Raw genomic sequence first — 50649 nt, 5'->3', positions numbered from 1 at the left:
ACACCTCAATTGAATTGAAAGGCTATGCAAGCAAAACCGGAAGCGCTTCACATAATCTAGAGCTATCGAAACGACGCGCTCAGAATGTAGAAAAAGCACTGCTCAATTACGGCATAGACAGCGACCGAGTAAAAATCGTCGGTTTTGGTGATACACATCTTGCGACAGATGGAACAGATGAAGTGAGCCATGCGCTCAACCGCAGAGTCACGGCATCGGTTATTGGATACAAAGGTGAAATCAAAAAAGAGTGGACTATATTTACTACTCTTCCAAAAAGTTAAACTAAAGGAGCTTCGGCTCCTTTTCTTTTTCATGTGAGCTTGGCTGTATTATGCTTTAGGAATCGACGCTTTAGTGTTAATCTAGCCGCGTCATAACAATGAGAGTTTTGAAATGAGCAAACTTACAACAGATATCCAAGCAAACCTTGAACTTTTCGTTGCGGAATCAAAAGCAAACCAATTAGTTTGGGGTCTACGTAACGAAGAAGGTTGGTTATCTTGTGATTCTACAGAATTCGAAAGCAGCGAAGTGATGCCTTTTTGGTCTGCAAAAGAAGACGCGCAAGCACACAACGTTGAAGAATGGGCAGATTTCGAAGTACTAGAGATCCCTCTAGATATCTTTGTTGAAGATTGGCTTCTAACTCTAGCTGAAGATGGTGTTCTTGTAGGTACAAACTGGAACGCACAATTAGAAGGCAAAGAGGTTGAACCTCAAGATCTCGCTAAGCTATACGTTGCTTAATATCACCTAGTTTAGCTGTACAAGGCCTCATCCCTATGTTGAGGTCTTGTTAGTTCCATTTAAAAAGTCTGAATTTACCACAGAAAAACACCTACTTTTCCCATACCTTTATCGATTCCTTTTGAGTTTGTCACAAAGGCATTGCCTCTCTTGGGATATCATGTTTGCAGATATCTATACAATAAATTACATAAGGTTACACCACTATGCGCACGCTGCTCTCTTTGCTTGCGTCACTTTTATTAGGCAGCCAAGCATACGCGAGTGATACACAAAACATCACTCAATGGCATGCTGTTTATCAAGCAACACTAAAAACAAACGTAAACTCTGCACTGAGTATGCTTCAAGATCGATATCACACTGCAGATACAGACAGTGAAAAACTATACGTAAGTGGTTTGATTTATGAATATATGTCTAACATCAATCAACCGTATTATGGAAGTAGTCAGATTTTGGACAATCGTTTTGCCAAGCTTGAGTCTAAATATATCCAAGCACTAAAAGAGCGTAAAAACGGTAATTGTGATGCCTCAGTAAGTCTATTTTCATCTTTGTTACAGGCAACAAAACAACAACAGGACTTAGAAAGTAAAGCGCTAATGAATTATCAATTGTGCTATACGCTCAATCAACAAGGGCAGTATCACAAATCGAATTTCTTCTGCTCTTCACTCATGCAACAGTTTTCCAACGGGCACCCTGAAAGTATTCCGTCTGATTTAGCAATACGTGTGATTGCGAATAACTTTGATTTTCGCGGTGAGTACGATATCGCGTTAAACCTCTACCGACGTATTCTTAATAACATGCCCGCTCAAAGTGACACATCGGGCGTATACAACGATGTGGGTAATTTACTTAGTGAGCTAGGTCAGTTTGAACAATCTGAGCAATATCTCATCCAAGCATTACTGGCGCGCCAACTTGATGCTAAACCTTTGGAAGTCGCTCAAGTCGAACATAGCCTTGCGGCAATGTACAACAAATCAAAAGACTACGATAAAGCGATCAGCCATTATAAAAATGCTCTAACGATTCTCGATGGCTTAAACTACCCATACGGCCAAGGCCTCACCTATCTCGGATTAGGATCGGCTTACATAGAGTCCGGTGATCTTAAAAGCGCTGTACCTATGATCAGGAAAGCACTAAAGCTCGGTGAGCAATATGACAATATACGCCTCCAAACGGAAAGCCACCTAGCTGCGGGATCTGCATACTTAAAACATGACATGCAAGACAAGGCGTTAGAACATGGTCAAGCTGCACTTAACTTGTCACTGACTAACTCAACCTCTGCATTACAAGCAAAAGCACAGTTACTGCTTTCGCAAGTATATGGCCGTTTAGGGGAGTACTCGAAAGCACTCACTCATTATAAAAATTACGCAACGCTTGAACTGGCTAACCGAGATGCTAACAACGTAAAAGCCATCGAAGCGCTAGACTTAACCAAAAATGAATATGAATACGACCTACAACTGGCCAAAATCAATAATGAACGAAGCTTAAAACTACTCGAAGTAGAAAAATTAGGCGATCAGCAACGCGCTTACAATTTTGCCATCTTCTGTTTACTCATTTTATTGATAGCAAGCCTATTCGTCCAACGCAGGACAAGAATCAAATCAACGTTAGACACGCTCACAAGCTCTCTAAACCGCAGTGCAATTATTGATAAGATTAAAGATCAATGCGCCAAATGTTCAGACGACATGCGCTACGTCCTAATTCTAATTGACTTAGATCAATTTAAGTTAATCAACGATAACTATGGTCACCCAACGGGAGACGCGGTATTGCGGCATGTCAGCAAAGCATTAAAAGCGAAGCTCAATAAAGACGAATATTTAGGTCGATTAGGAGGAGAAGAGTTCGTCTTGTTGCTGAAAAACGTTGACGAGATCGATGTTCCGTTTCGTGTGCAAAGCATACACAAGACAATTTCAGAAAAACGAATAAAAACCTCAAACAATCAATTACTTAGTATTACAGCAAGCTTGGCCTATTTATCAACATCGAAGCCACTCACTAACTTCGACGAACTGTATTCGATATTAGACCAAGCTCTATATCAAGCCAAAAGAAACGGCCGAAACGCAATAATCGATGCTTACAATGAGCCTATTGATCTTCCGCCTGCTGCTTTTGAATCAACGACTTCATAACCATCTCTTGGTTGTTTAAATACTCTTCTAAGCCCGCTTTGCGTAAATCGCAAGACGGGCAATCTCCACAACCATCACCAATGATGCCGTTGTAACACGTTAAGGTATTTTCACGAACCAGATTCAGCGCGTCATATTGATCGGCAAGTGCCCATGTTTCTGCTTTATTCAACCACATCAGAGGTGTGTTGATTTTAAACTGGCGATCCATGCCTTTAACCAAAGCGCTGTTCATCGATTTTACAAAGTCATCACGACAATCAGGGTAACCGCTAAAGTCTGTTTCACACACACCGGTAATCACCGCCTTCGCACCAATCTGATAAGCGTAAATGCCCGCAAGCGTTAAGAACAAAATATTGCGTCCAGGTACAAACGAATTCGGTAAACCATTTTCTTGAAGTTCATGAGAAACAGGTATGTCATCACGAGTAAGTGAGCTAATCGCTAATTCATTCAATAGACCCACATCCATCACTTTGTGTGCGGTTACGCCAAGATCTTTTGCTAGCTTCTCTGCTACTTCAATCTCAAGTTTATGACGCTGACCATAATCAAATGTGATGGCGTGCACTTCATCATATTCTTGTAATGCTTGAACCAAGCATGTTGTTGAATCTTGTCCGCCACTAAAAACAACCACGGCTTTCTTCATCTTTTTTCTCCAGGTTTCACTTACTGTGATTGGTATTAAGCAATACTCAAATATTTATGAGTTTGAACTGACAAACGCCAATTGCGCGCTACGCAGGTATCAATGCAAAGTTGAGTTGCCCTTGGCTTTTGGCTAATTGGTTGTAATGCAATCACAGTCGTCGCTTCAATGTTTGCAGAGGATAAGAGTTCATCAAGATGGTCAATATCCTTTTGCGTACCTACCGGGTGTTTAATTTCGTTCGCACGTTCTAAAGCACTTCTCAATACTGGTAATCGACTTTTCATGGCCACTTTAGGTGACACTGTCACCCATGTATTATCCGAAGTTACGACCTCTGACGTGCCACTCGTCTCTATTTGACATTGGCAACCCATAGATTCAAATGCTTCCGTCAATGCACGTAAATCATAAATACACGGTTCGCCGCCCGTGATAACGATATGCTTGGCATTAAACCCCTGTTTTTTGTATTCAGATACGATGGCATCGGCAGAGACGAAACACCATGTTGGGGAATCTTCAGTTTTCAACAAAATATCACCAATTGAGCGTTGATCTTCCTCTTGCGCAAACCATGTCTGCTTGGTATCACACCATGAACAACCAACCGGACATTCTTGCAAACGCACAAATACCGCTGGTACACCCGTGAAAACCCCTTCCCCTTGGATGGTTTCGAACATCTCATTTAGCTTATACAACGTGGAACTCACTCAACTCATCATACTTAGAGGCGAAGACCTTAATTGAGAGCCGCATCTAGGTCAATTTAAACCCAAAAAATAATTGTTAAAATAGACTCTTTTGTAGTTTCATACTCAGGTTTCCAATTTTTAAGGTAAGTAAAGATGTATAAGCTGATCGCTCTTGATATGGACGGCACGCTGTTAAACAGCAATAAAATAATTTCACAAGAAAACAAGCATGCTATTGCTAGAGCCCGAGAGGCTGGTGTAACGGTTGTACTTGCTTCTGGTCGTCCACTTGAAGGCATGCAGGACAAACTCGATGAGCTGAACATCGACTCTGATAAAGATTTTGTCCTCTACTACAATGGCTCAATGGTTAAGAACATTGGCACCAACGAAATCATTCATCAACAGATCATTGATGGTAAAGCTGCAAAGAAAATCGCTCGTAAAGCCAAAGAGCTAGGTGCGTATGTTCATGCATTTAGCCAAGAGCATGGCCTGATTACTACAGAAAACAACCCATATACAGATATCGAAGCCAAGATCAACGGCCTTGAGATTACCGAAATGAACTTCGAAGCGTTAGAAGATGATCATGCCATCATCAAAGCAATGATGGTTGCTGAGCCAAGCAAACTGAGTGAAGTTATTAACGCCCTACCCGCCAAATTTCGTGAAGAGTTTACAGTGGTACAAAGTGCTCCATTCTTCCTAGAATTTCTCAACCCAGCAAGCAACAAAGGTATCGGTGTTGCTGCGATCGCCGAATACCTCGGCATTGGTGCAGACGAAGTGATCTGTATGGGTGATGCTGAAAATGACCACCACATGCTGCAATACGCAGGTCTAGGAATAGCGATGGCAAACGCCATGGAAGAAACAAAGCAAATTGCAGACTACATTACTGAAAGCAATGATGACCATGGTGTAGCAAAATCAATAGAAAAATTTATACTCAACGCTCAGTAAAGCGCAAGCATAACAACTTTTCTGTACGATAAAGACAACGAAGCCTCGCAATTGCGAGGCTTCTTTATGTGTAAATATTAGACTTTGAGATCAACAGCCCTAACGGTCAGCCTTTTCGCGAGTACCATAAACAACAACATTAACAGTGGATAATGTAGCGTGTTCAACACGAGCGACCATAAACTGCTAAATGACACTAACGTTTCAAAATAGCGATACAACTGATCAACTAATAACAAAGCAAGGGTGACAAACAACATCTGACGAAGCTCAAATTCACACTCTGCCTCTTTATAGGTAAGCACTAACGCTGACATCGTGATGAGAATCGCCAGCCAGCTAACAAATACTGGTAACGGCCATATAACCGAAATCACAGCCGTTATACCCGTCATGACAAACCACACGCTTTTTGAGCAAAGCAAGTCATCGATATTCACATCGGGCTTACCTTCTAATCGCAGTACATGCCACGCGACCAGTTTTCCTAATATTGCCCCAACAACCATATCAAGAATAAACGCGGTTCCTAAGAAGAACTTACACGCCATCACGATAAGTGTTACTAAAATAACAAGTAGCGTAGTTCGGTTAAGGCCAAAACTCTGCGTACGTTGGAAGATAAATGTCATGACGCAGAACCACACCGCGATTGGTAAGCTTGGGAAGCTAAAACCATAACTATGAGTTAATTCAGCAATAGGTACATAAACGTGTGGCCTTGGTAAGGAAAACCCTTGTTGTGCAACCAACACCATCAAGGATGTTGCAGCAATCGCGAAAAATAAGCGATGCACAAAACGGATACCAAACTTCATCATCACGAATGGGAATAAAAACAACAGAAACGTTGGGTTAGTTAATCCTGTTACTAACTTTGCTAGCTCACAAGCCATATCTCGACTGGTTGCAGAGAATGATCCTGCCCAAGTTTGAAGATCGACCATCCACGCGAGTTCTATCTGACGAAATGCAGGAGCAGAATCAATTAGCTGATTGACGTATTGGACTGGCTGCTCCGTTGCTTTCTCATACATCTGAGTCACATTAGACCACTGATTTGGGTATCGATAGAGCGATGAAACAAGCTCTCGTGGTGACAATAGCATAGCGGAAGCAACCTCCACCCCATAATGCGGGGCAAACCAGGTTGGAATTTCATTTCCACCTAAAGAGTTTGTCATTGAAAACGCCACGACTTCTGAGTCTGATACACAATCGTAAAATACCGCCGTGTCAGAACGACCTAGCTCTTTTCCTACAGTAACCACCAAGCCCGTTTCTTCCCACGTTTCCCTTTGTGCAGCGACTTGAGGAGGCTCTCCCTCCATAATCGTTCCGCCAGGCAATGAGATTTTATCCGTAAGGATTTCATGTATTACCGTAATTTTGTTATCTGCTCGGACAATACAAATTGCCCCTTTCAAGCCCTCCGTTGAGGGGGTTGCAAAAACAACAGGCGATACAATAAACGAGCAGAAAAATAAGAACAGAGTAAAGAAGTGTCTCAGCACAAAATACAACCTTTAAAGAAAGAACTCATTCATTGCTATCATGGCAATTGTATGAATATTTTTCGATGGAAATTAAGCAATAATGAGTCTATTTGCTGCTCATGTCAAAAATGCTTCCGATATGGCAAGCTACGCTGAGCGAATACCGCAGCAATACTCATCGTCATGGTAAAATCAAGGACACTACCTAGAAATTGATAGAACCGTAAAATTTAGGACGTGATTCTGCCAGTTATTTAAAATTCGTGTCAGAAAAACTGAATCAAAGACATAGCAATCTCACTAATGAGACTTCATTTCCGATAATACGCTCATACTCATACTCAGGCAGTCTAGCGAGATAACGTCTTTCTCAACCAGTGGATATGATGACCAAATCCGTGTTTCCCATATAACGACATCGCAGTTTGATTGAAATCCCAAACCTCGACAAACATTTGCTGAACACCGTAATCTAAAAACATGGTTTCCATACGATCAATAAGCTGTTTTGCCACACCCTGTTTTCGGTATTCAGGTACGACATACAATTCATCGATGCTTCCCATTAACACAGGTTTGCTCACTGTCGAAATTAGCTCGCAAAAATGTCCTGATACAAACCCTATAACTGTTTCATTAATCGCTGCTACAAAGACCAAGCATTCCGGATCATCAAGATAACGGGCAATACTTTTCTCTTGCTCGATCTCTTCTGCCGTTTTAAAAAATTCTGGAGATTGATGATGGTGCTCATCATGCAGTTCAAACATGAGGTCATTAAGAGATTCCAAATCATCGAAACGAGCTGGCTTGATAAGAAATGTCGACATACACTAAGGTCCATAAAAATAGTCGACTTAGTGTCTTCTCAAATTTTAAAGATAGCAAGTCGTTTAACAGGCGGTAACGACCTAATATCCGTTCCGCTATCACACGCTAATGCCAATAGAAAACCCCTTACATTCCAACACTCCCTAGTAAAAACTGTATAAGGGGCTATGAACGTAAGGGGTTTTGAGTATAAATGGTTTGAACACACGTACTTTGAATAATTGTTTTTTAAACCAATGTTTTTGAACAAAAAATGACTTCAAGCATTGAATCAGACTAACGATTCAATCCAATAAAGAGATCTTACGCTAGCGTTTTAATACCCTTTCAATCTCATTTAGGCTACTTGGGTCATCAATGGTCGACGGCACTGTGTATTGTTCACCGTCTGCTATTTGACGAATGGTGCGGCGCAAGATCTTGCCTGAGCGAGTTTTTGGTAAGCGATCAACCACCAACGCATGTTTAAAGCACGCTACCGCGCCGATTTCGTTACGAACTTTACCAACAAGTTCACCTTCAAGTGCAAATTCATCCACTTTAATGCCATCTTTTAAGACGACAAAACCAAGTGGCAACTGCCCTTTAAGCTCATCATGGATTCCTACAACAGCACATTCCGCAATGGCCGGATGTCCACCTACAATTTCTTCCATTTCACCGGTGGATAATCGGTGACCCGCGACATTAATCACATCATCAATTCGGCCCATGATGAATAGATAACCCTCTTCGTCCAGATAGCCTCCATCACCCGATACGTAATAACCAGAGAATTGACTTAGATAACCTGTTTCAAAGCGATCGTGGTTACGCCATACCGTTGGCAAACAACTTGGTGGCAATGGTCGCTTCAGCGCCACAAAACCTTGTTGGTTTGCACCCACAGGCATCCCTAGCTCATTAAGAATTTCAACCTGATAGCCCGGGATAGGCTTGGTTGCCGAACCTGCTTTCACTGGCATCATTTCGACACCGGTTGGATTTCCTGCAATAGCCCATCCGGTCTCTGTTTGCCACCAGTGATCGATAACCGGCTTGTTGGTTTTGCTTTGAACCCACTCGAGTGTTGGTGGATCCAATCGCTCACCTGCCATAAATATGGAGTGCAGATTAGAGAGGTCATATTGCTGGATAAAACGGCCATCAGGATCTTCTTTTTTTATCGCTCGGAATGCGGTTGGAGCAGAAAAAAGGACATCTACTTTGTATTCATCACATACTCGCCAAAACGCGCCTGGGTCAGGTGTTCTTACTGGCTTACCCTCAAATAAAATCGTGGTGCAACCGTGAATCAAAGGTGCATAAACAATGTAAGAATGGCCAACAACCCACCCTACATCGGATGCTGCCCAAAATACGCCATCTTGGGGAATATTGTAGATCGAGGTCATTGAGTACTTCATTGCAACCGCATGACCGCCATTGTCGCGAACCACACCTTTAGGTTTGCCCGTTGTCCCTGAGGTATAAAGAATATAAAGCGGATCTGTCGCCAATACAGGAACACACGCATGAGGTAATGCCGCGTCAAACTCTGTCTGCCAATCTAAGTCACGCTCTAACGAGAGTTCAGCTTCGCATTGCGGTCTTTGCAACACAAAGACATTATCTGGTTTCCAACGACTGTCCATGATGGCTTGATCGACAAGCGGTTTATAGGGAATGACTTTATTAATTTCAATTCCACAAGACGCGGTAAGAATCACTTTAGGCTCTGCATCTTCGATTCGCACAGCAAGTTCATTTGGAGCAAAACCGCCAAATACCACAGAATGAATCGCACCAAGACGTGCGCACGCTAGCATTGCCATTGCCGCTTCAGGGATCATCGGCATGTAAATGACCACTCGATCGCCTTTACTCACGCCTTGATTGGATAGCATACCCGCAATTTTAGCAACGTTGTCACGCATTTCGATGTAGCTATACTGGCGTTTAATACCCGTCACTGGAGAATCATAAATCAGAGCGATATTATCACCACGCCCTTGTTCACAATGGTAATCCAACGCCAACCAGGAAGTATTGAGAACCCCGTCAGGAAACCAACGTTCAATCCCATTCTCATCATTTTTTAAAATGGTATTTGGCGCTTCAAACCAATCTATATTCTCGGCTTTAGCTCGCCAAAAGCTTTCTGGTTCCGTTTGTGCCCAATCGTACTCTTTCTGATATGCAGACATATTGCATCCTCCAGTATGTCCTGAGGTAGATTCCTACTTATAAAGTTGAAATTCGTTATCTAAAGATATCCGAGGGCACTCGCACAACGCCCTCCATTATGATTCTCGCGCTACGGCTCATGATGGCTTTTTCCACGCGCCACCCTTGAACGGTTTCCGTCGCTTTTGCTCCTACTTTTAATGTTCCTGATGGATGACCAAAGACGACTGACTCTTTTTTTCCTGCACCAGCGGCCAGATTCACCAAAGTACCTGGCACACACGCGGCTGAAGCAATGGCAACGGCAGCGGTTCCCATCATCGCATGATGTAACTTGCCCATTGAGAGCGCCCTCGCGACCACGTCAATCTCTTCTTCGGTGACCGTTTTTCCACTCGAAGATAAGTAACATTTGGGCTTCGATACAAACGCTACCTTAGGTGTGTGTTGACGGCTTTGAGCTTCTTCTAACGCGTTGATCAACCCCATTTTCAACGCACCATGAGCACGAATAGACTCAAACATCGCTAATGCCTGTACATCATTATTAATGTCTTCTTGCAGTTCCGTTCCTCGGTAGCCTATCGATTCTGCGTCTATAAAAATGGTTGGTATTCCCGCGTTAATCAACGTCGCGTTAAATGTTCCTACTTCTGGTACTATCAGATCATCAACCAAATTACCGGTTGGGAACATGCTCCCCTCACCATCGGCAGGGTCAACAAAGTCGACTTGAATTTCAGCCGCTGGGAACGTCACGCCATCAAGCTCGAAATCACCCGTTTCTTGAACAAACCCATTGACTATAGGGACGTGTACGAGAATTGTTTTTTCAATGTTGGCCTGCCAGACTCTAACCGTCACAATGCCATCTTGCGGAATTCGATCTGCAGGCAATAAACCAGCATGGATAGCAAAAGGGCCGACCGCAGCAGACAAGTTACCGCAATTGCCACTCCAATCGACAAAGGGTTTATCAATAGAGACTTGTCCAAATAAGTAGTCCACATCATGGTCTGCTCGTTGGCTTCTAGAAACGATGACCGTTTTGCTCGTACTTGATGTCGCCCCTCCCATTCCATCAATTTGCTTTCCGTATGGATCTGGGCTGCCAATAACTCTCAGCAGTAGGTCGTCTCTCACTTTTCCAGGCACTTGCGCCTGAATGGGCAAATCTTCAAGATTGAAAAACACGCCTTTACTGGTGCCACCACGCATGTATGTGGCAGGGATTTTGATTTGGCTTTGTGTATGAGTATCCATATTGTTACCCTCACTATTGCGCTAAGAAGTCTTGGGCAAAACGCTGTAATACACCACCCGCTTTGTAAACGTGAACTTCATCTTCGGTATCTAATCGACACGTCACTGGCACATCCACTTTATCCCCGTTCACACGCGTGATAACTAGCGCTAAATCTGCGCCAGGTGTGATCTCGCCGATCACGTCATAGATCTCTGTACCATCGAGTTCTAACGTATTGCGATTTACACCAGATTTGAACTGCAAAGGCAGAACGCCCATACCAACTAAATTCGTACGGTGAATGCGCTCAAAACCCTCAGCAACAATCGCTTCTACGCCAGCCAAACGCACCCCTTTTGCCGCCCAGTCTCGTGAAGAACCTTGACCATAATCAGCGCCAGCGACAACGATTAAAGGCTGTTTGCGATTCATGTAAGTTTCGATTGCTTCCCACATACGCATGACTTGACCGTCTGGCTCTACTCTTGCGAATGAGCCTTGAACAACCTCCCCATTTTCTTTCACCATTTCGTTGAACAATTTTGGGTTCGCGAACGTTGCTCGTTGTGCAGTTAAGTGATCTCCACGGTGTGTTGCATAGGAATTAAAGTCTTCTTCTGGCACATTCATTTTTGCTAGATATTCGCCAGCTGCACTGCTCGCCAAGATCGCATTCGATGGCGATAAATGATCGGTGGTAATATTGTCACCCAAGACAGCAAGCGGACGCATACCTGACAAAGTCCGCTCTCCTGCGAGCGCACCCTCTCCCTCTTTTTGCCAATAAGGTGGGCGACGAATATACGTGCTCATTGGGCGCCAATCGTAAAGAGGATTTGAATTTCGAACCTCATCATTGAGTTTGAACATCTGAATATAGACTTGATTAAATTGCTCTGGCTTCACGTATTCACCCACCACAGCATCGATCTCTTCATCCGATGGCCACAGATCGTTTAGGTAAATTTGTTTACCGTTTTTATCTGTACCTAGTGAGTCACGCTCAATATCAAAGCGAATCGTACCGGCCAATGCGTAAGCGACAACTAAAGGAGGGGATGCTAAGAATGCTTGTTTTGCGTATGGATGAATTCGGCCATCAAAATTTCGATTTCCTGAAAGTACCGCCGTTGAGTACAAATCGCGGTCGATGATTTCCTGTTGAATTTTCGGGTCCAACGCTCCACTCATACCATTACAAGTGGTACATGCATAACCGACAATACCAAAGCCAAGTTTTTCAAGTTCTGGCAACAACCCTGCTTCTTCTAGGTAAAGACGAGCAACTTTTGAACCTGGCGCGAAAGACGTTTTCACCCACGGCTTTCTAACTAAACCCAATTGATTGGCTTTTTGTGCAACTAAGCCTGCAGCCACAACGTTTCTAGGGTTACTGGTGTTAGTACAAGAAGTAATGGCGGCAATGATCACTGCACCATCAGGCAGTTCACCATCTTTCTCTTGCCACTCGCCTGAAACGCCACGTGATGCTAGCTCCGAAGTCGGTAATCGACGGTGTGGGTTCGACGGACCTGCCATATTGCGTCCAACGGCTGAGAGATCAAATTCGAGCACACGCTCATATTGTGCACTCTCTAAATCATCTGCCCATAAACCGGTTTGCTTCGCGTAACTCTCGACTAACTTAACTTGCTCATCATCTCGACCCGTCAACTTAAGGTATTTGATGGTTTGCTCATCAATGTAGAACATACCCGCCGTTGCACCATATTCCGGTGTCATGTTCGAGATGGTGGCACGATCTCCAATCGTAAGATCGCGTGCGCCCTCGCCGAAGAACTCCAAATATGAAGAAACCACTCGCTCGTTACGCAAAAATTCTGTAATGGCGAGAACGATGTCTGTCGCGGTAATACCAGGTTGACGTTTACCCGTTAATTTCACGCCCACGATGTCTGGCAAACGCATCATAGATGGTCGCCCTAACATAACGGTTTCGGCTTCCAATCCACCAACACCAATGGCGATCACGCCAAGAGCATCGACATGAGGCGTATGGCTATCTGTACCGACACAAGTATCAGGGTAAGCAATTCCCTGTTTCGCTTGCACGACTGGGGACATTTTCTCTAGGTTAATTTGATGCATGATGCCGTTACCCGCTGGAATCACGCTGACATTTTCGAATGCCGTTTTACACCACTCAATAAAGTGGAATCGGTCTTCGTTACGACGCTCTTCTATTGCGCGGTTTTTATCGAACGCTTCAGGATCAAAACCCGCATGTTCCACCGCAAGTGAATGGTCAACAATCAGTTGGGTTTCAACCACTGGGTTCACTTTTGATGGATCGCCACCCTCATCGGCAATCGCATCACGCAAACCCGCTAAATCGACTAAAGCGGTTTGTCCAAGAATATCGTGACAAACAACACGAGCTGGATACCAGGGGAAATCGAGGTCACGCTTGCGTTCAATAAGTTGTTTTAAGCTATTCGTTAGCACATTAGGATCGCATCGGCGAACCAATTGTTCTGCGAGAACTCGCGAGGTATATGGTAGGGTTTCGTACGCCCCAGGTGAAATGTCGTTAACGGCTTCTCGTGCGTCGAAGTAATCGAGTTGAGTTCCTTGGAGAGGCTTGCGGTAGAGAGTGTTATTCGTTGTCGTTATGCTCATGAGATTTGCTTCCATTCAGTCTATCTTTACCTGAACTCACCACGCTCTTGTGAGATTAAAGGTACGCGATGAAAAGACGCCCTCCACTTAGATGTAGAGGGCCGTCATACACTAGCGTTGTTCGATTGGTACCCAATCTTGATGATCGGGGCCGGTATAATCCGCACTTGGACGAATAATACGATTGTTAGCACGTTGCTCATAAACGTGAGCTGCCCAACCGGTTAGCCGACTCATCACGAATATCGGCGTAAACAACTTACTTGGTATATCCATAAAGTGATAAGCAGACGCGTGGAAGAAATCCGCATTACAGAATAAGCCTTTCTCGCGTTTCATCACCGATTCAACACGTTCAGAAACTGCGTACAGGTGCGTGTCTCCAACTTCTTTAGATAGAGCTTCTGACCAACGTTTGATCAGCGCATTTCTCGGGTCGCTTTCACGATAAATCGCATGACCAAAACCCATGATTTTGTCTTTATTTTCAAGCATCTTAAGAATGCTTGCTTCTGCTTCATCTGGTGTCTGCCAATCTTGAATCATTTCCATTGCGGCTTCATTGGCCCCACCATGCAGTGGACCACGCAGCGTACCGATAGCAGCCGTGATACAAGAATGCAGGTCAGATAGCGTTGACGCGCAGACTCGAGCTGCGAACGTGGATGCGTTAAATTCATGCTCCGCATAAAGAATCAAAGAACAGTGCATGACTTTTTTGTGTGTTTCGCTTGGTGCTTTACCAGTAAGCAATTTTAGGAAGTAACCGCCAATGCTGTCTTCACTGTTATCGTGAGTTTTGATTCGTACGCCATCGTGGCTGAAGCGATACCAGTAACAAATAATGGCAGGAAAAAGCGCCAGCATTCGCTCAGTAGCATGAAGCTGTTGCTCAAAGTCCATTTCTTGCTCTAAGTTGCCCAACATAGAACAACCTGTTCGCATTACATCCATTGGATGAGCATCAGCAGGAATGAGTTCTAATGCTTGCTTAAGCTCCGCAGGAAGCCCTCGCAAACTAAGCAAATGTGTTTTGTATGCGTCGAGTTCTTGCTGATTTGGCAAGTGACCGTGCAACAATAAGTGCGCCACTTCTTCAAATTGCGCATAATTGGCAAGATCAGTAATATCGTATCCACGATATGTCAGACCTGTCCCCGTTTTACCGACAGTACATAAAGCTGTGCTTCCAGCGCTTTGGCCGCGTAGACCAGCACCACCTATTTCCGCTTTCTTTTCTACAGAATGAGGCATTGTTGAACTCCTTTTCTGTCTGACTTTCTCTCTTTGGAGCGATACCCCTTAGGGGCCATTTTTGACGCCAGACGAATTTCACGTTATTGGGTTAGAGATTCTTAAATAATATTTCTTGGGCTTCCGTTTGTTTATCTACCACGTAGGGCAATTTCCCCTCCGAAAACAACTTGTCTAGCTTATCCTCGTAATCGTGATAATTGAGATGCTCGTATAACTCTTTGCGCGTTTGCATCGAGTCAAGTAGCGCTTCTTGGTTGCCGACTTCTAACAAATGCTTATAAACATTTTCTGCCGCTTTATTCATCGCTCGAAAAGCACTCAATGGGTAAAGCACCATGTCGACCTTAGACTGAGCAAGCTCTTCACAGCCATACAGTGGTGTCTGACCAAATTCGGTGATATTGGCAAGAATCGGTACGTGCTTGCCTGTCGCTTGTTCTAAAGCCGCTGAAAATTGTTGATACTGATCCAATTGATTCATCGCCTCGGGAAAAATCATGTCAGCGCCAGCTTTCACATAAGCAATTGCGCGTTCAATAGCACTATCCATCCCCTCAACTGCCAAGGCATCGGTGCGAGCCATAATGACAAAACTCTCATCCTGACGAGCATCAACAGCAGCTTTAATGCGATCGACCATTTCTTGCTGACTCACAATCGCTTTGTTTGGGCGATGACCACAACGTTTTTGTGCAACCTGATCTTCCATATGAACCGCTGCTGCGCCGGCTTTTTCCATAGCCTTAATCGTACGAGCAATATTAAAAGCACCGCCAAATCCGGTATCAATATCCACCAGCAATGGCAGATCACAAGCGTTCGTAATACGATCAACGTCGACTAACACATCGTTTAAGGTCGTAATTCCTAAATCAGGCAAACCGTATGAGGCATTGGCTATCCCCCCACCTGACAAGTAAATAGCTTGATGACCGACATTTTTCGCCATCATTGCCGCATACGGATTAATCGTACCAACGATCTGTAATGGATTATTTTGCTCTACGGCGAGTCTGAACTTCGCCCCCGGAGATAAGCTCATGACAATTTCCTTCTAGTCTTGACTTTCTGAATGTAAGATTTGTGCCTCAATCAGCTTTCTGCTGCCCGAGATATGTCTTCTCATTAGCATTTCTGCAAGTTCTTCGTCACGATTGCGAATCGCTTGCAAAATGTATTCGTGCTCTTTTAACGCTTCATTAGGACGAGATTGTGCGCGAGGAGATTGATAACGATACATACGCAGTAGATGGTATAGCTCGTTGCACAAAAGAGAGATCAATTTACTATTTCGACTTGCTTGAATAATGAGGTAGTGGAAATCAAAATCACCATGCTGATGAAAATAGGACGCCCCTTCTACCTCGTCGATGTGTTGAGAATGTGTCGACAATAGCATTTCTAAACGGTGTAATTCCTCAAGAGTAATGTGACGCGCAGCCAATCGAGCAGCCATTCCCTCTAGCGCTTCACGTACCGCATACAGTTCTATCAATTTTTCAGGAGAAAGCTTGATGACTCGAGCCCCGACATGTGGGATTCGTTCGATAAGACCAAGCCCTTCAAGACGCATCATTGCTTCTCTTAATGGACCACGGCTCACTTGATACTGCTTGGCAAGCTCGGGTTCTGATATTTTACTTCCCGGTGGAATCACACCATTGACGATAGAATCCACCAGCGTGTCCATCAATGTTGTCGACTTCGTCTTTTCTTTATCAGAAACCGCATTTGTAGTGCGAGCTTTCGATTCTGTATTCATCATTCGGCACTCATTTTTTCAACAACAACTGTTAACCAGTTGTTAACTTAAATACAGAGTAAACGAAAACATTGTCGACAATCAAGAAAATTGTCGACAATTTAGACTAAGGTATGAGTTAAAATGGCGTAATCAGTGAAAATTTTTGCAAAAAAGCGCTAATAACCAAGTTTAAAAAAGACATTGTTGACAATTGGCAATATAAATAATTATCTGTTTTTATTAAATAAAACCAGTTAACTCAGGTTGTTTTCAAAGAAAAAATGGGCCAATTACACATTTTGTTTGTATTTCTGAATGTCTACATCATCAATTTGCTGCTCAGGCATATGAGATTTTGCGTATTTTAAGTAGACGCCACTTTCCAAAAACAGCATGAACAACTCCATATCGAGGTGATCATCGAGCGCCATTTTGTACATAATGTCGATAGCAACACTGACTGGTTTCGCTTTTTTATAGGGTCTATCTGCAGCGGTTAATGCTTCAAATATATCCGCAATAACTAAGATTCTTTCCGGGATAGAGAGATCATCCGCCGTTAGTTTCCGTGGGTATCCCGTACCTTTTAAGGTTTCATGGTGAGTTGAGGCATAGCGTGGAACTCGGCGTAATTCTGGAGGAAACGGTAGAGCTTCTAACATTTTTATTCCGCTGATCATGTGCTCGTTGATTTTGAATCGATCTTCTTCCGTTAGCGTACCCCTTGAAATGCAGAGATTATACATTTCACCCAAATTGTATTGATGAGTGGGGATTTTCATTTTTATTCCGAACTTCGGATCAAACTCCATTTCACGTGTTCGGTTGATAATGTGCTCGGGCTTGTCATCAAGTAGTTTTTCAATCACAGGAAGGTTGTGGTTATTTGGTTGGCGATTCATCTCCTCTATGGGTGACAACCCGATACCATCGTCAAAATGTCGTACCCATGTTTGATTGGCGATTTGCTGTATTCGAGCAATTTTATCTTCACCCATAAACTCGCCGCCTACGTTTGCGTTCGCGATAAACTCAAAATCCATTTCAAGTTGATGGGTTCGTTTTGCGTAAGCCTTGAATGCATTTTGTGGATCAGTTTTATGCTCATAAATGGCTTTTAGATAATCAATTTCGGCATCACGCCTCAAAACTTCAAATCGCGTTCTGACCTCATGAATACGATTATAATTCGCTTCTAATTTTGTCCCTTTGTCGACAATATGCTCCGGCGTGGTTATTTTTCCACAATCATGTAGCCATGCCGCGATACGAAACTCTCGACGCTCATCATCGTCCTTAAAATGAAAATCTTTAAGCGATCCAGTTTGACACTGCTCAGCGACTTCAGCAAGCATTAAACCAATTTCAGGAACACGGTTACAATGCCCCGCTGTATAAGGAGATTTATCATCGATGGCTTGAGCGATAAGCTTGATAAACGACTCTACAAACTCTTCTTGCTGTTTCTCATGTTGCTGTATCTCATCCGACATCTTTGAAATGGAATCAGACAGCTCAGACACTTCTTTACTTCTTGTATTAACGGGCGTTAACAGATCAAACTTACGCTGTTTAATTTTTTTTGTTTCCTCTCGCAATGCAAGAATAGGTCGAACAATGGGCGACCCAAACTTCCAAGCAGCAGGTAGGAGTATCGCCATTGCCAATGCGGAAATGGCTATCGCCTTCAATAGACGGCTTGTAACGGCATCAGTTACCATGTCCCCCGGCACCAATACTGCAAAAAAGTCGCTTGTACCACGAGTAGATGGCAATCGAGTAATATAGAGAAACTTATCCTGCCCTTTAATTTCGACTTCATTCATGACTCGATGTTTATTATCTTGAGGGACGTATTGGTACACTTGCGGATACGGAATAAAGCTTCCCCGCCACTGCTCTGAGCGAAACCATTTCGCCGCTAAAATGGCTTTTTGAATGGGCGTAATCTCGTTAATTACCTGATTAATGATATCCATGATATCTTTATTTTCTTGCTTCATCAGAAAAGCAAATTCAATAGCTGGCTCATTTAATTTAACGACTTTTGCTTGCGTCAGCTCAGCCAAATTTTCCATTTCTCTAAGTGTTAAATAGCTATCGACAAGGTAATCAATTTCCCCTTTGTGTAAAGCGCGTTTAGCCGCATCTAGGTTAGTCAACTCTACGACATTGGCATCTGGATAACGTTCTAGAACCCACTCTTTCATACCAAAACCCATCACGACCCCTAGTTTGAAATCAGATAAATCACTCAGAGTCTGTGGCATAAAATTGACAAGCGTGGAGGCAACGGCAGGTTCAACCTTAAATATAGGGATACTTTTTATACCCGATGCCTCATGAGTCCCCGCAACAGGCTGAAGTATATCAATTTCTCCTTTTGTGTATTTTTCCTCAAGCTCCATCGAGTTAAAACCATTAACAAAATCCAGCTTGATTCCTGTTCTCTGAGCAATCAGCCTTAATATATCAATCGCATAACCGTCGGGCTTCCCCGCTTGTGAGAAGTCATAGGGTGCCCAGTCATTTTTATTAGAAACAACCAGTGTCCCTTTACTCTCAATGAGGTGACGTTTCCGTTGTGTTAATGCCAAGGGTATGGAATCTGGCATTTTCAGCCCAGTATCTATTTCCACATTGGATGCGATGACTTCACCACGATTGTTAAAAATAAATGATTCGACACCACTATCAGCCATCATTCCAAACTCAGAGGAAGAAATTTTATCGATGACAGAAGACAACACCATATCGACACCAATGACAGAACCTTTACTTCGTACAGAATAAGATTGCCCTGTGATTTTTAGGTGCTGAAATAAGTAAGGATCCGTTTTATAAACATTGTTTCTTGGCGCTTTATCAAACCAGGGCCGTCTCGTTGGGTAAAAATTACTCTTCTCTTCTGTCTGACGCGTTTGCTGTAAGTCTTGAGTATAATAAGTCGTGCGTTTCAATCGAGCGTCTCCCGCCCCATTTATTTTAATGACAACCCAGCGTTCATCATTAGTTGCACCGATTTTGTCTCTAATATTAAGCGATGGATGTAAATTAATTATTTGGTAAAAATCTTCATTCTTATTCGCGTAATACAAGCTGTAAAACTCTGGGTTGTCACTCAGTACCTCAATAAATACACTTCGGACTTCTTGCTCACTAAATGTTGTCTGACTGTAATCAACGATACTGCGCAATATGTTCGCGGTACTGGTTGCATTGATATCGATTTGATGAATATAACTACTGACTTCAGCGGCGGTCATGCTCAAACGAGTAAGAACGTTTTCTTCCGCCATTTGCTTACTGAAATAGTACTGCATGCCGATCCCAAGCAATGCTGTCACGGTGGTGGCAAAGATGAATAAACTTCCAACGGTAAATCGAATAGAAAACTTGTGTGATGTTACAGCTTCAAATTTCACCGTCTTTTACCCTCCATGGCATTAGAATTGTGATTATTTTAGGGATGAGTAAACAACTAAGGTGCTGAAAATTAGTGCTCTTTATCTAACAGTATTGTCGAGATTGCTAACTTATCAACCTTGGTAACAAAACAAGTGGTACTTAAACATTTGATGTTAATGAAAAACGTAGCATCGTCACAAAACCAGAGGTTACAAAGCCTATACCTGCTAAAAAATACCGACGAAAAATGCCTACCATTAGATGGGCCATAACGGCTCGCAACATCACTACCTAAAATGAAACCACGTATAGCAAAAACGACAAATGACCCTAGCTCTTTGACTAAACGCTACTTTATTTCTTTATCGGAGTTGCGTAGTGTTAACAAAAACGATAACAAGTCTCAAAGTTAAAATAAGAAAAGGACGTTTATGCTACTTGAATTTGCACTCTTGTTTGCTGCTGGGGTTGTAGGAGGAATCATGAACTCGGTCGCTGGTGGTGGTAGCTTTATTACGTTTCCAGCGCTTATGGCTGTTGGTGTTCCGCCAATCATAGCAAATGCGACTAATACTTATGCTTCTTGTGCAGGATACATAAGTGGGGCTATCGGTTTTCGAGAGGAAATCCTAAAAAACAAACAAGAACTGATGTTCACTATCTCGTTCAGTTTGATTGGTGGCGCGATTGGTGCTTACCTCTTACTTAACACGCCAGAATCCGTTTTCCTCGAAGCCATTCCTTGGCTGCTTTTGTTCGCTACCGTCCTTTTTTTAACCGGCTCACACATGACGCATGCCATCAAATCACTGACGAAAGGTTCTAAACATGCGGGGATTCTAGGGATTGTTGCTCTCAGTTTACTGCTCGTTGGGGTGTCAGCATATGGTGGGTTCTTTAATGCTGGATTAGGTGTCATTGTATTGAGTTATTTAGTCGTAGCTGGCCATCAAGACATCAATCTAATGAATGGGCTTAAACTATTGGTTTCTACCTGTGTATCCCTTATCGCTATCGTCATCTTCGTCGCCAATGGCTCAATTGATTGGACCAAGGGCAGCGTTGTAATGGCTGGTACTTTAGTAGGTGGCTACTTAGCGGCCCGTGTCTCTCGGCAATTAAACCCTCTTCATGTAAAAGCGTTTGTCGCACTATCATCGACGATTATTACGATTTACTTCTTTATTGACGTCTATGCCTAATGCCTAAGTTCAGACAATACAAACAACAAAAACGCCATCGCAAAATACGATGGCGTTTTTTATTCGTTGAAAGCGTGATTATTTAATCAGGCCCACTTCTTTATAGTATTTCTCTGCACCAGGATGAAGAGGCGCAGAAAGACCATCTTTCACCATTTCTTCTTTCTTCAAGTTTGCAAATGCAGGGTGTAGACGGCGGAAGTCATCAAAGTTTTCAAATACCGCTTTCACCACGTTGTAGACCACTTCATCCGGCACTTCCGTTGATGAGACAAAGGTAGCACCGACACCAAATGTTTGAACATCTTCTGGAGATCCTCGGTACATTCCTCCAGGCACACTAGCAACACGGTAGAAGCTGTTATCTTCAACTAACTTATCTACTTTCGGCCCAGCAACGGTGACGATTTCACTGTCACACGAGGTGGTTGCTTCTTTGATTGCACCACTCGGGTGCCCAACGGTGTAGATCATTGCGTCAATTTTGTTATCACACAGAGCTTTCGATTGCTCTGATGCTTTTAATTCTGATACCAATTTGAAATCATCATTCGTCCAACCGTACTCTTTCATCAGCACTTCCATTGTGCCGCGCTGACCTGAACCAGGGTTGCCGATGTTTACACGTTTGCCTTTTAAATCATCAAATGTCTTGATGTCGGCATCTTTACGAGCCACTACAGTAAACGGTTCTGGGTGTACAGAGAATACAGCACGAAGCCCTTTAAAAGGCCCGTTATCTTCAAATTTGCTCGTGCCGTTGTAAGCATGATACTGCCAGTCAGACTGAGCGATACCCAAATCTAGCTCACCAGCGCGAATCGTATTGATGTTATAAATAGAACCACCCGTACTCTCGACAGAACAACGGATACCGTGATCAGCTCGTGATTTGTTTACTAGGCGACAAATTGCACCACCCGTTGGGTAATACACTCCAGTTACACCGCCCGTACCAATGGTGACGAACGTATCTTTTGCAGAAACGGAAAAACTTGTACTAAGAGCAGCAAGGGAAGCCGCAACAGCAATATGCTTGAGTTTTAACATTGAACGTCCTTATTTCCTTTGTTTATAGCCACGTAATTATAGCAAGCATTAACAAACTGATAACGTTAAAGATCACATCTTGAATAGAATCAAGCGAACGAGAAGATACTGATCAGTAAGTATTTATGAACAGCGCTTCACTTCACACTAGTTCAAAAGTAAAAGCCCACAGATACTTGCTGCGGGCACTAGATCATTTTGAATAGCGGTGCTTATTTTGAATGGACGAATAATAATTGTTTATTACTTAAGCCCCCATGCTTCATTCAGGTTATCCGCATTGACTGCTTTTGGTCTTTTTTGTTGCTGACGATACGTCCATAAGTAGATAGACGGAATAACCGTCAGGGTCACGATCATAGAAATCACACATCCCCATCCAACAACAAGCGCCACCGGAGACATGTAGTTATCGTATCCTCCTAACCCATAGGCCAATGGAATCAAGCCTGCAACGGTTGTGATCGTCGTGAGTGTTATCGGCCTTACCCTACTTAGCGTTCCACGAATCACAAACGCCAAAATATTGCTGTCGTTACATTCTGCTTCATGCTCTTTAAAATGCCATATTAAGACCAAGCTGTTGTTCACCATTATGCCGATCAAAGCAATCATGCCGATAATCGAGAAAAAACTTAACACCTGATGGTGAATAAACAAAATAAACAAAGCGCCTGCAATACCGAATGGAATTACACTGAGAACAATCAAAGTTTCACGCAGTCGATCAAATAAGAGAATCAACAGTAAAGCGATACCGATAAACGCAACACTTATCGCAGCAATGAACCCCTGTTGCGCTTCTTGTGTTTCAAGAATCTGTCCGGTTGCAACTATAGAGGCCCCGCCATACTCTTTATTGGCAAAGGCATCTTGTACCGATGTAAAAACCGCCACAGGATCCGTGATAGCAGCATCCACACCAGAAGACACGCGGATCACACGTTCACCATTAAAGTGCTTAATTTGAGCTTCACCGTCGGCGTTCTTCCAACGCACCAATTTACTCAGTGGCACAAGTTCATCATTACCAGACCGAACCAAAATATTGCCGAGCTCTCTAAGAGATTTATCGTCGTCTTCTAACGCCACACGAAAGTAAACTTCTTCTTCACCATTAAAGATACGAGTTACTCTTTGTCCATCAATAGCAAACTTAATGATATCTCCGATCTTGTTTGCACTGATGCCATAATACTTTAACCATTGGTGTTGCAGCTCCGCTTGTATCTGAGGTGCGGGTGCATTCAAATCACGGCGGACACGACTCGTACCCTCCAATGATTCAATATAAGCCGTCAAATCATTGGCTAGGTTTTCGCGCCCAGCGTCCGTACCTCCGACTACGCGCAGCTCAACAGGGCGACCAACGGGGGGGCCACCACCATCAATATCAAACTCAATCTGAGCAAGCCCTGTGATTTGCGAAGCTTTTTCTTCCCACTCCTCAACGATCTGCTCAGCGGTTCTTGTTCGACGGTTTGGTGGTGTCAGCGAAATCACCCAGTAACTGTTTGGCGAGCTTACTTCACCATACCAATAATTTACTTCAGCGGTACTTTTGATCAGAGCTTCTAACTTTTGTGTCTCTGCCCAAACATCATCTAAATTCAGTTCAGGATTAGATTCCGCGCTCACTTCAATCAAATAAGCGCCATCTGTTGGGAAGAATAAGTAGCTCAAACTCTGATACGAAATTAAGCCTAAGCTTAGGATCACCACCGTAATAACAGGAAGTGCAATTTTGCTGCGTCGAATCACATACTCGATTACTCGATTAAATACACGTAGGTTCAATACCGCTTTCTTTTGAACTTGCACTTGCTTGTTCAAAATGCCTTTCAAATGCGCAGGGATAAAAAATAGTGCATCAATAAATGAAAAACACAACGCGATGATAACGGTTAAAGGAATGACATAAACCAGTTTGCCACTGTTGCCCGGTAAAAACAGCAACGGAACGAACGCAATCATCGTTGATAGTATGCTTGCCATCACCGCTGGAAAAACACTCTTTACGCCTTCCTTTACCGCTGTTTCTACAGGGTATCCCTCTTCCACCAAGGCCACGATCTTATCGCTTACAACGACGGCATCATCCACAATGATCCCGACGATAAGAATCAGCGCAGACAAGGTAAAGACATCCAGAATCTGGCCGAATGCAGGAAGAAGAGCAAGCGTACCGAAAATACACAGTGGGATGGAAACAGCGACCCAAAATGCAATACGTCGATCTAAAAACAACGCCAACGTAATCAGCACCAATCCAAGTCCAACCAAACCATTATCTTTGACAATACGGGCTTTCTCTTGGATATCCTCTGAAAGGTCAGAGCCTATTTCGACCTTATATTCATTACCCAATAACTTTTGTTGCTTCTCTAGTAGTGCCTTTACTGCATTCGAGGTGCTGATCACGTCCGCAGTTTCGTTGGTCCGAAGATCAAATAGGATGCTCTTATTACCATTGATTGAGCCGTATACTTCGCCTTTTTCGAAACCATCTTCAATCACGCCGGTGACATCTTTCAACTGGATAGTTGGGCTAAATGAGATAAACATTTCTCGAAGTTCATCTAGACTATCTAGCTCTGCTGAAGTCATCAATTCTGGGTTATTTTTCAGTGTTTCGAGCCTACCACCACTTATCAAAGTGTTGCGCTCCGCAATCAGTGTCGCGACTTGATCAAGAGTCAATCCGTAGCGTCTTAATGATATAGGTTCGATCTGAATAAGAAACTCAGGAGTACGTAAATCGACGGTATAAACCTCTCCAATGCCCTCTACTCGTCGCAAAGCGAGTTCTAGGTCTTTGGCTTTTGCTCTTAACGATTTGTAACCAACATCACCGGAGATACCCACTACCATAAAATCAAGACTGTATGATTTCTTGATAGACAGCGTAGGCGCATCCGTAACGCCGGAGGGAAGGTCAGAGACTCTTGCCAAGGCATCTCGAACATCTTGATAGACCGCATTTGGGTCTGAAACGTTGCTGTCTAACACCACACTGATGTTTGACACGCCAGTTTCTGACGTAGAGGTAAATTCTTTTAAACCAGAAATAGAAAGCAGCTCTTTTTCGATCTTACTCGTAATATTGCTCTCGATGTCTTTTGCGCTTGCTCCGGGATAAACCGTAACAATGTTTCCTTTGCCTAAGTCAAACCGTGGCTTTTCAGCCAACGGTAGGTTATACGCCGTCCAAGCACCGATACTGATGATCAAAATTGTTAGCACTTTCGCGGCGAATTTGCGATGAGAGAGTATATCTAGAATGCCGTTCACATTATCTCCTCATCATTAAAATACACATAAGATTCCATGCCAGGATTGAGTTTTCCTGCACCGTTATCTACCGTAACTTCCACTAAAAAGCCCGGCTCAGCATTTTGAAAAGCAGGAGAAAGTAACGTCACGGTACCATCCAAGATCTGCTCAACCGATGGGATCTCAACTTTGACTTTTTCTCCTTTGCTGAACTTGTTGAAGTCCATTTCTAAAAGATGGAAACGAACTTTCAACCTATCCATGTCTGCAATGGTAAAGAGTGGATCGCCAACCGAGATAAACTGACCTAACTCAACTGCACGATTAATGATCACGCCATCAAAAGGCGCATCAGGGGTTGCTTTGTCTAATTTTCTCGCAGCAATCTTGTATTGAGTATTGCTCACATTGAACTGAGCTCGGCCAATGTTCGTTACGCGGATCTGGTTGTCCACGTCGCTGGCCGATACACCTTTGCTCTTTAGCAATGATTCATAGCGCTTTAACTGCTTTTCCTGAATATCTAATTCCGCTCGACTGACTTCCAGCTCATTGCGGGCTAACTCAACATTCAATGAGTATTCGCCAGATGACAAGGACAGCAATTCTTGACCAAGTGTGACCCCGTCACCGTTATCATAACGGTAATAATCAACCACACCTGCCACTTCACTTTTTATCACCACACTTTTCTCCGGGACCAATTGACCAACCACGTAGTCACTGTAGTCACTCTCGCCGTAGGCCAAGCTCGACAAGAAAAGTAACGGAATTAATGAGGTTCTTTTTTTCATTTAGTTATCTCAAAATCTGATGAACCAACGACAACTTGTGCACGGTTCTATTCCTGCGCCACCACTGATGTAAACGCAAAGTTCTTGATGTTTATTTAGGCGTTAATAAAACAAAGACTAACGGTTAGCTTGGCGCTAAGTTATCAGTCGAGGTGTGGAAAAAACGTGAGTTTTTAGATGACCATTAAAGCAAAAAACCCCGAAAAATCGGGGCTTTGCTTTACTACTTTTTCTTGTTATTTTAAAAATGTGCGGTGTTAGAAAAATCCGAGCGGGTTAACGTCATAGCTGATCAACAAGTTCTTGGTATTTTGATAGTGATCGAGCATCATTTTATGAGTCTCTCGACCGATACCAGACTTCTTATAGCCACCAAATGCAGCATGTGCAGGATAAGCGTGGTAACAGTTGATCCAAATACGGCCTGCTTCAATGTTGCGCCCCATGCGATAAGCTAGATTTTGATCGCGCGTCCACACACCTGCCCCTAAACCATATTCCGTGTCATTCGCAATCGCGAGCGCCTCGGCTTCATCTTTAAAGGTTGTGACCGCGATTACTGGTCCAAATATCTCTTCTTGGAAAACGCGCATCTTGTTATTACCCTCTAACAAGGTTGGCTGAATGTAGTAACCTTGCTCCAAATCGTTTTCTTGTTTGGCAACGTCGCCACCAAACACCACTTTCGCTCCCTCTTGACGACCAATTTCTAAATAACTAAGAATCTTGTCGAACTGCTCTTGCGAGGCCTGTGCGCCAACTTGAGTATCGGTATCTAACGGATTGCCCTGCTTGATGGTTTTCGCGCGATCGGCAACTTTAGCAATAAATTTGTCATAGACCGCTTCATGCACCAAGACACGAGACGGACAAGTACACACTTCGCCTTGGTTAAAGAACGCAAGCAATGTGCCCTCAATACACTTATCTAGGTACTCATCTTCGTGATCAAACACATCCGGGAAATAGATATTTGGCGACTTACCACCTAACTCTACCGTCGACGGAATCAAACTTTCAGCCGCACACTTCAGGATGTGGTTACCGACTTCCGTTGATCCGGTGAATGCCAACTTGGCGATTCGGTTACTGGTTGCCAGTGCTTGCCCAGCCTCGGAACCAAAACCATTGACCACGTTCACCACGCCTGCGGGCAGAAGATCGCCAATTTTTTCCATGAGAACCAAAATCGACGTAGGTGTTTGTTCCGCAGGTTTAAGTACTACACAACAACCAGCGGCCAACGCAGGCGCAAGTTTCCATGCCGCCATCAGCATTGGGAAGTTCCAAGGTATGATCTGGCCAACCACGCCGATAGGTTCTGGGAAATGATAACTCGCGGTATGCTCATCAAGCTCTGCAGCGCTGCCCTCTTGCGCACGGATACAGCCAGCAAAATAGCGGAAATGATCCACAACCAAAGGTAAATCTGCCGCGAGGGTTTCGCGAACGGGCTTGCCGTTTTCCCAAGTTTCCGCCACCGCGAGCTCTTCGAGGTTTTGTTCAATTCGGTCTGCAATTTTCAGTAGAATGTTTGCACGCTCAGTAACACTGGTTTTTGCCCACTGCGCTCTTACATTGTGAGCGGCATCCAATGCAAGGTTAATGTCCGCTTCAGATGAACGAGCCACTTTACAATACGACTGGCCATTAATTGGGGACGTATTATCAAAATATTCGCCACTGGTCGGTTTTACCCATTCGCCACCGATGTAGTTATCGTAATGCGTTTTAAAATTAACAATGGCATTCTCACTACCTGGCTGTGCATAGATCATAACTCTTCCTTTTGTTCTCGTTCATTGTTTGTTTTAAACATTTGAGTGTTCCACTCTGAAAGTGCATTACTCAAATCACATGCCAACAACTTATGGCTTGTTGTTAATTAAATGTAAAACTATGATTACTGAGCGATAACAATCTAAGTGAGTGATGCTCGAGCCTATGTGTCGTGAGAATACGAGTGTTCAAGTGTTCAAAAATGGCACACCCTCACTGTGACAAAATGGTACAGTCATGGAACTTCAACACATTACCAACAGCAACTGGCTTTCTACTTCATGGAATCGAAGTGAGCAAGCCGGTTTAAAACAGCGTCGTAGACCAGAAGACATTCGTGTCACTTCAGCATTTTTGCAAGATAGGCGCCACCAGCTTCACTTCCTCATTGATACGGTTAAGCATTTTGCATTACCTTTATTCAACCAACTGTTCGCTCACAGTGACAGTCGACTGATCCTAACCGATGCGGATGGCGTTATCATTGGCAGTTGGGGCCAACCAAAATTTCGTGAAAAACTGACTGAGATCGCTCTTAGTTCAGGGGCGTGCTGGCAAGAAAAGCTGAAAGGAACGAATGCCATCGGCACCGCATTATTTGAAGAAAAACCGGTCTCTGTGATTGGCGATCAACACTTTATTCAGCAGCACCGTTTTATTAGCTGCTCTGCCAGTCCTATCTTCGATCATTTAGGCAATCTGATGGGAGTTCTCGATATCACGAGTGAACAGAAAAAGCATGATTTCTCCACTCAAGTGTTGGTTCAAAACATGGTGCAGCAGATCGAAAATCAACTTCTGAACCAAATACCGAAAGGTCATATTCGAGTCGATCTCGCCTGTGAGCAAAGTTTACTCAATAGCGGTTGGCAAGGCATTATCATTGCGAATGAAGAGGGACAAATTCTTGCTCACAACCAAGTAGCTTCGCAGCTTCTCGACCAAAATAATGTGGTTGGACAATCACTCGACGCCATCTTGGACAATACAACGAGCACTCAAGCATTCGTTTTTAAGACTCAGCCATTGTCAAACGGACAAACGAAGAGAAAAACAGTCCGAACCATCGCCGCATCAAACGATCTCCATTACGGTGATGCGAATGTTGAACATTGTTGGCAACAAGCAAACCGAGTTATCGATAAAGACATTAGCCTACTGATTTTGGGCGAAACGGGCGTGGGTAAAAACGAATTCGTTAAGGCTTTACATCAAAACAGTGAGAGAAAAAGCGAGCCTTTAGTCTCAGTTAACTGTGGAGCCTTGCCGAAAGATTTGGTCGAATCAGAACTGTTTGGTTACGTAGCAGGCGCGTTCACCGGAGCCAACCCTAAAGGTTATCAGGGTAAAATTCGGCAAGCACACAACGGCGTCTTATTTTTAGATGAAATCGCCGACCTACCACTTGAGGCCCAAAGTCGATTGTTGCATGTTCTGCAAGATAAGACCGTGTTGCCCGTGGGTTCCAACCAAACCATTCAAGTTGACACTCAAATCATCGCAGCCACACACAAAGACTTAGAGCAACTCATTATGCAGGGTGAGTTTCGTCAAGATCTGTATTATAGGATCAACGGTCTTATCGTTGAGTTACCTCGCTTTAAAGAACGCAGCGATAAACAAGCCCTGATTGAAAATATACACCGCCGCCACGCACAATCGGATCAAGTGATCTGCCCTCACCTATTGTCCCTTCTTATGAACTATGCTTGGCCGGGCAATTTAAGGGAATTGGACAGCTTGATTAAAGTGTCTGCTTTAATGGCACAGGATGAAGCAAAACTTACGCTGAGTCATGTACCAAGCCATCTCGCGAGGAAGCTCAGTCAATCTATCCCATCAGGAACGGTTGATGTACAGCGCGAACAAGATATGCGTTCCACCGTAGAAGACAAGTTAGTAAAAACCTATCAAGCGAACCAAGGCAATATCAGCAAAACCTCCCGTATGTTGGGTTTGAGCCGTAACACCATTTATCGCAAACTAAAAAGTCTTGGCGTACTCAAGTAACGATGCTTGAAAGACAACATGTGAGAATTGAAAAAATAAAAAGATGAGTTTTGAACGATCAAAAAGAGCACCACATTCGGTGCTCTTCTTATTTTGAATCTAGCCTTATGCCAATCACAGTAAGTAAACCACAATAAGTAAACTGAGTGTTCGAGCGTTAAAACAAACTAGATTGACCATTATTTACTACGAATGGTATTACAGTCCGCCTTGTTGCTGCGCCTGTTTTACTAATGCCTGACGTTGAGTTTCCAACTCTGATATCACTTCCTGTTCCTTGTGAGTTTCCTGATCCAAATCTGCTGGAATAAAAACAAAGTACTTGTTAAGAGTCATCGTATGAACCTCAATTAATTATCGTAAAATACCTTCTTGGTAAACGTAAACAACATCAACTCTCGTTGAATCCTTGTTTGTAGGCTTCAAAAAATAAGGGATGTTCATCATTCAAACATCCTCCGTATGTCGCTAATTATAGGAGGAGATCAAAGGCTTACCTAACACTCTTTTTCATCTTTTACGTAATCTTATTTTCAATATCACAAGTGCGACCAAACCCAATTACTCGCTAACTGCATGTCACAAAAGAAAAATTTGTTTAAAATTTTATTGGAACCAAGGAGGAGACCAGTTAATACTTAACGCTCAACACTTAAAGGCACCGATGACGTGAAAAATACCATTGATTTAAATTTGTATCGCTTTCTTCACTTGTTGATTCAGCAAAAGTCACAAGCCAAAGTGTGTCACACCCTAGATATCAGCAAAGCGACATTTACGCGCTATCTAGCAGAATGCCGACAGCGCTTTGACAATGAGCTTTTCAACGCAGAAAAAGGCGCGTATACACCAACGCTTTTTTGCCAACAACTTTGCCAAGCGATCTGCGAGCCATTAGAACAGTTAGAGCAAGTTCCTCAATTAGCCAAAAGCTTTAATGCGGACCCACACACAACCGAATACATGTTCAGTATCATTAACCCGTTATCAAGTATGCTGACCATTCCGTTAGTCACAGCCCTAACCACTGAAGAGCAAAAACCTAAAATCGCTTTTATTGATTGGTCGATTGAAAATATTGAAAACCCAAAACGAGGCACCGTCGCCATTGGTATTGGTGGTTTCCCGAATGTGCTCAATGAAAGGATGGTCGAGTGTAAGATCAGCTCAGTACCACTCTATGCATACGTAAACAAACATCACCCTCTCAGTGGACAAGCAGATTTAGAACTAGAAGAGATGGAAAACTTAGAAACCGTTCGCGTATCAATGGGGTCACTTGATGTCAGCGCTTATTATGAACGAGTTCGGAAGATGACCGGTGTAAAACTAGAACAAAAACTCACGGTTTCTTCCATGACAGCTGCGCTCGACTGTGTCAGAGTCAGCCCATATGTGTTTGTGGGGATGTACATAGAAGATGCATTGATACCAGAAAGTGTTAGCCGAATTCCGTTGAAATTTGAAGCGAAACCGATGCTGTTTGATGTGGGCATACAGTATCACCGCGCTTTCTATCAACACCCTATCATTGCTCAAGTAGAGACCTTTATAAAACAAGCACTTCTCCAAGCAAACTGACTCTTTTTATTTTTTACTTCTACCTTTTGCAATTCCGCCTAAAACTAGCCACCGAAATGCAATTAAAAAGCCGGTCTATCGAAGACCGGCTGATTTAAATGGCTTATTTTATTTCAGTGATGTCACTTGGTTTCCAAGAACCGTCGTACCAAGGTTCTAGTGGCCCGTATAAACGTAAGATAGTAAACCAACCTTTATTCGGTACCGTTTGAATCCAGTTTGCTTCTTTGCCTTTCGGAGCCTCAGGACCAAAGTACAAATCGATCGAACCATCTGGGTTTACCATCATATCATCACGTTTATCGTTCTTACTCGGAAATGGCTGGCTTGTTTGTAGCTCAGAACGCGTTTGAGTGTCATACGCCACCACTGACCAGAAGTTCTTAGCTGGCACATTAGCAGGAATCGTCAGCTTGTAATTTTTTCCGCCATCAAAGTAATCGCCTTTCACCGTTTTATCGACAATCGCATACTTAGAACCTTTACCTACCATTTTAAGTGCCATTGCAGGCGTATTAACCGTCGCCATATAGAAGAAATAGGTTCGCGCATCTAGGTTGCGCCCGCCGTTACCCTCATCGATCAACCATTGATAATCATTACCAATGAACGCAGTCTTCCAGTTGCGATCATCCCAAATGTAGGCGTTTTCAGTACGAGGATTAAACATCAGTGCACGAGCAGTTGCATTACCAATGGCAGCGCCATCAGCTAAAATCTTTTGCATGCGCTCATCGGGATTAAACGGTTTTCCTTTTTGTATACCAATCGTCGCTATCAAACCTCGCATTTCTGGATCAATAAACTCAATCGGCTCTTTATCGATGACGATTTTGATCTCATCGTAAAAATGCTCATCATTGGCGTGGATGGTATTGAATGCTTTACCACTTCCTGAGACAAACTCCATCTTAGGCTGATCGCCTTTCTTTGACAGTGGATAGATCTTCAATCCTGTATGGTATGCATTGACAGCCGCATCAGTCTTGCCATCTTTCAGAAACCCACGAGCAATAAACCAGTTAACATAACTCTTCGATTGCGAAACATGGTATCCCTCCGGTACTTCTCCCTTATAGTTTGGTGGCAAAATCAGATACTTGCCCCCCTCGCCTTTATCTGGACCGACAACGCCCATGTCTGTCACAAAGCGGAAAAATGCATCATTCACGGTTGTCGGTCCCATACCGGGTGGAATTTCTACCACCGTTGGGCCATCACGCTCAAGATCTAAGAACGCCGACGCATAAACCGTGTCCGTGTTACCCGTTAAAAATAGCGGATTGGAATCCATCAACTGATCAAACAGCATCACTTGGTTAGACTCAGTCAGACCCATTTTTTCATGCCCGATTCGCAAAGCTTCTAGCGATGCCATTGGAATGGCATTCATAAACACTTCTGTCGCACGCATCGTGTCTAAGTTATCGTAAAGCACATCCATGGTTTGCTCACTTGGTACGCCATCTTTAAAGTTCAAAGTACCAATGCTGGTTTCTACTTTGTTGGGGGTCATGATGCTAGATGGAATATCGGTATTGTAATTGCTCGTTGCCGCCATCACAGATGATGAAACTAATAGGCTTGTAAGCAATACAACTCGTTTTAGTTGAGTCTTTAACATAGGAGATTCCTGCTTTATCAGTTGGGATACATTCACTTTAGCTAAAACTAGAAATCAATTTTGATTTTCGCGACCATCAAAAATGACCAAGCTACATTTATGCAACCAAATTCACACCATCACATCATCACATCATCACATCATCACATCATCAAAAAACTGTCTAACAGGTCAATATTTAACCTTTTTTGAGAAATATTTAGCTCACTTTTTGGGTATCTTTTGGACAAAAAAGAGACAATTCAATTGCGGAGTGAAAGCTCCAATTACTACCCACTAAGCTCTGGGAGGCGTTATGAAAAGTACTAAACTTGGTCGTATCATGTCATTCAGCAGGATGTTTTCTTTTATTGCCTTTCTTACAGCCACATTTGCTTGGGTTTTAGATATGCATGCCCTCTTTACTGTGTCTGTTGTGGCTTTGTTTGTCAGTGCAATTCTATATTTGAATGATAAGTTCGGTCACCACTTCAAAGGTAACACGAGAGAAAAGAGTGCCTAAGTGCTCTTTGACTTTTGCTTGACGAAAAACAAAAAGGATGCCACTTGAGCATCCTTTTGGGTTTATCCGTTGACGAACGGCAAATTAAACGTCGTAAGTGGTCGACGCTGTGTTACCGCCTGTACCCGTCCAGTTTGTGTGGAAGAACTCACCACGTGGACGATCAATACGCTCGTAAGTGTGAGCACCGAAGTAGTCACGTTGAGCTTGAAGCAGGTTCGCAGGTAGACGAGCTGTTGTGTAACCGTCTAGGAAAGATAGCGCAGAGATCGTACATGGCATTGGGATGCCAGACTCTAGAGATTTCGCTGCTACTTTACGCCATGCTGCTAGGCTGCCTTGTAGGATGTTTTTGAAGTACTCATCAGAACCTAGGAACGCGATGTCTGGGTTCGCTTCGTACGCATCACGGATATTGCCTAGGAACGCAGAACGGATGATACAACCACCGCGCCACATTAGTGCTACGTTGCCGTAGTTTAGGTCCCAACCGTTTTCGTTAGACGCTTCGCGCATTAGCATGAAGCCTTGAGCGTAAGAGATGATCTTAGAAGCTAGTAGCGCTTGACGTAGTGCATCAACCCACTCTTGCTTGTCGCCTTCAACTGGAGTGATTGTCTTACCGAATAGAGACTCAGCTTCAACACGTTGGTCTTTTAGTGCAGATAGGCAACGAGAGAATACAGACTCAGAGATAAGCGTTAGTGGAATACCTAGGTCTAGTGCGTTGATACCTGTCCATTTACCTGTACCTTTTTGGCCAGCTGTGTCTAGGATCTTCTCAACTAGAGGCTCGCCGTCTTCATCTTTGTAGCCAAGGATGTCAGCAGTGATTTCAACAAGGTAGCTGTCTAGCTCAGTTTTGTTCCAATCAGCGAATACTGCTTGCATCTCGTCTGCAGACATACCAAGACCGTCTTTCATGAACTGGTAAGCTTCAGTGATAAGCTGCATGTCGCCGTATTCGATGCCGTTGTGAACCATCTTAACGAAGTGACCAGCACCGTCGTTACCAACCCAGTCACAACATGGCTCACCAGCATCAGTTTTTGCAGAGATACCTTGGAAAATTGGCTTAACCGCTTCCCAAGCTTCAGCAGCGCCGCCAGGCATGATTGAAGGACCAAAACGTGCACCTTCTTCACCACCAGATACACCAGTGCCGATGAAGTGAATGCCTTTCTCACGGCAATGTGCTACGCGACGGTTTGTATCTGGGTAGTTAGTGTTACCGCCATCGATGATGATGTCGCCTTCGTCTAGAAGCGGAATTAGGTTGTCAATGAACGTGTCAACAACGTCACCTGCACGAACCATAAGCATCACTTTACGTGGGGTTTCAAGCTTCTCTACGAGTTCTTCTAGAGAGTATGCACCGATGATGTTTGTGCCTTTCGCTGGGCCTTCCAGAAACTCATCTACTTTCGCAGCAGTACGGTTATGAGCCACAACTTTAAAGCCGTGGTCGTTCATGTTTAGGATAAGGTTTTGACCCATTACAGCAAGGCCGATTACACCGATATCACCTTTCATTGTTTCTCTCCAATTGTCTTTTCTTCGACCCGCGACCGCACTAAGCGATTTTTGCCGCAGCGTCTAAATCTAAATACCATTCCGTCAGGCCTGCTTTCGCTTGGATCTTCGCTGCCGGATATGGAAGGTCTTGCGCTGGTGAACTGTTGATTTCTTCAACAATGTCCGCTTTACCAGCACCAAGTACCAAGTAACTAATTCGCTTCGCTGCTTCTAATACACGTGCCGTTTTTGATACGCGAATTTGACCAGACTCAGGATGAGAAGCCAATACTGATAGGTTCTCATCACCGTAGTTTGTCTGACCCGGGAACAGCGATGCGGTATGACCGTCTGCACCAACACCAAGCAAGATCCAATCAAACACAGGAGTGCCATTTTCAGTTGGAATCACATCGCTCATCTCTTTCGCAAAGCGCTGTGCTTCGGCTTCTGGTTCGTCTTCACCACGAATACGGTGGATGTTCTCAGCAGGAATGCTTACTTGGCTAAACAAAAGCACATTCGCTTCGCCAAAGTTGCTTTCTGCATCATCAGGCGCAACGCAGCGCTCATCACCCCACCAGAAGTGTAGGTTTTGCCACTGAATTGACGTCGCGTAAGCTTCTGTTGCCAATAGCTTAAACAGCATTTTAGGTGTGCTGCCGCCAGAAAGAGAGATGTGAACAGGTCGGCCCATTTCGCTAAACGCTTTCATGTCGTTAGCAAGGCTTTCTACTACCTGCTCTGCTGTTTGGTAGATCTTATGGTTGATCATAGTTCGCAGTAGTCCGTATCTGTTAGGTTTTTACAAGGGAAGCGCCATGCGCGGTTAGCTCGTTGTAGCAAATCGTCCGCTTCTTTTGGTCCCCATGTACCACATGCGTATCCGAATAGCGCTTGTGGGTCTTGCTTGAAATCTAGAATTGGTTGCACGTATTTCCAACACGCTTCAACCGCATCGCTACGAGCAAATAGCGTTGCATCACCGTTTAGCGCATCAAGAAGTAAACGCTCATAAGCCGTCAGCATTTGGGTTTCTTGCAAGTCAGCGTAGTGGAAGTTCATTTTCACTTCCTTCGCTTTAAAGCCTGCGCCCGGCTCTTTCAGACCAAAGCTCATTTGGATGCCTTCGTCTGGCTGAATACGAATAATCAGCTTGTTCTCTGGTGCGTTTTGACCAAACACTGGGTGTGGTGTCTGTTTAAAGTGGATAACCACTTCTGTCACGCGAGTCGGTAGACGCTTACCTGTACGTACGTAGAAAGGCACGCCATTCCAACGCCAGTTGTTGATGTATGCTTTCAGGCCGATATAAGTCTCGGTACGAGAATCGTCTGCTACGCCGTTTTCTTCACGGTAACCCGGAAGTTGCTGGCCACGAACTTCAGATGCCGTGTACTGTCCCAACACTAGGTCGTTACGCAGCGCATCTTCATCCAGAGGTTTAAGGCATTGCAGCACTTTGACGACTTCATCACGCATAGAATCCGCGTTAATTTGTGCTGGTGGCTCCATCCCCACCATTGCTAGAACTTGCAGCAAGTGGTTTTGGAACATGTCGCGCACTGCACCTGAACCATCGTAGTAACCGCCACGCTCTTCTACGCCTAAGAATTCCGCGCCTGTGATTTCCACATAGTCAATGAAGTTACGGTTCCATAGTGGCTCAAACATCGCGTTAGAGAAACGAAGAACAAGTAGGTTCTGTACCGTCTCTTTACCTAAGTAATGATCGATACGGTAGATTTGATGCTCTTGGAAGTGCTCATGGATGTCTTTATCTAGAGTACGAGCTGACTCAAGATCATAACCGAATGGTTTTTCGATGATCAGACGTTTCCAACCGTCATCCTCACTATTCAGGCCGTGAGCTGCAAGGCTTGCAGGGATCACGCTGTATAGGCTTGGTGGCGTCGCAAGATAGAAAAGCGTATTACGTTGTTCGAACTGGTATTCGTCTGCAAGTTGGTCTAAGCGAGTTGCCAACTTGCTGTAATCTGGTGTGTCAGAAGTATTGATTGCTTGGTAATGCAGATGATTGATAAATGCATTAAGCGTTTCAGGCTCCGTTTTCTCCATTTCTTGAAGCGATTTTTTTAGCTTTTCGCGGTAAGAAAGATCACTGTATTCAGTGCGACTTACCCCTAAAATGGCGAAGTTACTTGGAAGCTGCTTATTCGCATACAGGTGATATAAAGCAGGAATTAACTTACGGTATGTAAGGTCACCTGAAGCACCAAAAATAACGATGCTGCTGTTTTCTGGTATTACCATCATCTTTCCCTTAAAAACGAGGTACTTATTGTGTGCCTGGATACGGCTAAAGGATTGAGCCAACCCTATCAATGACACCTAACAATAGAAAGCTGCTCTTACCTATTACGTTGATAGGTAAAGCCTATGGTCCCAAATATCTTTATTGTTTGACTTAAACACAAGTTGTTTGACTTAAACACAACAACACAACGGTTTGACTTAAACATAGCGTTAAATCCAACGTTTTAAAGTTATTCGGAACGTTTATGTCTTTAGAGCACAACCTTGCGCTCTGCGGAGGAGAAGTCCGACACGGGGCAGTATTGTCTACGACTATTTGATTTACATCAACACTTGGTAGTGCAAACGTTTAAATAATTTACAATTTTCTTATTAAATATTTGTATTTTAATAAAAAACCAAGTTTACGTAGACTCAAAGCAATTAAAGTAAATGCCCTAGTTTGCTGAATAAACAATCGAATCGCATTCTACTTAAGCTCAACTCGGGATAAGAAAGTCTCGATGACTTAATCTATAAACTAGGCAAACGTTTACTCTGGTCATATGAAGCCTATTTATTACTCGATAATATTTGATGAAAATCCAATCAAAACCTTGATTTTAATCACGCCAGATTTAGTTCTTTTTGAGGCATTTTGAGTTTTTGCGCTGTATAATTTTCCATCAAGAAACCAATAGAGTTTCGCATAATAACGCAGCAAAAATGGAAGTCTATTTATCACGCTCAACGATGATGTCAGAAAATGTACCTATACTAATAATATGCATTGACTGATCGTGGGAAACCACTTGGACACCATCTGCTAAGGAAATAGCGATAAACAGAGGTGCTTTTTATAGTTAGAAGGAACACCAAAATATGGAACGCGATACATTTGGAATTTGCCTAAGTAAGGCCATGCTGTCACAAAATATGTATTCAACGTTTACTCACGTCAGAGCTTACGAAAAGAACGACACAAGCCCATCAGATTTAAAGGTGCTGCTTTCGTTCCCACAGATGACTGGTAAAGACTTGCTGAATACAATGCGAGGTTCCCGTCAGCTTGAATGGAGAGCAGAATTTCACTGCCCATATATCAAGTAACTCGCTCAAACTCTGTGCTCAGTTCGACCTAAACGGACTGAGCGCAACAATTTATCAACAATTCTTTGCTATAATTACTTAACTATTTGTCATATATGCTTTATATTAGAGTTATTACTCTAATATAAGTAACCACTATGAAATCAACCGGAAAGTTATGGGTACTAGGCCTGTTCAGCAGTTCCATTTCTTTTGCCTGCCACTCGGCCCCTATCACTTTTGATAATGCGTGGAACTTGCTACTAGAGAACAACTATTCTCTAAAAGCGCAACGTGCCAATGTGGAAAGTTACCAATACCAACAGGACGCGACAGGCAATCTTAATCTACCTCAAGTCAGTATCGGTGCGAATTACACCCGTTTAGACACTGACGTAACGCTATCTGCTCAACAAGTTCTTGATAGCACAGGTGCGCACATCGCGATCCCCCCATTTCTTAACGCCACCTCCACGATTACAGAACGTGACATTTTCACTTCTTCTATTCGTGCTATTTGGCCTATTTTCACTGGTGGACGCATCAACGCAGCGCAAGCGGCCGCTCAAGGTAAAACGGACGAAGCAAAAAGTCAGCTCGCGATGGAACAACAAGCGCGCTTTGAAGATCTGTCTAAATACTACTTCTCCGTGGTACTCGCTAAAGAAGTGTTAGCGACTCGCCAAGCGGTTGAAAAAGGCCTAACCAAGCATCGTAACTTTGCAGTGAAAATGGAAGAGCAAGGTCAAATCGCCCGTGTTGAACGTCTTCAAGCCGATGCATCCCTCGATAAAGCAAAAGTGGAAACACGTAAAGCAGCCAGTGATTTAACCATCGCTCAAGCAGCACTGGGTACCATTCTTGCTCAAAACGAATCCGTTGAACCGTCTGAATCACTTTTTATCAACGACCGTCTTCCGCCACTGAGTGCATTTGTGGACCAAACTCTGCTCACCTACCCTGGGTTGGATTTGCTCGATGCAAAACACAAGCAAGCATCCAGTTTGATCAAAGCAGAAAAAGGCAAATACTACCCAGAAGTTTATCTTTACGGTGACTACAGTTTGTACGAAGACGATTCTCTCGCAAGTCAGATGAAGCCTGATTGGATGGTGGGTGTCGGTGTAAATATCCCGCTGATTGAATCCACTGGACGAAGTGAAAAAGTGAAAGCTGCTCAAAGTATGGTGACACAGGTTGATGCATTGAAGTCACAAGCCAAGCAAGACTTATCGTTATTGGTACAAAAAACGTATTTGGAGGCTCAGCAAGCGATCGACGAAGTACAAGGCCTTGAGTCTAGCATTGCGTTGGCAAACGAGAACCTGCGATTACGTGAAAAAGCGTTCACACAAGGCTTGTCGTCATCACTCGATGTCGTCGATGCACAGCTCTATGTTGCAAGCGTCGAAACGCAACAATCTGCGGCACGCTTTCGCTATTTAATCTCGCTAACCAAACTCCTCGCTCTAAGCAGCGAAATGAACAGCTTCGCACAGTATCAACATACCGCTTACATACCAAAACCGACATCCAAAGAGGCAAATTAAGTCATGGCAACAAAATCTATCAAACCCGCTTTATTATCACTTTGTGCTTTGGGTATTGCGTCTTGGGTCGGTTATCAATTTTACCAAGCTTACCAACCAGAGCCGGCTCGATTGCAGGGTTTAATTGAAGCACAGCAATACAGCATTTCGTCAAAAGTTCCGGGACGTATTGATGATGTATTGGTGCGCAAAGGTGATGAAGTAGAAAAAGGTCAGCTCATATTTACGCTTCTTAGCCCTGAGATTGAAGCGAAACTCGAACAAGCCAAAGCGGGAGAAAAAGCCGCAGGAGCACTCGCGCTAGAAGCAGAGAAAGGGGCTCGCGAGCAGCAAGTTCAAGCGGCAAAAGATCAATGGTTAAAAGCGAAAGCCGCTGCAAATTTGATGGAAAAAACCTACCAACGCGTAAATAACCTATACAAAGATGGTGTGGTTGCAGAACAAAAACGTGATGAAGCACTGACCCAATATCAAGCAGCAAAATACACCGAAAGTGCGGCGTTCCAAATGTATGAGATGGCCAAAGAAGGGGCTCGCAGTGAAACTAAAGTTGCCGCTGCAGCAAAAGCCAAAATGGCCGCAGGTGCGGTTGCAGAGGTAGAAGCATACGCCAAAGACACCAAAATATTTAGTTGGTTTAATGGCGAAGTTTCACAACTGTTGCTACAAAGCGGCGAGCTGGCACCGCAAGGTTTTCCTGTTGTCACCGTTATTGATATGCAAGACGCTTGGGCAACACTGAATGTACGTGAAGACTTGCTTAAACACTTCACCAAAGGCACCACATTCAAAGCGTATCTTCCTGCGCTAGACAAAGACATCGAATTTAAAGTGTCGCATGTTGCAGTGATGGGTGATTTTGCTACGTGGCGCGCAACCGATGCATCGAAAGGTTTTGATCTTCGAACGTTTGAAGTAGAAGCTCGTCCTACTCAGCCAGAACCTGAACTGCGAATGGGCATGAGTGTTGTGGTTGAACTGTAACAACGCAGGCTGAGAACGATGACAATTCAAATCTCACAATGGCAAATCCTAAGACGCGATAAGTGGTTACTATCGTGCCTAACTTGGATGCCAATCTTATTAGCCCTTTCCATTTGGGGAGTCTTTTCTGCGGGTATCGCTCGAGACCTACCTATTGGCGTGGTGGACCTAGAGCACTCACAACTGTCACGTAAGATGATCTATTCCCTCGATGCCTCACCTACGCTATCAGTGGATTATCACTACACCAGCACAACGGAAGCAAAGAATGCCATGATTGAGGGCGATATTTACGCCTATGCGGTGATCCCACCCAATTTCGATCAAGATATTCTGATGCATCGGCAGCCTCAGTTATCGGTGTTTTTCAATAGCCAATACATCTTAGTTGCGAAGTTGATTAACTCTGCCGTTGCTCAATCTCAAGGCTATTTTGATGCTCAAATAGAGACCATGGCCAATCTTGCAAAAGGCAACACCACAACACTTGCTGCCGTTGGCCAAGCCGTTCCTATATCGACACAAATCACGGCATTGTTCAACCGCAACACCAACTACGCCCAATTTTTGGTCACCGCGATTGTGCCTGCGATTTGGCAAATCGGTATTGTGGTTGGCACCATTTTGATTCTTGCTGCGCATTTTCGACTCTATGGCAACGGAAAACACCGTTTCGAGTTCTTAGGTGCCCATCCATTGGCTCGGTTGTGCAAGATTTTAAGTCAATATGTGCCCGTTTTTATGGTCCAAGGAGCCCTGTTCTTAATTTGGTTTTACATGATATTAGATTGGCCAATGGAGGGGAGTTACTTGGTCATGCTACTCGCTCAGCTTGTCACGGTGATCGCTTGTATTATCATGGGGACTTTGTTCTTCTTCCTATCAATGGATCCAGCAAGAGCAATGAGCTTTGCAGGTGCGTTTACTGCACCGAGCTTTGCGTTCATGGGAATTACCTTTCCGGTATCAGACATGAACGCCCTAGCACACGCATGGCGAAGCCTGCTGCCGATCACTCACTACATCGAAGTTCAGGTCGATCAAGCTAACTATGGTGCGAGTGCTGCTCAATCCATTGCCTCATTATGGCCAATGGTTGGTTATGTTATTCCGCTACTCATCACGGCTATGTTATTTGCAAAACATCGAAATGCCGCATTGCTTGAAGACACTTCATCAAGTGACCGCAAACAGGAGCTGATATGACATTTCTGCAATTGCTCAAAGCGGAACTGCGATCCGTACTAACGAACCCTGTTGTGGTACTTACTGTTTTTGGTGGCGTGGTATTTTATTCGTTTTTGTACCCTCTCCCCTACGCACAGCAAACACCACGCGAGCAACCTATCGCCATTGTGAACTTGGACGGCAGCCAAACCAGTTTGAAGCTTGAACGAATGGTGGATGCCACTCCGCAAGTCAAAGTTGTCACCCGTTTGTATACCATCGCAGATGCCAAGCAAGCTTTCATGAACCGAGAGATAACCGGATTCATGGTCATTCCGGAACATTTCTATAAAGACGTAATGCTAGGCAAAAGTCCAACGTTGGCCTATGCGGCAGATGCCTCTTACTTTCTCGTTTATGGCACCGTTGTGGAAGGGCTAGCACAAGCAGCTGGCACGCTTGGAGCGCAAGTTAAAGTAAGCAAAATGCTGATTGATGGTGTCCCGTTAAGCATGGCAAGCCACAACTACTCGGCCATTAAGCTGAACATGAAGCCAACGTTCAACCCGACGATGGGTTACATTGAGTATGTTGTACCGGCTGTTTTTGTGTTGATTCTTCAACAAACATTAATCATGGCAGTAGGTTTGCAAACGGGTACGCAACGCCATGGCCGCGGCTACTGGTCACAAGCGGCGACTGGTTCACTATTACTCGCTAGAACGATCATTTTTGTCGCTATTTACTACTTATTGAGTGCCTATTACTTCGGTTATAGTTTCGAGCGCTTGAACGTCAATCACATTGCGAACGCCTGTGAACTGCTGACTTTGTTGTTACCATTCTTACTTGGCTGCTGTGGTCTAGGCTTATGGCTTGGATACTTGTTACCAAGGCGTGAACTAGTAACGCTTGTGGTTCTGGTGAGCTCGATGCCATTGATCTTTTTAGCTGGCTTTATTTGGCCTGTTGAATCGATCCCTGCACCTCTATTGTGGTTTGCAGACTTAAGCCCAAGTACATGGGCAATCAAAGGCTTTTTGGCACTCAACCAAATGGGCGCAACATGGCAGCAAGTCGTGCCATATTGGACCGCGCTTTGGGCACTCACTGCCTTTTGGGGTTGTATCGCTTACTTAGTCGCAAGACGAAATACCAAACCAGTGGTGACTGAAAGCTTAAGTTAAATACATTCTATATAATCAAAAAAGGGGCTCTTTAAGCTAATGCCGATCAGCTAAACTGACGGCATTAGCCAAATCTGACTCCTTACCCTAACATCTCACCCACAACATGGCTCTGCACACTTATTACCAAGCATAAGCAATTAAAAATATATTGCTAATTATGCCACATTAGATGATTTAGTGACTTGTGGCGCTTTCTCAAAAAACTCGTCATGTAGCGCACAGATGGCTTGTTGATACTCGCTATCACTCACCACAAATTGTACGTTTACATTCCTCATTGATGAATGCAGTGCAATTGGTGTTACGCCATTGTTCATCAATGCGAGCACACCCTCTGCTAATGTTTTATTGGTATCAATTTGAGAGCCAATTGCGGATATTAATGCAACCATGCGCCCTGTGATTGTTGCTTGAGGGTAACGTTTCTCGGCTTTGTAGAGTACCTTGTTCAAGCTGTCCGTACTGCCACCAAGATAATACGTAATCGAGTTAGCATTCATCTCTTTTCCTATTAAGCTAACTCTAGCATCAGCGATGAGTTCCATTAACTCGTAGCTAACGTTGTCCACCTTGCCGACCATGGCTTGATCGAACAGATGCAATGCAAACACTTTCTGCTTGCCTGCAATAATTTCAACACGATCAGTATCCGGGCGATAATCGGACGAGATCAATGTGCCATCGTGTTCTGGTTCAAATGTATTTTTGATTTGTAGCTCGATGCCACTTTCACGTAATCCTGCCGCCGCGTTGGGATGAATCGCCTCCATGCCAAGATTGGCTAACTGATCGGCGACGTCGTAGTTCGTTGATCCAATCGGATTCACATTGTCGACACCGACAACACGAGGATCAGCGGAGCTTAAATGGTACTCTTTGTGAATAATCGCGAGGTCTGCTTGGGTAATGGCTGCGATACGGCTAAATGTCATTTCACTGTAGCCACGATCGTAGGTGTGCATTAAGCCCTCTTTGCAGTATGCATACCCCGTAACAATTGGCAGTTCTTCTGACACATCAATGCCATCAAATGCGCTACTAATGGTTTCGTCCAAACTTTTGGGTTGTTGATTATCCCAACCAGATAGATCAATAAACTTTGCGTTAATGCCTATGTTCTTCAGTTTTAGAGCCGTATTATAAGCACTATGCGCCTCTCCAATAGAAGACAAAAACTCTCTGATCTGCGGTAAATAGTGCCTTAGTGAAAACTGTCCGTACTGACATGTCTCAAGAATATTGGAAACGCAATTTTTCGCTTCTGAGATACGAGAACGAATGAATTTATCTGCTCGCATTCGGTTCATTGGGTCAGCAAAAATATGTTCATTAGTCAGCAGCATTCGATTTTCAACATACGAAAGTGCATCTTGCCAACTGTCATCACGTTTCGCGATGAGCTGATATACACCGGGTTTACCTGTTTTCTTACATTCAAGTAAAGCATCCGTCATTCCACTGTACGCAGACACAACAAAGATTCGGTTGTAAGGATTTTGAGGACGTAAAAGAATGTTGTCGAGAACCGCATCAAATGCAGTCATCGATGTACCGCCGATTTTTTCTACGGTAAAGGTCATGGGCGGGGCCTTAATAATTGGTCATGTTTAAAAGAAATGGGGAAATGGGGTGAATTCACCCCAAATACACATGGTTAATCCACGAGAGGATAGACACCATTTTCATCGTGCACTTCCGTACCGGTAATCGGTGGATTAAATACGCATGCCATAACCATTTCTTTGTTTTTATAAGCGCGTAGATAATGCTCATCATGCTTATCAAGGATATAAAGCGTACCAGGCTTAATTGGGTAAGTCTTACCTCCAACAACCTCGATTTCACCCTCTCCACTCATACAGAAAACCGACTCTAAGTGGTTTTGATAGTGAATATGAGTTTCGGTGTCTTCGTAAATCGTCGTGATATGAAATGAGAAGCCCATATTGTCATCTTTCAGCAGCATACGAACGCTTTCCCAGTTATCTGAAACTACGCGTCTTTCGCTGTTGCGACACTCATCGAGTGTTCTAACGATCATAATTCTTTCCTTGTTACGATGCTTTCTTAAAGTGTTTTGCTGCAATGGCTTCCACTGCGTCTTCAAATATTGTTAGACCTTGATCCAGCTCAGCGTTGGTAATGGTCAACGGACAGAAAAACTTAACAACCTCATCATTCGGACCTGCCGTTTCAATAACCATGCCTTTTTCAAAACATGTTTTGGCGATATCACCCGATAACTGGCCGTTTTGACATTCGATTCCAATCATCATGCCGCGCCCTTTGCGCTGCACAAACATTTCTGGGAAACGAGAAACACAGCGTTGGATCACTCCATCAACTTTCTCTGAACAGCGTTTGATGTGTTGTTCAAAGTTGTCATTTGACCAATAGACTTCTAACGCTTTTGCTGCAGTAATAAATGCGTGATTATTCCCGCGAAACGTGCCGTTATGTTCACCAGGCTTCCATTGATCAAGTTCTGGTTTAAGCAGTACAACAGCCATTGGTAATCCATAACCACCAATGGATTTTGATAGCGTAACCATATCTGGCTTAATACCTGATGGTTCAAAACTGAAGAATGTACCCGTTCGGCCACAGCCAGCTTGAATGTCATCAACAATGAGGAGGATATCGTTGGAATGGCATATTTTTTCTAATCTCTGTAACCATACATTGGAAGCGACGTTTAGCCCCCCCTCTCCTTGCACAGTTTCAATTAAAACCGCCGCCGGTTTATCCATGCCCGCTGAGTTATCATTAAGCATGGTTTCAAACAGCGTTAAACCATCAATACCTGCATAGCCCTCAAATGGAATACGCGTAACGTTGTTAAGTGGTGAGCCCGCACCTTGTCTATGATGCTGATTACCTGTCGCGGCTAAGGCCCCAGCAGTGCAACCATGAAAGCCATTAGTAAACGCAACAATCGAACTTCTTGCTTTTACTTTTTTGGCCAGTTTTAATGCCGCTTCTACCGCGTTTGTTCCCGTTGGCCCGGTGAACTGTACTTTGTATTCCAAATTTCTTGGCTTAAGAATAAGGTCATCTAACGCTTCTAAGAATGAAGCTTTCGCCTCTGAATGCATATCAAGGCCATGAGTAATACCATCCATTTCGATGTATTCAAGTAATGCCTGTTTAAGCTCTGAATTATTGTGTCCGTAATTTAGAGATCCCGCTCCAGCGAGGAAGTCTAGGTAGCGCTCACCTTGCTCTGTTTCTAGCCAGCACCCTTTTGCTTTGCGAAAGATCACCGGAAAACTGTTGGAGTATGAACGAACGTTAGATTCCTGCTTTTTGAAAATATCCATGATGAGACCGTTTATTTAATTCCTAGTAAGTAAAGGTTATTTGAGGGGAATACGATAAAGGTATTCTGTATCGTGCTTGCCTTTGAAGTGCTCCATTTCGTCCAAGAAAGTCGTCACCTCACCAAAGTTGCCATGTTTCGCATCGATCTTCTTAAACAGTGCCCACGATGCCGCATTGTCTTCGGTAATTGTTGTTTCTATTGCGGAAATATTCTCTAGCCCATCTCGATTCAAAAGCGCTTCGAGCATAGTAAATGCAAGCCCTTTACCACGAACATGAGGAGCAACCGCCACTTGCCAAACAAATAGGACGCTAGGGTCTGATGGCTTTTGATAGCCAGAAATAAAGCCCGCTACTTTGCCTTTATGTTCGACCAAAATGCAGGTTTTAGAAAAATGGGTGGATTGGAGAAAGTTACAATAAGAAGAGTTCATGTCGAGCGGAGGGCAGTCCGCGATCAAGCTGTAAACTTCATCACCATCGGCCGCTCTAGGCTCGCGAAAAATCCATTTTTGACTTGGGTCCTGTCCAATTTCTGGATACATCACCCAAGGAGCTGATGTGATCATGTGTAGATACATATCCTTTCGTACTCTAATTAATTTCGAGCGTATTATGAGCATTTTTTGGTAGTAAAAATCAAACTCAAGCCCGCTTAAAGGCTAACTTTGTGATTTTGATCTCATGGTATTAAATTGAACATGAAATGTTATTTTGTTTGAGGTCTAATTTATTTATAGGGTGTCGAAAGATTTTTTGTTGTTAATGAACGAAAGGATGGCCTAAACCCTAAACAACACGGAGCTTTTTTCACAGAGTTTTGTTTTCGCAAAAAATACGCAAAAAAAACGGCATGCCAAAGCATGCCGTTTTATTATCTTTTGAGGTGAAGAGATTAAGCTTTCGCTTTCTTCGCCGATTTAGACGATGGACGAGGTTCATCCATCAAGCCTTTCACCAAAGATACCGTTGCAACAAGAAGAACGATAGTAAATGGTAGACCCGTTGTTACCGCCATTGCTTGAGCAGCCGCAAGACCACCACCTAGCATTAGCGCAATCGCAACTAAGCCCTCAAACGTACACCAGAATACACGTTGTGGTGTTGGTGCATCCACTTTACCACCAGCCGCAATCGTATCGATCACGAGAGAACCTGAGTCTGCTGAAGTGATGAAGAACACTACAACTAGGATGATACCAACGATAGAAGTGATTTCAGACAGCGGCATCACATCTAACATCGCAAACAGTTTAAGCGGCAGTTCAGCGTCGAATACCGCTTGGTAACCATCGTTCACGTATTGGCTAATTGCAGTACCACCGAACGCCGTCATCCAAAGAACACACACGGTAGATGGGATCAAAATAACACAAATGATAAATTCACGAACTGAGCGACCACGAGATACACGTGCAATGAACATACCTACGAATGGTGACCATGAGATCCACCACGCCCAGTAGAATGCAGTCCAACCTTGTGAGTAGTTTACATCTTCACGACCAAATGGCATGGACAGCGCCGGGATATTAGTTAGGTACGCTCCAATGTTCTCAAAGAAGCCTGTCATGATCGCCAATGTTGGACCAACGATGATCACAAACAATAGCAACAACGCAGCTAGACCCATGTTGATTTCAGATAAACGTTTAACACCACTATCCAAACCAGCAACCACAGAAATCAATGCAAGTGCTGTAATAACCACGATCAGTACAACCTGAGTGGTATTATTCACAGGAATATCAAACAAGAAGTTCAGACCTGTAGCAGCTTGAGATGCACCGTAGCCTAGAGACGTCGCGAGACCAAATACTGTAGCGATAACAGCCAAAATATCGATCACGTGACCAACCCAACCCCAAACGCGCTCACCGAAAAGTGGGTAGAAAATAGAACGCATCGTTAGAGGTAGGCCTTTGTTGAACGAGAAAATCGCCAAACCTAGAGCCAATAGTGCATAAATCGACCAAGGGTGAAGCGCCCAGTGGTAAATCGTTGCAGCCATACCTAGTGCAGAAGCGGCTTCTGTATTGCCTTGCGCAGCGCCTAGTGGAGCCCAGTCAGTACGAACACCACCCTCGACGTTCACGCCACCCAATGCTGCACTAAAGTGAGACATTGGCTCAGATACACCAAAGAAGACCAGACCGATACCCATACCAGCTGCGAACAACATCGCTAGCCAACCTGCATAGGTGTAATCAGGCGTTGCTTCTGTACCACCGATACGCACGCGACCTAGCGGCGTTACGATTAACAGCAAACACACAACGACAAAAATGTTACCTGCAGAAAGGAAGAACCAATCAAGGTTAGAGACAAGCCAGTTACGTAATCCAGAGAAGAACGGTTCAACTTGTTGTCTAAAAGCAAGTGTTAGCACTACGAACAGGATGATCGACATACCTGAAATTGCAAATACTCGGTTGTGAATGTCGAGGCCGAATGGGCCTACTTTTAACGCTACGTTATCCTGACCAATCTGATAGTCAGTATCAATAGCATTAACTTTACCGTCGGGGCGTTGAATGCCACCGTTGTTGTCAGTGCTCACGATTTATCTCCTTAAAATCTGTGACCAAATAAAAAATGTAGGACTGGGAGTGATGGCTTTCTTGCGTCACTTGTCGTATCGCTTGTAAACGATTCTTGCATCGTCTTTAGAATTATTGCTCTACGCTGCAATTTTAACGTTAAACACTCCGATAACGCATTTTATTTTGTTATCGGTACGACTAATAATTTTTATTGCCAAACTTTAGACAGCGGCATTTCGCGGCCAAAATGGTGCTGTAACTGGGCTTGAAATAGCTCCGCCGTTGCCAATGCATCCGTTAAAGCATGATGAGGCTGATAAGCAGGTAAACCATACCTCTCTCGAGCATGCCCCAAACGCACGGACCCCGGTTTCTTACCTTTTAGTCGGTTTATCCACCCCTCGCATTGACGCCTTTGAATTGCATACTCAATATCTAAGGTATCCACAACCGGGAATTGAATCCCCTCCCCTATTGTGTTTAATAACGCGTTATTGAAAAACTGGCGCTCAATATTCTTATAGTGGACCAAAACCACCTTTCCGCTCATCGCCTCTAAGATCGAGTCCAGTATCTCTTCTAACTGAGGGGCAGTACGTACTTCAGAATCGGTAATACCATGAATAACAACCGACTCTTCATTTAGCTCTCGGTTCGGGTTCACGATCCAATGACGTGATCCCAAACATTGAACTCTATCGATAGTAAAAGGCACAAGACCGATGGTTAGAATCGCATCTTCTTCTGCGTTCAAACCTGTAGTTTCAAAATCGATCGACACAAAAGGCACGTCTTTAAGCGGCGTATCACCATCTGCAATTGGCGTTGAGTAGTAACGCTTAAGTCGTTCGTCTTTCGCCTTGGCAGCCAATTGCTGAAACAACTTTGACCATTCAGGAGTCTGGCTTGTATTAAGTAACGGTGAATCACCGTGCTTACTTTTAGAAAACCACATTATTTGCTGCTTCTCTGGTAGCGGAACTTAATAAAATTCTGGGCGTTACTTAAAATCTGAAATGCCGCTTTCAAATTCCGGCGCTCAAACTCGGACATATGCTCAGGTTCAATATTGTTATCTGGATCTTCGCCATTTTCTATATCTAAAGCCTGATGACGAATACGCACCATGTAAATCAGTTCCATCGCGTCTTTCAAGTCCATCCCGCGCCCTTTCGGTAAAATTCCCGC

Annotated in this window: 41 protein-coding genes (1 of these 41 only partly in view); 14 read left to right on the top strand and 27 right to left on the bottom strand. The window is 43.8% G+C overall.

What is annotated here, in order from left to right; all coding sequences use genetic code 11:
- From KHN78_RS14105 to KHN78_RS14095, 3 genes are all read left to right on the top strand, one after another.
- On the top strand, positions 1 to 284 hold a 284-nt coding region (locus KHN78_RS14105), incomplete at its 5' end, for an OmpA family protein (RefSeq protein ID WP_211916515.1).
- Positions 285 to 396: 112 nt separating this feature from the next.
- Positions 397 to 750: a DUF2750 domain-containing protein gene (locus KHN78_RS14100; RefSeq protein WP_128810837.1), complete on the top strand. Its 354-nt coding sequence runs from the start codon at positions 397 to 399 to the stop codon at positions 748 to 750.
- Positions 751 to 956: 206 nt separating this feature from the next.
- Positions 957 to 2924 carry a diguanylate cyclase gene (locus KHN78_RS14095; RefSeq protein ID WP_211916514.1) on the top strand — a complete coding sequence of 656 codons (1968 nt, stop codon included), beginning with the start codon at positions 957 to 959 and terminating at the stop codon, positions 2922 to 2924.
- Here the strand turns inward: KHN78_RS14095 and queC are convergent.
- Complete coding sequence (gene queC, locus KHN78_RS14090; RefSeq protein WP_128810835.1) at positions 2881 to 3579, bottom strand: 7-cyano-7-deazaguanine synthase QueC; 699 nt, start codon at positions 3577 to 3579, stop codon at positions 2881 to 2883. The genes KHN78_RS14095 and queC overlap by 44 nt on opposite strands.
- Positions 3580 to 3614: 35 nt before the next feature.
- A complete protein-coding gene (gene queE, locus KHN78_RS14085) occupies positions 3615 to 4265 on the bottom strand; it encodes a 7-carboxy-7-deazaguanine synthase QueE (protein WP_211916558.1) in 651 nt (216 codons plus the stop codon).
- Positions 4266 to 4430: 165 nt separating this feature from the next.
- On the opposite strand from queE, the gene KHN78_RS14080 reads away from it, so the two are divergent.
- Positions 4431 to 5243 (top strand): Cof-type HAD-IIB family hydrolase, encoded by an 813-nt coding sequence (locus KHN78_RS14080; RefSeq protein ID WP_211916513.1) that lies wholly within the window; start codon positions 4431 to 4433, stop codon positions 5241 to 5243.
- 77 nt (positions 5244 to 5320) lie between these two features.
- Here KHN78_RS14080 and KHN78_RS14075 read toward each other — a convergent pair whose 3' ends face one another.
- From KHN78_RS14075 to KHN78_RS14035, 9 genes are all read right to left on the bottom strand, one after another.
- Positions 5321 to 6757, bottom strand: a complete 1437-nt coding sequence (locus KHN78_RS14075; protein WP_211916512.1) for a bifunctional NUDIX hydrolase/phosphatase PAP2 family protein — start codon at positions 6755 to 6757, stop codon at positions 5321 to 5323.
- Positions 6758 to 7089: 332 nt separating this feature from the next.
- Complete coding sequence (locus KHN78_RS14070) at positions 7090 to 7569, bottom strand: GNAT family N-acetyltransferase (RefSeq protein ID WP_211916511.1); 480 nt, start codon at positions 7567 to 7569, stop codon at positions 7090 to 7092.
- 309 nt (positions 7570 to 7878) lie between these two features.
- Entirely contained in the window at positions 7879 to 9756 is a 1878-nt protein-coding gene (locus tag KHN78_RS14065; protein ID WP_211916510.1) for a propionyl-CoA synthetase, read from the bottom strand.
- Between the two features lie 55 nt (positions 9757 to 9811).
- On the bottom strand, positions 9812 to 10999 hold the full coding sequence (prpF, locus tag KHN78_RS14060) for a 2-methylaconitate cis-trans isomerase PrpF (RefSeq protein ID WP_211916509.1): 1188 nt from the start codon (positions 10997 to 10999) through the stop codon (positions 9812 to 9814).
- Positions 11000 to 11012: 13 nt separating this feature from the next.
- On the bottom strand, positions 11013 to 13622 hold the full coding sequence (gene acnD / locus KHN78_RS14055) for a Fe/S-dependent 2-methylisocitrate dehydratase AcnD (RefSeq protein WP_211916557.1): 2610 nt from the start codon (positions 13620 to 13622) through the stop codon (positions 11013 to 11015).
- Between the two features lie 111 nt (positions 13623 to 13733).
- Entirely contained in the window at positions 13734 to 14876 is a 1143-nt protein-coding gene (prpC, locus tag KHN78_RS14050) for a 2-methylcitrate synthase (RefSeq protein ID WP_211916508.1), read from the bottom strand.
- Between the two features lie 91 nt (positions 14877 to 14967).
- The gene (gene prpB, locus KHN78_RS14045) at positions 14968 to 15921 is read right to left on the bottom strand and encodes a methylisocitrate lyase (RefSeq protein ID WP_211916507.1); all 954 of its coding nucleotides are present in this window, start codon (positions 15919 to 15921) and stop codon (positions 14968 to 14970) included.
- 12 nt (positions 15922 to 15933) lie between these two features.
- A complete protein-coding gene (locus tag KHN78_RS14040; protein ID WP_211916556.1) occupies positions 15934 to 16641 on the bottom strand; it encodes a GntR family transcriptional regulator in 708 nt (235 codons plus the stop codon).
- A 272-nt stretch (positions 16642 to 16913) separates the two neighbouring features.
- Positions 16914 to 19820: an HD domain-containing phosphohydrolase gene (locus KHN78_RS14035; RefSeq protein ID WP_317984249.1), complete on the bottom strand. Its 2907-nt coding sequence runs from the start codon at positions 19818 to 19820 to the stop codon at positions 16914 to 16916.
- Between the two features lie 36 nt (positions 19821 to 19856).
- Between KHN78_RS14035 and KHN78_RS21845 the strand changes: the two genes are divergently transcribed.
- Entirely contained in the window at positions 19857 to 19991 is a 135-nt protein-coding gene (locus KHN78_RS21845) for a hypothetical protein (RefSeq protein WP_263422522.1), read from the top strand.
- Between the two features lie 471 nt (positions 19992 to 20462).
- Complete coding sequence (locus KHN78_RS14030; protein ID WP_211916505.1) at positions 20463 to 21233, top strand: sulfite exporter TauE/SafE family protein; 771 nt, start codon at positions 20463 to 20465, stop codon at positions 21231 to 21233.
- Between the two features lie 78 nt (positions 21234 to 21311).
- Here KHN78_RS14030 and KHN78_RS14025 read toward each other — a convergent pair whose 3' ends face one another.
- From KHN78_RS14025 to KHN78_RS14010, 4 genes are all read right to left on the bottom strand, one after another.
- A complete protein-coding gene (locus KHN78_RS14025) occupies positions 21312 to 22283 on the bottom strand; it encodes a TAXI family TRAP transporter solute-binding subunit (protein ID WP_211916504.1) in 972 nt (323 codons plus the stop codon).
- 243 nt (positions 22284 to 22526) lie between these two features.
- Positions 22527 to 25574, bottom strand: a complete 3048-nt coding sequence (locus KHN78_RS14020) for an efflux RND transporter permease subunit (protein ID WP_211916503.1) — start codon at positions 25572 to 25574, stop codon at positions 22527 to 22529.
- On the bottom strand, positions 25571 to 26350 hold the full coding sequence (locus KHN78_RS14015) for an efflux RND transporter periplasmic adaptor subunit (protein WP_211916502.1): 780 nt from the start codon (positions 26348 to 26350) through the stop codon (positions 25571 to 25573). The genes KHN78_RS14020 and KHN78_RS14015 overlap by 4 nt, the downstream gene beginning before the upstream one ends.
- A gap of 257 nt (positions 26351 to 26607) precedes the next feature.
- Positions 26608 to 28128, bottom strand: coding sequence for an aldehyde dehydrogenase family protein (locus KHN78_RS14010; RefSeq protein ID WP_211916501.1), 1521 nt, complete (start codon positions 28126 to 28128; stop codon positions 26608 to 26610).
- Positions 28129 to 28366: 238 nt separating this feature from the next.
- On the opposite strand from KHN78_RS14010, the gene KHN78_RS14005 reads away from it, so the two are divergent.
- Positions 28367 to 30139 carry a sigma-54-dependent Fis family transcriptional regulator gene (locus tag KHN78_RS14005; RefSeq protein WP_211916500.1) on the top strand — a complete coding sequence of 591 codons (1773 nt, stop codon included), beginning with the start codon at positions 28367 to 28369 and terminating at the stop codon, positions 30137 to 30139.
- 198 nt (positions 30140 to 30337) lie between these two features.
- On the opposite strand, the gene KHN78_RS14000 is transcribed toward KHN78_RS14005, so the two are convergent.
- Complete coding sequence (locus KHN78_RS14000) at positions 30338 to 30475, bottom strand: hypothetical protein (protein ID WP_211916499.1); 138 nt, start codon at positions 30473 to 30475, stop codon at positions 30338 to 30340.
- Positions 30476 to 30808: 333 nt separating this feature from the next.
- On the opposite strand from KHN78_RS14000, the gene KHN78_RS13995 reads away from it, so the two are divergent.
- Positions 30809 to 31720 (top strand): LysR family transcriptional regulator, encoded by a 912-nt coding sequence (locus KHN78_RS13995; RefSeq protein ID WP_211916498.1) that lies wholly within the window; start codon positions 30809 to 30811, stop codon positions 31718 to 31720.
- Positions 31721 to 31823: 103 nt separating this feature from the next.
- On the opposite strand, the gene KHN78_RS13990 is transcribed toward KHN78_RS13995, so the two are convergent.
- Positions 31824 to 33344, bottom strand: a complete 1521-nt coding sequence (locus KHN78_RS13990; protein ID WP_211916497.1) for a DUF1254 domain-containing protein — start codon at positions 33342 to 33344, stop codon at positions 31824 to 31826.
- A gap of 295 nt (positions 33345 to 33639) precedes the next feature.
- On the opposite strand from KHN78_RS13990, the gene KHN78_RS13985 reads away from it, so the two are divergent.
- The gene (locus KHN78_RS13985; protein ID WP_128810806.1) at positions 33640 to 33846 is read left to right on the top strand and encodes a hypothetical protein; all 207 of its coding nucleotides are present in this window, start codon (positions 33640 to 33642) and stop codon (positions 33844 to 33846) included.
- 84 nt (positions 33847 to 33930) lie between these two features.
- Here the strand turns inward: KHN78_RS13985 and gnd are convergent, their stop codons facing one another.
- From gnd to zwf, 3 genes are read right to left on the bottom strand one after another with little or no spacing between them, the layout of a single operon-like run.
- A complete protein-coding gene (gene gnd, locus KHN78_RS13980) occupies positions 33931 to 35379 on the bottom strand; it encodes a decarboxylating NADP(+)-dependent phosphogluconate dehydrogenase (protein WP_041060011.1) in 1449 nt (482 codons plus the stop codon).
- Positions 35380 to 35419: 40 nt separating this feature from the next.
- Positions 35420 to 36136: a 6-phosphogluconolactonase gene (gene pgl / locus KHN78_RS13975; RefSeq protein WP_211916496.1), complete on the bottom strand. Its 717-nt coding sequence runs from the start codon at positions 36134 to 36136 to the stop codon at positions 35420 to 35422.
- Positions 36133 to 37635 carry a glucose-6-phosphate dehydrogenase gene (zwf, locus tag KHN78_RS13970; protein WP_164837246.1) on the bottom strand — a complete coding sequence of 501 codons (1503 nt, stop codon included), beginning with the start codon at positions 37633 to 37635 and terminating at the stop codon, positions 36133 to 36135. Before zwf ends, pgl begins: the two co-directional genes overlap by 4 nt.
- Positions 37636 to 38499: 864 nt before the next feature.
- Between zwf and KHN78_RS13965 the strand changes: the two genes are divergently transcribed.
- From KHN78_RS13965 to KHN78_RS13945, 5 genes are all read left to right on the top strand, one after another.
- Positions 38500 to 38727: a hypothetical protein gene (locus tag KHN78_RS13965; protein WP_211916495.1), complete on the top strand. Its 228-nt coding sequence runs from the start codon at positions 38500 to 38502 to the stop codon at positions 38725 to 38727.
- A gap of 137 nt (positions 38728 to 38864) precedes the next feature.
- A complete protein-coding gene (locus KHN78_RS13960; protein ID WP_211916494.1) occupies positions 38865 to 40256 on the top strand; it encodes a TolC family protein in 1392 nt (463 codons plus the stop codon).
- A gap of 3 nt (positions 40257 to 40259) precedes the next feature.
- The gene (locus KHN78_RS13955) at positions 40260 to 41240 is read left to right on the top strand and encodes an HlyD family secretion protein (RefSeq protein ID WP_211916493.1); all 981 of its coding nucleotides are present in this window, start codon (positions 40260 to 40262) and stop codon (positions 41238 to 41240) included.
- 18 nt (positions 41241 to 41258) lie between these two features.
- Positions 41259 to 42446: an ABC transporter permease gene (locus tag KHN78_RS13950; RefSeq protein WP_211916492.1), complete on the top strand. Its 1188-nt coding sequence runs from the start codon at positions 41259 to 41261 to the stop codon at positions 42444 to 42446.
- Positions 42443 to 43594 (top strand): ABC transporter permease, encoded by a 1152-nt coding sequence (locus KHN78_RS13945; RefSeq protein ID WP_211916491.1) that lies wholly within the window; start codon positions 42443 to 42445, stop codon positions 43592 to 43594. The genes KHN78_RS13950 and KHN78_RS13945 overlap by 4 nt, the downstream gene beginning before the upstream one ends.
- A 158-nt stretch (positions 43595 to 43752) precedes the next feature.
- On the opposite strand, the gene KHN78_RS13940 is transcribed toward KHN78_RS13945, so the two are convergent.
- The 7 genes from KHN78_RS13940 to KHN78_RS13910 all read right to left on the bottom strand — a co-directional run.
- Positions 43753 to 45177, bottom strand: a complete 1425-nt coding sequence (locus KHN78_RS13940) for an aspartate kinase (RefSeq protein ID WP_211916490.1) — start codon at positions 45175 to 45177, stop codon at positions 43753 to 43755.
- Between the two features lie 74 nt (positions 45178 to 45251).
- Entirely contained in the window at positions 45252 to 45638 is a 387-nt protein-coding gene (locus KHN78_RS13935; RefSeq protein ID WP_128810797.1) for an ectoine synthase, read from the bottom strand.
- 13 nt (positions 45639 to 45651) lie between these two features.
- Positions 45652 to 46917: a diaminobutyrate--2-oxoglutarate transaminase gene (gene ectB, locus KHN78_RS13930; RefSeq protein ID WP_211916489.1), complete on the bottom strand. Its 1266-nt coding sequence runs from the start codon at positions 46915 to 46917 to the stop codon at positions 45652 to 45654.
- A 36-nt stretch (positions 46918 to 46953) separates the two neighbouring features.
- On the bottom strand, positions 46954 to 47487 hold the full coding sequence (gene ectA, locus KHN78_RS13925; RefSeq protein WP_211916488.1) for a diaminobutyrate acetyltransferase: 534 nt from the start codon (positions 47485 to 47487) through the stop codon (positions 46954 to 46956).
- A gap of 326 nt (positions 47488 to 47813) precedes the next feature.
- Positions 47814 to 49478 carry a BCCT family transporter gene (locus KHN78_RS13920; RefSeq protein WP_211916487.1) on the bottom strand — a complete coding sequence of 555 codons (1665 nt, stop codon included), beginning with the start codon at positions 49476 to 49478 and terminating at the stop codon, positions 47814 to 47816.
- A 191-nt stretch (positions 49479 to 49669) separates the two neighbouring features.
- A complete protein-coding gene (locus KHN78_RS13915; RefSeq protein ID WP_211916486.1) occupies positions 49670 to 50416 on the bottom strand; it encodes a 3'-5' exonuclease in 747 nt (248 codons plus the stop codon).
- Positions 50416 to 50649, bottom strand: the 3' portion of a protein-coding gene (locus tag KHN78_RS13910; protein WP_211916485.1) for a DUF294 nucleotidyltransferase-like domain-containing protein. It continues 1647 nt past the right edge of the window; only the last 234 of its 1881 coding nucleotides appear in the window; its start codon lies beyond the right edge, outside the window; the stop codon is at positions 50416 to 50418. Before KHN78_RS13910 ends, KHN78_RS13915 begins: the two co-directional genes overlap by 1 nt.

Source organism: Vibrio sp. B1REV9 (assembly GCF_905175395.2).
In the GTDB taxonomy this organism is placed as follows: Bacteria; Pseudomonadota; Gammaproteobacteria; order Enterobacterales; family Vibrionaceae; genus Vibrio; species Vibrio alfacsensis.
Note: the sequence above shows the minus strand (reverse complement) of the source record. Positions and strands in the feature narration are given on the sequence as shown.

Coding starts and splice junctions, on each gene's coding strand:
- gnd (WP_041060011.1), bottom strand. CDS start 35,379: ATGAAAGGTGATATCGGTGTAATCGGCCTTGCTGTAATGGGTCAAAAC.
- KHN78_RS14070 (WP_211916511.1), bottom strand. CDS start 7,569: ATGTCGACATTTCTTATCAAGCCAGCTCGTTTCGATGATTTGGAATCT.
- KHN78_RS13935 (WP_128810797.1), bottom strand. CDS start 45,638: ATGATCGTTAGAACACTCGATGAGTGTCGCAACAGCGAAAGACGCGTA.
- KHN78_RS14095 (WP_211916514.1), top strand. CDS start 957: ATGCGCACGCTGCTCTCTTTGCTTGCGTCACTTTTATTAGGCAGCCAA.
- KHN78_RS14080 (WP_211916513.1), top strand. CDS start 4,431: ATGTATAAGCTGATCGCTCTTGATATGGACGGCACGCTGTTAAACAGC.
- pgl (WP_211916496.1), bottom strand. CDS start 36,136: ATGATCAACCATAAGATCTACCAAACAGCAGAGCAGGTAGTAGAAAGC.
- KHN78_RS14040 (WP_211916556.1), bottom strand. CDS start 16,641: ATGAATACAGAATCGAAAGCTCGCACTACAAATGCGGTTTCTGATAAA.
- queC (WP_128810835.1), bottom strand. CDS start 3,579: ATGAAGAAAGCCGTGGTTGTTTTTAGTGGCGGACAAGATTCAACAACA.
- KHN78_RS14065 (WP_211916510.1), bottom strand. CDS start 9,756: ATGTCTGCATATCAGAAAGAGTACGATTGGGCACAAACGGAACCAGAA.
- KHN78_RS21845 (WP_263422522.1), top strand. CDS start 19,857: ATGAATATAACTACTGACTTCAGCGGCGGTCATGCTCAAACGAGTAAG.
- ectA (WP_211916488.1), bottom strand. CDS start 47,487: ATGATCACATCAGCTCCTTGGGTGATGTATCCAGAAATTGGACAGGAC.
- KHN78_RS14000 (WP_211916499.1), bottom strand. CDS start 30,475: ATGACTCTTAACAAGTACTTTGTTTTTATTCCAGCAGATTTGGATCAG.
- KHN78_RS14010 (WP_211916501.1), bottom strand. CDS start 28,128: ATGATCTATGCACAGCCAGGTAGTGAGAATGCCATTGTTAATTTTAAA.
- KHN78_RS13965 (WP_211916495.1), top strand. CDS start 38,500: ATGGAACGCGATACATTTGGAATTTGCCTAAGTAAGGCCATGCTGTCA.
- ectB (WP_211916489.1), bottom strand. CDS start 46,917: ATGGATATTTTCAAAAAGCAGGAATCTAACGTTCGTTCATACTCCAAC.
- KHN78_RS13945 (WP_211916491.1), top strand. CDS start 42,443: ATGACATTTCTGCAATTGCTCAAAGCGGAACTGCGATCCGTACTAACG.
- zwf (WP_164837246.1), bottom strand. CDS start 37,635: ATGGTAATACCAGAAAACAGCAGCATCGTTATTTTTGGTGCTTCAGGT.
- acnD (WP_211916557.1), bottom strand. CDS start 13,622: ATGAGCATAACGACAACGAATAACACTCTCTACCGCAAGCCTCTCCAA.
- KHN78_RS14015 (WP_211916502.1), bottom strand. CDS start 26,350: ATGAAAAAAAGAACCTCATTAATTCCGTTACTTTTCTTGTCGAGCTTG.
- KHN78_RS14025 (WP_211916504.1), bottom strand. CDS start 22,283: ATGTTAAAACTCAAGCATATTGCTGTTGCGGCTTCCCTTGCTGCTCTT.
- queE (WP_211916558.1), bottom strand. CDS start 4,265: ATGTTCGAAACCATCCAAGGGGAAGGGGTTTTCACGGGTGTACCAGCG.
- KHN78_RS13960 (WP_211916494.1), top strand. CDS start 38,865: ATGAAATCAACCGGAAAGTTATGGGTACTAGGCCTGTTCAGCAGTTCC.
- KHN78_RS14100 (WP_128810837.1), top strand. CDS start 397: ATGAGCAAACTTACAACAGATATCCAAGCAAACCTTGAACTTTTCGTT.
- KHN78_RS14030 (WP_211916505.1), top strand. CDS start 20,463: ATGCTACTTGAATTTGCACTCTTGTTTGCTGCTGGGGTTGTAGGAGGA.
- prpB (WP_211916507.1), bottom strand. CDS start 15,921: ATGAGCTTATCTCCGGGGGCGAAGTTCAGACTCGCCGTAGAGCAAAAT.
- prpC (WP_211916508.1), bottom strand. CDS start 14,876: ATGCCTCATTCTGTAGAAAAGAAAGCGGAAATAGGTGGTGCTGGTCTA.
- KHN78_RS13990 (WP_211916497.1), bottom strand. CDS start 33,344: ATGTTAAAGACTCAACTAAAACGAGTTGTATTGCTTACAAGCCTATTA.
- prpF (WP_211916509.1), bottom strand. CDS start 10,999: ATGGATACTCATACACAAAGCCAAATCAAAATCCCTGCCACATACATG.
- KHN78_RS13950 (WP_211916492.1), top strand. CDS start 41,259: ATGACAATTCAAATCTCACAATGGCAAATCCTAAGACGCGATAAGTGG.
- KHN78_RS13985 (WP_128810806.1), top strand. CDS start 33,640: ATGAAAAGTACTAAACTTGGTCGTATCATGTCATTCAGCAGGATGTTT.
- KHN78_RS13955 (WP_211916493.1), top strand. CDS start 40,260: ATGGCAACAAAATCTATCAAACCCGCTTTATTATCACTTTGTGCTTTG.
- KHN78_RS13940 (WP_211916490.1), bottom strand. CDS start 45,177: ATGACCTTTACCGTAGAAAAAATCGGCGGTACATCGATGACTGCATTT.
- KHN78_RS13915 (WP_211916486.1), bottom strand. CDS start 50,416: ATGTGGTTTTCTAAAAGTAAGCACGGTGATTCACCGTTACTTAATACA.
- KHN78_RS14005 (WP_211916500.1), top strand. CDS start 28,367: ATGGAACTTCAACACATTACCAACAGCAACTGGCTTTCTACTTCATGG.